The sequence below is a fragment of the Candidatus Methanoperedens sp. genome, from assembly GCA_027460525.1.
GTDB lineage: Archaea > Halobacteriota > Methanosarcinia > Methanosarcinales > Methanoperedenaceae > Methanoperedens.
The window spans coordinates 1-55535 of the sequence record JAPZAS010000035.1 but is presented as its reverse complement, the minus strand read 5'-3'; the positions used below and the strand labels follow the sequence as shown (position 1 = coordinate 55535).

The window sequence follows — 55535 nt, the reverse complement described above, 5'->3', positions numbered from 1 at the left end:
ATACTTTATCGACAATATCGATTCTCCAGCCGAAAAATACACGTAACCTTGTATATTTGCATATGCCCATATAAAAAGAATTACAGCCGTATAGCTTATTACAGTCACTAAACCTAATACTCTACCCAATTTCATTAATTCTGGAAAATTGACAAAATTGATGCTTTTTTTTGTATAGTCATAATTGGTATTGTTTATGAAATTCTTCGACAAATGCGCAGAATTCGTTGAGGTTACCACCATTGTAACATTAGATACGGCAGGTGTAGTCCAGTATGATGAAGGGGTTGCTGGAAGTCCACAAGAAATCTTGCCATCTATAGAGCCTGTAATATCATTTGCAGTCGCCCCTCTCATGAACATAGGTTCGCCTGTTTCATAACTTCGAACCTCTTCTCCTTTGCTTTTTCTTTTGACATGGATTTCATTAACGCTACAAAATTTTGACATATGATAGATTTTGTTTTCCTCTGATATAAATATTATGATACTAATCATACTCATAATGATGGGAATAAATTTAAGAATCGTATCATGGAAAACTGCACAGAAAAATACGATTTTGGATGCTAAAGTTTAAACTATAGAGCTTGGGCGCGCACTCAATTACTGGCAGGTATTCCCCAACTATTTGTACTTGCGTTTAAGAACCATAACTCTAAGTTCTCCTCACTAACTTCTCCTGGCCGCCGATACCACCATAATTGCAAGTCCCATATCCTTAATAATAGTTTAATATGTTTAAATGCGTCATAGCATGTTATGGCATTTATAACCGTCTTAGCGCGGTTATGGTATAGCAAAGAGAAACAAAAAGCATACAAATTTATATAAAAGCACTATGGCTCAGAACCTGCGCACTCCCATCGTGTGCGTGATGGGGCACGTTGACCACGGCAAGACTTCGCTCCTTGACAAAATAAGGGGTACCACGATAGCCGAGCGGGAAGCGGGTCTGATAACCCAGCATATAGGCGCGACAGAAGTACCGCTTGAAGTAATAAGAAGAGTATGCGGAGCAATTTTCAAGGGCGAGACAAAGGTACCGGGCCTGCTTTTTATAGATACTCCCGGGCACAGGGCTTTCACCACTCTCAGGGCAAGGGGAGGGGCGCTCTCTGACCTTGCGGTGCTTGTTGTGGACATAAACGAAGGATTCCAGCCCCAGACAATAGAAGCCATCGAAATCCTTAAAAGATTTAAGACCCCGTTTATCGTGGCTGCAAACAAGATTGATAAGATCCCGGGCTGGAACCCGCAGCATGGGCAGGCGTTCATACTATCGTATCCAGAACAGGCAGAGCATACAAAAACCCTGCTTGATGAAAAGATATACGTAATCATAGGAAAACTCTATGAAATGGGGTTCAGCTCGGACAGGTACGACAGGGTTCGTGACTTCCAGCGCAACATTGGCGTGGTCCCGGTAAGTGCAAAAACAGGCGATGGGATACCCGACCTCCTCATGATATTGATGGGACTGGCGCAAAAGTTCCTCGAAAAGGACCTGGAATACAGAGCCGTCGGACCAGGGACAGGTACCGTTCTTGAAGTGAAGGAAGAGGTGGGTTTGGGAACCACGCTTGATGTGATATTATACGATGGGGAGTTAAACGTCGGGGATACGGTAGTTGTGGGGAGCAGGGGAAACCCCATAACCACGAAGATAAGGGCACTTTTAAAACCAAGACCACTTTCTGAGATGCGCGCTGAAGAGAAATTCAAGCAGGTAAAGAAGGTGGTTGCGGCATCCGGTGTTAAAATTGCAGCCCCAGGTCTTGAAGGCGCGCTTTCCGGCTCGCAGATACGGGTGGCTACGGACAATATCGAGGAAGTGGCGGCGGCGATAAAATCCGAGATAGATGCGGTGAGGATTGAGACAGAGTCAAACGGCATATTTATTAAAGCAGATACCATCGGCTCACTTGAAGCCCTTGTGAACGAGCTGAAGAAGGAGAATATACCGATACGCAGGGCTGACATAGGCGATATATCAAAACGGGACGTTGCTGAGGTAAAGACCATAAAAGACCCGTTTTTTTCTGTAATAGTTGGATTTGAAGTGGCTGTCCTGCCCGATGCCAGGGAAGAGCTCATGGGTTCGGATATCAGGGTATTCATAAACGACGTCATATACCGGCTCATAGAGGATTACAAGAAATGGGTGAGCGAGCAAAAGCAGCTTATCGAGAAAAAACGTTATGAGACCATCATAAAGCCGGGCAGATTTACGATACTGCCAGACTGTACGTTTCGGCAGAGCAAGCCTGCTGTTGTGGGCGTTCGTGTTCTCGGGGGTGTGATAAAGACCAATCTGGATGTGATGAAGGAGAACGGCGTAGTTGTTGGAACAATAAAAGGAATTCAGGAAAACAATGAGAATAAAAGCGAAGCCGCGACTGGCAAGGAAGTTGCAGTCGCTATCGATGGACCCACCGTGGGGCGGCAGATAAAGGAAGGGGATATTCTTTACATAGACGTGCCTGAGAAGCATGCGAAGATCGCAGAGCAGGAGCTTTTCGAATCCATGAAAATTGAGGACAAGGAGACGCTCATGGCATTTATGGAGATAAAACGCAGAGGGAATCCTTTCTGGGGCAAGTGAAGGGTAGTTTAAGACCAAAATTTATACTTCCTTTATTTTGTCTCGACAAACTATATATATTGTTATTTTCAACTAAATCAACTGTAAATTTTAATTCAAAGGTGAAAATAAATGACTGGACAGGTTCCTCCAATACTTCCGTTTGCCCCGGTTGAGCGCATTATCCGAAAGGCAGGAGCAGAAAGAGTAAGCTATGACGCAGGCATTGAGCTTGCAAAAATCCTTGAAGATTATGGGATTGAAGTGTCGCGTGAAGCCATAACACTTGCAAAACATGCCAAGCGTACCACGGTCAAGGAAGAAGATATCAGGCTTGCGGTTGCGAGGATAAAGAAATAGCTTTTGATATAATGACAATTGAAGATGCTCTTGGCTATACTTTCTCAGACAAAAATTTATTAAACCGCGCCCTGACAAGAAAGGCTTATGCGAATGAGCAAAAACAGCAAAATAATGTATGCGAAGACCAGGAAATATTCCGGACTCTTGGCGATGCTGTTTTGAAAACTGCACTGGTGGATCGACTGATAGCATCAGGCTGTAAGACGCGGGAAGATATCACGAACCGGAAAATGGAACTTGAGAGCGAGGAAGGGCTTGCAAGAATCAGTCGGGAACTCGGAATCGGGGATTCTATTAAACTGGGTCTTGGAGAGATAAGACAGAAAGCGAATGAAAAACAGTACGTTCTCGCCGAAACTCTTGAAGCTTTGATAGGTGCAATCTATCTTGACGGGGGGTATGATGCCTCCCGGAAAACCATTATCGAATGGTTCAAGATTTAATATCATGCAGCTGCGGAAGGTAATCCATATTGGCGGGGTCTTAATCCCGGTAATCGCAGGCTTCATCGGGAAGAACCAGACGATTGTTCTTTTGTTATCGGGTTTTGCTATTTATCTTATGCTCGAAGCCCTAAAACAAAAAATTCCTCCGCATATTCTTTCCATGGTTTACAGGGAAAACGAATTAAAAGATTTCTCTATCGAGCCCCTGTCGTATTTCATATCCGTTCTTTCACTTCTTTACCTTTCGTTTTTCATCGATGAAAAGATATGTTTTGCCGCAATTGCAGCTCTTGCTGCCGGGGATGGCGTTGCAGGCGTGGTGGGCAGGAGATACGGGCGGCACAGGTTCTCATTTAATACGAATAAATCATGGGAAGGCACGCTCTCAGGATTCATTGCTGCATCGTTATCAGGCTTTTATTTCGCAGGCTGGATAGCGCTCGTCGGGGGCGCCTTCGGGATGCTGGCAGGTGCAGTTAATAAGCATGATAATATCGCAGTCCCGTATGCGGCGCTGGTGGCAATGTTTCTGGCTCGATACGCAACAATCTGGATTTAATCCGAAGGTAATATGTACAATCATTTCCTTTCTGTGACAGATGAAACTGAATCTTCCCGAGGCCGATGCTTTCCTGATGGTGTCTGAAAGCGAGCACAATGCAGACATGTACTATGCCACAGGGTTTTTAGCATACGATTCTTTCATATACCTTAATTCAAAGAACGAGAAGCTTCTTGTCTCAGACATGGAACTCGGGAGAGCGCGAAAAGAATCAAGAATCGGGGAAGTGCTTCCTACCTCGAAATACAGCATAATGGAAAAGCTCAAGGCACACAAGGATGTTGATGCCGCGTACTGCGAAATGATTTGCGAGTTCCTCCATTCCGAGAATGTAAAACGCATTGCAGTGCCGTATAATTTTTCGGTTCAGCTTGCTGATTGCACAAGGAAGGATGGTTTTGATGTTGTCCCGGTTAAAAGCCCGTTTCGTGACATGCGTGAGATTAAAAAACAAAGCGAAATCAAAGCCATAGAATATGCCCAGAAGACAGGCGAAAAGGCGCTTGCAGAAGCGCTCACTGCTATTAAAAATGCAAAAATAAAGCGCGGAGTACTGTGGCAGGAAAATTCGCCCCTGAAAACAGAGGATGTAAGGGCGATCATTGAGAGGGAGCTTCTTTCACTTGGCGCCGAGGCATCGGACATCATTATTGCATGCGGGAAAGGAAGCGCAAACCCTCACTGGAAGGGGGAAGGAGAATTGCGCCCCGATGAACCCATTGTTATAGACATGGTTCCGCGTTCAAAAAAAGAGAGGTACTATTCAGATATGACAAGGACTGTGATGCGCGGCGAACCTTCGGAAGAATTAAAAAACATGTACCTCGCTGTCAGGGATTCACAGGCTGCTGCGATTGCGAAAATAAAAGCAGGCATCAGCGGAAGCGAAATCCACGGCATCGTGTGCGATCTTCTCGAAGAGCGGGGATACGAGACCGCAAGGGGCAAAAGCGGCGAATTCACAGAAGGCTTCATCCACTCAACCGGGCACGGCGTGGGGCTTGACATCCATGAAGCTCCCAGCCTGAGCGAGAATGGAAAGGAGCTGAAAGCAGGTGCAGTGGTCACGGTTGAGCCGGGTCTGTATTACAGGAAAATCGGCGGCGTAAGGCTTGAGGACGTGGTGCTGGTCACCAAAAGCGGATGCAAGAATTTAACTACGTTTGAAAAGAATCTGGTGCCTGGATGAAAAATAGCGATGAAATAATCGAAAAATACCGCCATGCTGGAAAAATCCTTTCCGAAGTAAGGGAGGAGGCAGTTAAAAAGGTGGCGGAAGGTGCAAGTTTGCTGATGGTAGCCGAGTTCACTGAAAACCTGATACGGGAAAAGGGTGGAGAGCCTGCTTTTCCTGTGAACATCTCAAGAAACGATGAGGCTGCCCATGCAACCCCGTCTTTCAATGATACGGCGGTTTTCGGGAAGGATATGGTGAAGCTGGATATCGGAGTGCATATCGACGGATACATTGCAGACACTGCTGTGACCGTTGACCTTTCCGGCAATCCCAGACTTGTTGAGGCAGCCGAAGCTGCTCTGGAGAGGGCGCTCAAGTTCATCCACGCAGGCGTGAATACCTCGGAAATAGGGGGCGTGGTCGAGGATACCATCGGTTCGTTCGGGTTTAAACCCATAATCAACCTCACAGGGCACGGGCTTGCACAGTACATCCAGCATGCTCCTCCGTCCATTCCCAATAAACGAATGCCGCACAGCGTTGTGCTCGAGGAAGGGGATATAGTTGCTATCGAACCATTCGCAACCAATGGTGCTGGAAAGATACACGATGCAGGCAATGCCGAAATATATCATTTAATATCGAATAGACCCGTTCGCCATCCTTCTGCCAGGGCATTATTGCAGGAGATAGGGAAGTACAAGACACTGCCTTTTGCGAAAAGATGGCTCGGGGAGCGCGTGGATTTCGCCCTCGTGCAATTGATCAAAGCAGGCATCATCCAGCCATACCCTGTATTGAAGGAAATCCAGGGCGGGCTTATCTCACAGGCTGAACACACCATTCTTGTTACTGCTGACGGATGCGAGGTGATAACTAAATGAGGCTCGTCCCTGTCTTTCTTTCCCTTATTATCATAGCCACCTCAGCAGGTGCTGCCAGCGCCGGACGCCAGTGGATTAATAACATTACAGTTAACGAATATAATATGACCTGGGGCTACACCGAGACATTTACAGGCATTGATTCAGTGATATACAGGACAAGTATCGATTCAGAGTTTGGAAATAACGACAGTTTCATTACCGCATGGGAGCTCCTGAAACTTGATAAGGAGATTCGCAACAGGCTTCGAAGCGCGATTGACAGGGAACTGGATGTCAGGATAAAGACCCCGTATTTAAATACAGGGATTAACGAAACAGCCGGGATTGAGGTGATTGATGTGGATTCTTCGCTGTCGCCAGGGATTATCGGGAATACCAGTATTTCAGATCCTATTGAAAACAAGTACAAAGTCACTTACAGGTGGAAGGATAGTATTTTTAACGCGAGCAGTATCTGGTTCCTGGGAGAGGCAGGGTCGCCTGTAACAATAGTCTTGCCGCCAGGGGTTGATGTTATTAATACCAGCGGTATGAGAAATGTCACAAGAATTTTCAGCGATCATGTTGAGATTACAGGATTTTTCAGGGGAGTTTCTCAGAATGTGTCCGAGAATAGGGGTGAGATTACCCTGAATCTGGCTAAAAATACATCTTTTGTGGTTCAGCCATCTGTGGCAAATGTTACGAATGCCACTTCGCCTGCGGGAGAGAAGGTTACAAAACCCGTGACTGAAGTTGCATCAAAGGCAAGGGATGCAAGTGTATTTGGGGCTGGGATTGTAATAATTTTATTGATATATTTTTTCAAGGTGAGGAAGGGATAGTTTTTATTTTTCCATTATGACCTGTATAGATAAAACCTCGCCTTCTTGTAATTCATCAATGTATAATTTTTAAAATACCTGCTCAAATCAGCCTTTTCATTCCCAAAAGGTCTGACAAGCAGGTCAGCCCCGACTTCCTTTGCAACTTTTGCCATAGCTTCCTGAAGGTCGATTGGCGGTCTTATTGAATATATAAGAGAGGCATTGATGTAGAGCGACAAATCAGGTGCGAATATATCATCCCTGCAAAATTTCACTCCAGGAGGTTTCTGTTCATTGACATCGGTCACGACCACATCCAGTTTATCTTTTAATAGCAAAGCAACATGCGGCAGGCTGCCCACACCCACTTCCACCACCTTGTTCCTGTAGTTCTTAAGAATATATTCTGCAATGTCTTCGTAATCCGAAATCATTTTTTAAATACGGGGATTATTCCCGCAGCTCTGGCGGGAGCATGTTGGGTATGCCGTCATCTATTGGATAATACTCCTTGCATTTCCCGCAGTAAAGTGTTCCTTTTAAGATTTCCTTCTCGTTCTCTTCCGTAACCTCAAGCACGAGGTCGCCTTTGCACATCGGGCAGCACAGGATATCCATCAGGTCTCTTTTCATAAGTTTACACCTTTGTTCCTTAAAATGCTTTATTTATTATCAAGTTATCGAATGCTATTCTTTTTTAAGCTCATAAATTGAATATATACCTATGTTGCGCACGTTCATAGCCGTGGAATTGCCTGACAGGTTCATTCCTGAGATAGAAAGAATAGAATCCGTGCTTGATACAGCCGGCATCAAACTCGTAGAACCCCCGCAGGTACATATAACCCTGAAATTCCTGGGGGATATCTCCGAGGATAACGTCGAGCCCGTTGTATCCGCCCTATCTCAGATTAACTGCAAGCCTTTTGACGCAAGGATTAAAGGAGTCGGGATATTCCCGAAGCCTGCCTATATCAGGGTCATCTGGCTCGGCGCCGAGGGGAATTTCGAGGCGCTGCATGGCGAGGTTGAACGAGTACTTTCGCCTTTCAAGTTTGAAAAGGATGATAGGTTTTCCCCGCATGCCACGCTTGCGCGGGTGAAGCAGCTCAAAGATAAGGCAGCGCTCCTTGAAAAAATAAAAAAACTGGAAGACATTGACCTCGGCGCGATGAATGTGGAGTCCATAACCTTAAAGAAAAGCACGCTTACCTCGAAGGGACCGATTTATGAGACACTGAGGGAAATAAAACTACAATGAAAAACTTTAAGAAAGTTTTATCAAACGACGGGTATGGTGCGCCATACCCGGACACGCCCTCCCGAGGCGTGACTCGGGAAGGGGATATAAAATATCCCCTATACGTCATAAAGGGGCGTAACCCTTTATGAAAAACTTTAGGAAAGTTTTATCAAAACAAGGGGTATCGCAGATACCCCTATACGTCATAAAGGGGCGTAACCCTTTATGATCGCCATCAATAAAATCTGCGCCTCGATCCTTTCACGCATAAAACCCGGCGAAGCAGAAAAAGTCAGGCTCGCATCGCTTGCCGAAAGCATAATCGCCAGAGTTAATTCCACAGCACAGCAGGAAGGCATCAGCGCCAGCGCACAGCTCGTGGGCTCTGCCGCGCGCGGAACATGGATATCAGGAGAGCACGACCTTGATATTTTTATCATGTTCCCTCCTTCCCTGGAACGCGAGGAACTTGAAGAAAAAGGGCTCTATGTCGCACGGAAAGTCTCGCAGGATGCGCAGAGCTTTGAAGAGCGGTATGCTGAGCATCCCTACATCCATGCCGTCGTTGACGGCTTCGAGGTCGATCTTGTCCCTGCTTTCAACGTGGAGCGCGCTTCGGAAATAAAATCCGCAGTTGACAGGACACCCTTCCACAATATCTACGTTGCCTCCATGATCAAGGGACTTGAGGACGAGGTGCTGCTGTTAAAGCAGTTCATGAAAGGAACAGGCGTCTACGGCTCGGAGCTTAAGACGCATGGTTTTTCCGGCTATCTTGTGGAACTGCTTGTAATTCAATACGGCTCATTCATGAAGGTTCTTGAAGCATCGCGCGACTGGAAGCCTGGAATAACCATTGACATAGAAGAGCACGGTACCGCTTCACACAATGACCCCATGGTCGTGGTTGACCCTACCGACCCGCAGCGCAATGTTGCTGCGGCGCTGTCGCTTGATAACCTGTGCATTTTTATGGATAAAGCCTGCGAGTTCCTGGAAAATCCTGATGAGGCTTATTTCACCAGGAAGGTTCCAGAGCCGCTTTCGGATGATGAATTCAGGAAAATCCTTGCCGCAAGAAGGACATCACTGATAGCCATTGAACTTGAAGCGCCTGATGTAGTTGAGGATGTATTATTCCCGCAGCTTCATAAGCTTGAATATTCCGTCAATGAGATGTTCGAGAGATACGAATTTTGCGTGTATAACAGCAGCGTGTGGGCTTCTGATAAAAAAGCGATTGTACTGTTTGAACTTGAGACTGCAAGGCTCCCGCTGGTAAGGAAGCATGGCGGTCCTTTTGTCTGGTCAAAAGAACATGCTCTTGCATTCAAATCCAAATATAAGGATTCGAACACATTTTCCAATGTATTTATCCGGAACGGGAAATACATGGTTGAGATCCCGAGGAAATATCACGAGGCTCCGAAACTTGTAGATTCGGAAATCCTGAATTGCAGCCTGGGAAAGCATCTTGCGTTGAGCATTAAAAAGGAGCTTCATGCACTGGAAGATGAGAAGATACTGGATGTCAAGGATGAGGAATTCAGGAAGTTTCTCAGGAGATTTTTCGAAAAATAGAAAAGCGATAAAAGTATCATGAATTATAAATATATAATCCTTGTTTTAACTATTTTTGCGGTGCTCGGATGTCTCGGGACATCCGCATACAAAGTAGTTTCGCCTTCAGATTTAATGTCGAATCCGGGAGCGTTTGAAGGTAAAAAAATCTGCATCAATTTGATTTTTGAGAATAATACTGTTTCAGGAATCCCATTTGAAAAAACCGTGAATTTTACAGGAGAGTATAGAAATTGGACTCTTTCCAGTGTGTGCGGCACATACAAAGCCGGAAAACTGGAAGCCGATTCTGCAAACCTGATTCTTTCGATATTCACGGAAAAGGATGTTTACCATTCGAATGAGACATTGAAAGTGCAGTTAGACTTTAATTCATCTGACGATGGAAAAGGGCAGATTCAGGTTTCCGGGATTAACAATGCGTTTGGCAGGGCATCGATAAGCGAGACAAGGGACGCCTCTATTAGAAAAGGCTCAAACAGATTTGATTTTGAGTTCAAGACCCCATCATGCGAGGAATGTTCTGCAATTGCGCCGGGCGTGTATTCCATCAATGCCACAGTAAATTTCGGCGGAAAGGCTTTTGAGACCTATAAGAAAATCACACTTGAGAGGGAAGGCTCAAACGTTTCCGCGGCGTCAGGCAATATACAGATTAATAATACACCGATTAGCAATCGGCTGGCAAATAATAACACACAGACCGTGAATAAATTAACAGTTGAATACTTTTATGACCCTTCCTGCTCAAAATGCGCACAAGCTACGCCTGTGGTTGAGAATGTGGTCAACTCCTACGGCGAAAGGGTAGTATTTTCAAAATACAATGTTCTCACTACCGAGGGACTTGAACTTGCGAAAAAATACAGTCTCCCTGGCGTGCCGTCGATTGTCATAAACAAAGAAAAACTGATAGCATACGAGGACTATAACGGCGATACAGCAAAGCTTGAAGCACTTTTAAAAGCAGCTCTCGAAGGCACATCCGTTTCCCAAGGCAATGTTTTAGTGGAAAAAACAATTACTCTGTCGGTGCCATCTGTGCTTGTGGTGGGTTTCCTGGCAGGCTTTAACCCCTGCCTCCTGGCTATACTGGCTTTTATCGCATCCGTCACCCTTGCAACCACAGGCAGGAGGCGCAATGTTCTTCTTATCGTCATAATGTTCAGCCTCGGTATTTTCGTGACTTATTTGATAGTGGGGATAGGCATATTACGGATATTTGAACAAACCCCGGCATTGCAGACCACTATCAGGAACATCCTTGTGGTTCTGATAGGAATCCTCGGGCTCTGGCATGTGTATGATGCATATCATCTCCGGAAAAATACGGAATCCTCCTTCTATACCCCGAAAGCTTTCATCCGCCTGACGGAGAGCGTGACCAGGAAGGTCAGCCTTCCAGCCTCATTTTTGATGGGTGCCATCTTCTCTCTCATAAAAGCCCCATGCGTGGGCGCAGTCTATTTTGTGATTCTCGATATGGTACGAAAAGGTGAGGGTACAGGATTTGTATATCTTGCAGCCTACAACCTCGGCGTGGTGCTGCCTGTGCTTGTGCTTGGCGCTGCCATTGCATTCGGCTTGAATCCTGAAAAGGTCGAGAAGTTCAGGAAAGAAAAAAGAGCACTGCTACGCCTGATTACCGGGGCGACATTGCTCATAATTGCGGTTTTGATGTACGCAGGGATAATTTAACTCAGGAGCGAGCCTATAACCGTGTCAAGATTCTCTGCCGTCGGGGGATTGACCTCAATATTCCCGTTGATTATGATTGTAGGAGTGCTTTGCACGCCGTATTTATTCATGAGTTGGAGATTTGCATTGGCTGCATCACTCGCCTGATTTCCCTCAAGTTGCGGGTTGAATTTTGATGAGTTAAGTCCTATGCTCGCTGCCACGCTTTCGAGGGTCTGCACGTTCTGCATCATCATCAAATCTTCTTTTCCTTGCGTTAATCCTTCCGCAGCCGCCTCATTAAACAAGGCATCCTGCATCTCTTTGCCCTTCCCCATGTGGTCAGCGATGATATAAGCTTCGATGCTCTTGGTTGATTCTCTCCCTAGCCATACTATTGGAACATAAGTTATCGTGACATTATCGCCATATTTTTTCAGAATCTGGGGCAGGTTCATATGAAGATTATAACAAAAAGGGCAGTTGAATTTCAAAAACTCCATGATTTTAACCTTGCCGGGCTCATAAGTAGTGGGCAAATCTAGCTTGACATACTCTCCGGCAGTCGGAAGTTTCTCAGCCGGCTTCACCTGTGGGGTGGAAGGGAAATATAATACCAGCGCCGCAATAACAACTATTGCCAGCACTGCCACTGCTGCATATATTAGGGTCGTGTTTGATTTTTTCTCGGGGAGCTTTTGCTTCTTCTTTTTAGACATTTACTTAGTTTATCAGGTTTATCTTTTATAACCATTGCGGCTGGTGGGAGCAAAAGGTATTAATTACAGCGCGTCAATGTATATATGTTCGTAACATAACGAATTATAAACGAGGTAAAAGAACTAAGATGGAAATAGAAACAAATAACGTAAGGAACTTTCATGCACGATTGGATAACGCAAGGACACTGGCAGACATCTTTGAGGTTGTGAAGTCTGCGGTATGGGAGAGTAGAAAAAAGAGCCGTGGCGGCATCATGCTCGGACTGGCAAACCTGGGCAACCACCCGCAGGGGTTTTTTGGAGCCTTCTATCCCGTGGGCTCAAACGTCATCGTAATGAATAAAATCCCGCTTGAGAGAATCAGTGAAACAAGACCAGAGCTTTACAAACCCTACATCTTTCATGTCCTGCTGCACGAGTACCTGCACACGCTGGGGTACCTCAGTGAAAGCGGAGTAAGACAGATGGTTTTGGAGATTACAAAAGAGGCATTCGGGGAAGAGCACCTTGCCACAAGAATAGCTGCTGACACAACGCATTTCTTCAAGAATCTTGTCTATCCCGATGCTGCATGGCAGGCTGATGATATGAGGCTTGAGCTTGTGGAGGGTTTTGACAGGGGAAGCGCAAGCTACATCGCTTAGAGTCAACAGGAATCTCACCGCAAAGACGCAAAGTTCGCAAAGATTGCACTACGCTTTGCGTTCTCTGCGCCTCTGCGGTGATTTAGTTAGACCAGAAGCACATCCACAAGCAGAAGCTCCGCATCCTTTTTTGCTTCAACGCGCAGTTCTGCTTCTTCCGTGATTTTTGCTGCGCCCAGCGCTGGAATGTGGATGCCGTTCACATCCAAGGGTCCGCCCTCCAGCACGTAGAGGTATGCAGCTCGACCGGCAGCAAGCCTGTGATTTGCATTTTTACCAGCCTCCAGGAAACAGGAATAGACCGCTGCATCCGAGACTATGCGCAGAGCCCCTGGATGGGAATTGGATACGATGGGCAGGAATTTATTCGTCCTGTCTGCTTTTTCAACTTTTTTCTGCTCTACCGAGGGTTCCAATCCGTGCGTTGTCGGGAAAAACCACATCTGGATGAAGCGCATTGGTTCGTCAGGCTTGTTATTGATCTCAGAATGCCACATACCCTTTCCAACTGTGGTATGCTGCACCCAGCCCTTCCTGAGTATCCCGCCTTTCCCGTGCTCGTCCTCGTGCCTGAACTCCCCGCCTGCGCAGTAGGTCACGACCTCGTTATCACGGTGAGGATGCAGAGGCCAGATTGCGCCGGGGGAGAGCGTATCATCGTTAAACACGCGCAGGGGGCCGAAGTGGGTATATTCAGGATCGTAGTACTGGTCAAAGGAGAAGTGCCATCTTCCGTGAAAGGTGCCGTTCTGGATTTGACCGCTTGCTTGATAGATGGTTTCTGGATTTCTGACTATTATCATTCAATCACTCCCTTATTATGGTAAAATGATCCTCTCACATAAAAATATGACGTTCTGTATCAGACCTCTTATATACAAAGAAAAAGTATTGCCATTGATATTTATGAAGACAATCGAAGAACTTACCAAGAAAGCACTTGAACTTCAGGCTGCAGGGCTTTTAACAGGTCAGATTGCGGATGAACTCAACGTTTCCCGCGAGACCGCCACATGGCTTCTGACCCATGCAAAGAGAGGAGATGCAGCGGCGGCGCCCAAGGATATTTACATCGACTGGAGCAACATCGGCAGAAGTTCGATCAGGCAGCGTCTGGTAGCAGGCGCACTGACAGATATGATACTTGACTGCCTTGATGAATCGGCGTGCGTGGATGTTGTGGTTGGTGTTGCCCTGAGCGGGATTCCGCTTGCCAACCTTGTAGCAGATGAACTTGGATGCGAATTCAGCACATACCATCCGAATAAGCAGAAATGGGAGCCCGGGTCGAAAGAAAGAAAAGGCACAATCAGCCAGAACTTCGCGCAGGTGGAGGGAAAGAACTGCGTCCTGATAGACGACGTTGTCACAACAGGCACAACACTTTCAGAAGCCGTGGCTGTACTTGAGGGAATGGGAGCCAAGACTTTAGCAATTGCAGTACTGGTAGATAAGAAAGGTACAGATGATATCTCAGGCGTGCCCCTGAATGCTCTGCTGCGCGTGACAAGAGTGGACAAGATAGAATAGCATGCCTGACTGGCAGATACATGACAAAAAACCTCATGGTAATAGGAACTGCATCCCATGTGGGGAAAAGCGTACTTGTAACTGCGCTTTGCAGGATTCTGTCAAAACGATATAACGTCGCTCCTTTTAAGGCGCAGAATATGAGCCTTAACTCGTGGGTAACAGAGGACGGACGGGAGATAGGGATAGCCCAGGCGATACAGGCGCAAGCCGCAGGACAAAAGCCTTCTGCTGATATGAATCCAGTTCTCTTAAAGCCAAAAGGAGATCATATCTCTCAGGTGATTCTCCTCGGGAAACCTTATGCAGACAGGGAAGCCGGAGAATATTATGATTCAATAGACGGGATAAGGTCAATCGTCAAGGACGCATATAGCCGGCTTGCGTGTGCCCATGAAGTGATTATAATCGAAGGTGCAGGAGGCGCGGCTGAGATCAACCTTTACCATCGTGACATAGTGAACGTCGGCATGGCGCGTTATGCAAAGCCGCCGATGATACTTGTGGGGGATATCGAGCGCGGCGGGGTGTTTGCAAGTATCTATGGTACTTTGCAGTTATTACCTCCTGATATACGACAGCTTGTTCGCGGGATTGTGATAAATAAATTCAGGGGCGATATGAAACTGCTCCTGCCCGCCATAAAACAGCTTGAAGGGCTCACGGGTCTGCCTGTACTCGGGATTATCCCGTACATGGATATGAAAATCCCGTCCGAGGACTCTGTGTCCATAAAAGATAAAATCCAGAACAGCAAGCCGGTCAGGATTGCAGTGATAAGGCTTCGTCATATCTCAAACTTCACGGATTTTGAGCCGCTTGAGCATTGCGCAGATGTCAGGTATATCGAGCCTGGCGATGAATTAAATGAGCCGGATGCTATTATATTGCCCGGCACCAAGAATACCATGGACGACATGAAAGAATTAAGCTCAAAAGGAATGGACAAAAGAATAACAAAAGAAGCGGACAAAGGAATTCCTGTTATAGGAATCTGCGGGGGCTACCAGATGCTGGGCAATGATATCAACGACAGCGGGGTAGAAGGAAGCTGCGGCGCATGTTCGGTAAAGGGTCTGGGACTTCTCGATGTATCCACTCAGTTTGGCAGATACGAGAAAAAAACAAGGCAGGCAGAGAAGATTGTTACAGGAGACGGGGCTATTCTCGGGCTGATAAAAGGTGAAAAAGTAAAAGGGTACGAGATCCATATGGGTGAAACTGCTGGAGGGGAGCCCGCCTTCGGGGATGACGGGAGCGTGAGCGATAATGGACTTGTGATAGGTACATACCTTCATGGGCTATTTGAAAACGAAAATATAAAAAACTCGTTCCTTGGCTATTTATATAAGCGCAAAGGACTGACCTATACAGATGAAAAAATGAGCGATGGTATAGAGGAACTCGCAAAGCTTGTTGGGGCTCATTTGAATATGGACTTGATATACAGCTTTCTGGAGGAACATGAAGCAGCTTAAAGAAATTGCACAAAAGATAAAAACCATGCAAATACGGGGCGCGGGCAGGATTGCACGGGCTGCGGCAGGGGAGCTTCGTGATTATGCAGGCAGGATAAAAACAAATGACTTGGACGAGTTTAACAAAAAGATGAATTATGCCGCAGAGCTTCTTGTGAGCACGCGCCCCACTGCGGTATCGCTGCCAAATGCTGTGAGGGCTGTGATGCGGTATAAAGGTGAAACCGTGGATGAGGCAAAAACCATTATTAAAAAACTGGCAGATGAATTTATCGCCGGTTCCGAGAACGCGGTCAAGAGGATAGGAGAGATAGGCGCAAGGAGGGTGCGAGACGGGGATACCATAATGACGCACTGCAACTCTGCGGCTGCAATCTCGATTTTTGCGGCAGCGCATGCCCAGGGAAAGGCTATCAACGTTATCGCCACGGAATCACGCCCCAGAATGCAGGGGCATATTACGATAAAACAGCTCGATGCCATCGGGATAAAAACCTCTTTGATCGTGGATTCAGCTGTGCGATATTTCATGAAGGATGTTGACCTTGTGATAATGGGAGCTGATGCCGTGACTGTGAATGGCTCGGTCATCAATAAGATCGGGACTTCACAACTGGCATTGGCTGCCCATGAAGCCAGGAAAAATGTGATAATAGCTGCCGAGACCTATAAATTCAGCCCACGAACGATATTGGGTGAACTTGTTGAGATAGAGGAGCGCGACAGCAGTGAGGTCATAAGCGGGGAAATGCTGGGCGAGTTTACCAATGTGTGCGTGAAAAACCCTGCGTTTGATGTGACACCGCGTGAGTACATTGACCTTATATGCACCGAGGTCGGGGCGATACCTCCTGAGATGGCATATATTATTATCAGGGAATACCTGGGATGGGAAATTGGCGAGATGAACTTTGACGGCTATCAAAAGCATTAAGTATTATACTATTAATATTAAATCGGAAAGGAGATATTATGACATTAACTGAAATTGAAATCATACTTGCAATTACAAACGTTATTTTCATAATAATTGTGATTTTTTTGTTTGTGCGCATTCGAAAAATGGAAAAGAAAAGCGAACCTGAAAAACAGCAGTCCGAATTGGCTGGTATCACTAACATAGCACCTGCTGAAATGATATCACCGAAAAAGAAAGAATGCATACTTGACCTTGGTGACAATAATACACCTGCTGAAAAGCCATCACCGAAAAAGAAAGAACGCACACTTTACCTTGGTGACAATAATACACCTGCTGAAATCAAGCCAGAAAGTTTTGACGTGAAGGCGCATGATATTAAGCACCCTGAAAAACCCATGACAATCACACCTGATATTGGTGCAAAAAAAACCGAAGTTAAACTTGAAGACAGGCTGCCTGAAGTCAAGGAGATGCCTGTGAAAAAAGAGAGAAAAAAGAAAAAGGCTGCTAAAAAGGCACCTGAAGAAATTGTCGAACAGGCAACAAAAGAAGAGGCTGCGCCATCAGAAAAAATCCAGATTCCTGAAATAGAGGAAGTAAAGCTTGAGAAAAAAGAGATCAAAAGAAAAAAACCAGCTAAAAAAGAACCTGAAAAAGCTGCTGATATAAAGGAAGAAACAAAGGCAATACCTGAGAAAAAAACTGATGAGAATGAAAAACCCGAAAAGAAACCGCCAAGGAAAAAAGTTGAGAAAAGATTATTTATTTAGGCTTTAAATATTCCCATTTTTCCAGTGCCTGCTGTAATTCTTTATGCTTTTTTGCGTACTCACGTAGGTCAATCCCTTCCATTGACGCCTCTATCGCCTGCATCGTAGCCATTGCGCCGGCACGCGTTCCTTCCGGATGTCCGTGTATTCCGCCGCTCACAAGCAGCGTGCAGTCATTTCCAAGTATGCGCATCACGGAAGGTATTAAACCGGGATGAAGCCCGCCCGAAGAAACAGGGAGCGCAGGTTTTATCGAGCCCCAATCCTGCGGCAGCGGTTCTGTTATTGCAGGGTCGCGAAGCACAGCGGCAATCTGGGTTATCTCCTTTTTAGTGCTCACCAGTTTCCCAACCGCCGTACCCGCATGGATTTCATCCACACCTACCAGGCGCATAAGTTTAGCCAGGAAATACATCGTAATCCCGTGTTTTGGATTCCTGTCAAAGACTGCATGCATCGCACGGTGGGCATGTATCGCCAGGCCAAGGTCGCCGCATTCCTCGCGCAGAGTCTGGACAGAGGCTGTGCCGCAGGTGACCACATCGATCATGGCAAACCGGAATCCGGAATCAGAAAGTAATTTCGCCCTGCGTATCATTTCCTTCGTTTCGCCCGTGATATTCAGGAGTGCATCCTTCTCATCCCCTGTTTGCTTCTGCGCTTTATCCCTCAATTTCGCCATTCGCTCTACGCGCTCCTCGAAACGATTAAAGGAAGTGGAGGTCAGGTTTTCATCATCTTTTACAAGGTCAAACCCGCCCATCCATGTTTCGTATGCAACCCCTGCATGTTCTGCAGCGCTGAAGCCGATTTTGGGTTTTGGCACTGCGCCTGTGATGGGTCTTTCTTTTACTTTCAATAGCGACCTGATTCCTGAAATTCCGTGATGCGGTCCTTTGAAGGAGCTGATATACTTTGCAGGAAGGGAGGCATCCATTAATCTTAAGTTCCGCAAGGCTTTCATGCCAAAGATGTTGCCTGCTATGCCGCTCAGCAACTGCGGCGCATTGCCGGGCTCCCAGAGGTCAATCGGGTAAGCCACTTTTACGTATCTGCCGTTTAATTCAAAGGCGCGCGCCTTGATCCTGGCAACTCGCGCAGGCAGTTCGTGGAGCGTGGTCCATGTGCCCGCAGAACTTTCAGAGGCGATTCTCCCGATGGCTTCTTTTGCGTTTATCCCCTTTGCAGGTTCGAAATAATAGAGGCATATTAAATCATTCTTTGCCGGGGTATAGTTCAGATCAACAAATTCATCGTACCAATCAATTTTCTCAGTCATTCTGTCACCTTGCTCAGTCTATTATTTTAGAAATTAAAAGATTTAACTGTCAGATGAGCAAAGTCCATTGGGAAAAAAGTTTTGAGAATAGTTATTAAAGGAAGGGAAGAACCATATACAGTGATAACAATGTTTTATGATAAAAGGTTGAGGAAACAAAGATGAGAATTAAAATCGATCTGGAAAGTGATGCGCTCTACTTCAGAATCAGTGAGGACGCGATAGAAGAGAGCGAGGAAATAAAGAAGGGTCTTATCGTTGATTACGATGCCACTGGCAAGGTTGTAGGAATAGAAATACTTAACATAAAAGAAAAATTCAAGATGGAAGATTTGACAGGTCTTAAATTGGAAATGCCTTCAGTTACAAAGGCAGCAGCGTAAGGGCTTTACCCAAAAATCTGTGCTATCCGTCACAGGCGCCGATATGCCCTTCTCTTTAATTCCTTTCAATTCTTGATTTCAATACTGCGAATTAAAAAAAGCATGGATAATTACGTATCTAAATAAGATTAAACATATATTATGATAAATAGATATTTTTTATTTAGGTTTTTTCCCCGAAGGTCTTACTGTTTCTAATAATTCCTCTTTAACTAAATCAATTTTTATTAATACCAAAACAAACATTATTACCGTTATAAGAACTGAAGTAATAAAATATTTTTCTTGAACATCAATATTAAATTGCCAATTCGCATAAAAACCAGTAGGTGCACCTATAATCACTAATAAAAGATTTATCCCATTTTGCGTGAGAAATCCCAAATTAACCTTTTAAAAAGTGGGAGGATTAATGCAAGAATAATAAATATAGCTGCGATAAAAAAAAGGAATGAAGCGAAACCTCCCGCAAGTTGAGATAAAAGGGGCACAAAAACAGAAATCAAAATAATTAATACAAAAATTGTTATAAGCAAATCAATTGGATTTTGAGAACTTATATATTACTTCAGACTTTTAAATAATATTATCTCTTATTAAACTTTTTGGTTTTAAACTTTCCCTCTCTCCTGAATAAAGCTATTTAAAAAGTTGTTTTGAACGATGTTTAATTCTTGTAAGGGTGTTACAACTCTGTGATTTCTGTGTCTTGCCATAACCCTGTATTTGAGGGATATTTTATCGAAGGACAAACCCCACAACAAATCGAAACGCTCCCACTTTTCTGAAACTCGACCCTTCATGAAACCTCGATCCGCCGCCCTCGCTCATGTAAAAGGTCTATAAAATCATCCTTGTCGCTGTATTTTTTTAGCTCCTTATCTTCCATAAGAACGGTTCTTTCAATATTTTTCGTCTTGCTTGCCCCATGTACTATCAACAGCGACTGGGTATGAGCAACCTCGGATATACTGCTCATCAGATGCGCCTTTTTGACCATCGTTTTTGTGCATTCACCCACGCCTGTCAGTATCGTGGTCTCATCCCTTCGGTTTGAAGACTGGGATACCGCATCGAATGGCGCCTGGGAAATAGGCGACACCTCGAATCCCATATTCTTTAAGATTGAGAAAATATTTGAATATTCGTTTGCGACATCTGCTTTTTTCCGGGGATCGTTCAAATCAAGTTTTTCGAACAGGTCAACCGCAACCGTAAAACCCCTGTCCAGTACTTCCTCAAGTTTGAGCGCAACATCAACGCTTGCCGCCATCTCGCCTTCCTCGTACTTGCTAATAGTCCTTCTTGAGACCCCGAGCAGCGATGCAAGCGCGCCCAGGGATATATTTTTCCTGATGCGTTCTTCTTTCAGGATGTTTCCTCCGATATTTACATACAAGCCGCCGTGCTCGGCATAAATCAAAGGCGGGCTGTCCTCTATAAAGCAGTCATGCACTGTGTTTATGTCAAATGCAGGGACGCCATACCTGAAATAGACCACACCTGTTTCCAGGGAATGGTCGCGGGTTTTTTCTCCTATTACAATGGGATACCCGTTCAGATGTTTTGAAAGGAACTGCATTTCCCTGCTAGTTTCCTCATTTAATCCGTCGATATTGGAGATGACCTTAATCAACAGCAGTAAATTATCACGTCTGGCTGCCATATCAAAACTCCTGGGGCGGATATCACAGCGCTCGGAAATGATAAAGCCAGCCCTGCTCAAAATAGCGATGGCACGAGTTATAAGTAACTCTTTATTCATTAAATTTCGATTGTTCCTACGTCTATATAAAGTTATATTATGCGACGGAGATAGTGAGGACTTATGATTATAGGGCTCGACGACACGGATTCACGAGAAGGCATGTGCACAACGTATCTTGCAGCCGTGCTCATCGAAAAACTTAAAAAATACGGAACGGTAGACGAATACCCGCTTCTTGTCCGCCTGAACCCCAACATAATATATAAAACACGCGGCAACGCCGCTATCGCAATTCCGCTTGAATTGAAAAATGGCACAGGCGCTGGAAAAGTAAAAGAGCTGGTCATTGAAACCGTGAAAGATATGGCTGTTCTTTCAGATGAAAACACCAACCCTGGAGTCGTTTTTGTTGAAGATACTACAGAAGAGATGCAGGATGAACTGTCCCGATTCTCGATGCGAGCCGTGCAGGATGTGCTGGAAATTCATGAAGCCAAGGAACTGCTAAAACGCCATGGGATAAGCCACAAGGGATTCAAGAACGGGAGGGGATTGATCGGAGCGCTTGCTGCTGCAGGCTTTGCGCTCTGCGGTATTCCTGATTTCACATACGAGCTGATAGCATACCGTGAGAAAAAACAGTGGGGCACATTGCGGGAAATCGAAGAGGATTCGGTATGGGCTGCCGATGCCACCACGTATCCTGACACATGGGACACCGTGGATTACGAGAATAAGCGCATCGTGTTTGCCCCCCACTCGCCGGACCCGATTCTTTTTGGCATTCGGGGAGAGAGCGAAAGCGCGGTAAGAAATGCATTTTCAATGATAAAAAGCGAGCCAATCGAACGATATGTTGTCTATAGGACAAACCAGAATACCGATATGCACCTGATTCCTGCAAACATCAACGAGGTCAGGAACGACCGTTCATACAGCCTCAATGGCACGGTCAGCAGCCCCCCAAAAACGATAGAAGGCGGGCATGTTATCTTCGGGCTGGCAGACGGCACCGCCGCCCTGGAATGCGCTGCCTTTGAGCCCACAAAGGGCTTTCGCAATATCATCAGGCAGCTTCGCGCAGGGGATGAGGTAACAGTCTGTGGAAGCGTGAAAGACAGGACTCTGAACATTGAAAAAATCAAGGTAATATCCCTCAATCCGCATGAACTGCGAAACCCCCTCTGCTGCAGAAAACGAATGAAGTCCATGGGCAAAGAACAGGGCTACAGGTGTGAAAAATGCGGGGCAGTAAAAAAAGAAAAGGTTACTGAGACGCTACAAAGAAACCTTTCACCTAGATTTTATGAAGTGCCCCCGTCCGCACGGAGGCATCTCTCAAAGCCACTCATCAGATTTCGGGAGATGCAGGTGGCATCCGCTTGTGTTCGTTTGAAGAAATGCGCGCCGCCAGTTGATCCACAATATCGGGAGGAAAATTCGTCTTTACCGCGGAAACGTGCTTTTTTTCATCTACCAGCATGGTGAGTATTCTGTCTGCCGTATCGTAGGATACACCCAGCTCGCCCTCATCGGTCTGTCCCTTCCATAAGCCTGCCGTGGGGGTTTTATCAATAATCCTGATAGGTACGCCCATATAACGGGCAAGCCCGCGTACATGAGTTTTATAAAGGCAGCCGATGGGTTCAATATCTACGCCGCCGTCGCCGTATTTTGTGAAGTATCCGAGCAGCAGTTCCGTCTTATTCCCTGTTCCCACAACCATGCGCCGCATGAGGTTTGCATGATAATACAATATGCACATGCGAGTGCGCGCTTTTAGATTACCGTTTGCAACGATATTCATTTTATCGAAATCCGCTATGACTTTTGAAAATGAGCGCAAAACCGAAGATATCTCAATGAGCTTATGCTCTATGCCCAGTATTCTTGCGACTTCCACTGCATCATCGATATCCTGTTCTGATGTGATGCCTTTCTCGGGCAGCAGGAGCCCCAGCACATTCTCTCTACCGAGCGCCTCTACCGCAAGATATGCCGTCAATGATGAATCTATTCCCCCGCTCAAACCTATGACTGCTCCTCTAGCCCCCGATTCCTGAACTTTGACGCTTATGAAGCTGGCTATTTTATTTTTAATTGCAGGATAGCTAATCTGGTTCATCTGCTTTAAATTGAGATTCTCTATTATATATTATTACTTTCACTCCGCTCTCTGAGAAGCTTTATATGTTGTCAGGCTAAGGTATAGTTTGCCTCTCAAATAAAAATAAACAAGAGGCTTGAGGAAAGATATGAAAGAAATAGCAAAACAGATAGAAGCCCGATTCATGGAACTGGGCGTTAAAGTAGAGACAAGTGAAATAGAATCAAGTTTGGACCAGTTGATAAATAAATTCAAGGTCCCTCCTGAAGAAGCACGCAGAAACGTGATAAACTCTTTCTTAAAGAAACATAATGTTCCCAAGAGTGAATTTTTCGCTCCGCGTGAAACTCCGCAGGTAAAGGTATCAGATATAAAAGAGGATGGAAAATGGGTAACGGTGCGGGGTAAAGTAGTCCAGTTGTGGGATGCTAGGCACGAATCTCTTTCCCAGAGCGGACTGCTTGGCGATGAATCGGGAACAATAGCATTCAAGAAATGGACAAAGGCAAACCTTCCCCAGATTGAAGAAGGAAAATGCTACCTATTTAAGAATGTGGTAACTTCTGAATGGCAAGAGCGATTTAGTGTCAGTTTAAATAAAACCAGTGAAATTATTCCGATAAATGAAAATATCGAGGTGGGAAACACACTCACCGAATTCACTGGTGCGATCGTGGATGTCCAGAGCGGTTCAGGTCTGATAAAGAGATGTCCCGAATGCAACCGGGCGCTTGTAAAAGGCGCTTGTGGCGAACACGGAAAGGTTGAAGGGTTATATGACTTGCGAATTAAAGCTATCCTTGATGATGGTGAAAAGGTACAAGATATCCTCATGAACCGAGAAATAACCGAAGCGTTCACCGGTATCACCCTTGAAAAAGCAAAGGAAATGGCAACAGAAGCGCTTGACCAGGGCGTTGTTCTTGATTTTATGAAAAATAAGCTTGTGGGACGCTATTATGTAGTGACCGGAAGGAAACTTGACAGGTTCATACTGGTCGATTCCATCAAACTAGATGTAAAACCGATCGATGAAGACATTAAGAGGTTACTTGCAGTAACTGCGGCGCCTCTTGCAATGGAGGCGTGATCATGGCTGAAAATGGATCAGTATACGTTCGTGAAGTAGCGCACCGTGTGTTTGCGGCAGAACTAAATGAGTCAAATCTCCAATTAAAGGAAGGACAGGACGACCAGTATCCAAAACAGTATCTTATCACACCGACAGGAGCAAAATGCAACCGCATTTTCATCGTGGGCACGCTCACAGAAAAAGAAAATGTGGGGAACGACTCTGATTTCTGGCGCGGTCGTATCGTTGACCCTACAGGCGTCTTCTATGTGACAGCCGGGCAGTACCAGCCCGAGGCTGCGCAGGTACTGGCAAAGACCGCGCCGCCTGAGTTCATCGCGGTCATCGGAAAGCCGACAACATTTACCACCAAGGAAGGGAACGTTCTTATCTCCATCAGGGCTGAGTCCATGCAGGTAGTGGACGCTGCGACAAGGGACAGATGGGTCGTGAACGTGGATGCTTATAAGGCGATGGTGGCGCAGGCGCTGGAGTCGGTGAGGGCGAGGTAGGGCTGTTCCCTGCCCTTTTTTTATTTTTATAACAAATGACACTTCAGATGTGGGATTTATGAAATTTAGAATGTTTGTAACAAAGATAGACACGGAAATCTCTATCATTACATTAGGGTCAGTTTGCTTACTGATAGCCGAATTCGTTAAGGCTAATAGTAGTATTTCGGAGGTTTCTCTTTTTACATTATCTGGTTTTTGTTTAATACTCTCTGGTGTTGTGTTAATTTACCGGGAAACGGTGGTGAAAGGGGATATTTTACCTACAATTGAAAAAAAAGAGAGAGGAGAGAAATTAATACATACTGACTATTTTAATATTGGCCAATTGGGAATAACAAATATATTCGCTAATACTTTATTTGATATCGGGATATTTTTTTTGATAATTGGAACCATTTCGCTCCTACTGTCTGAGTTTATTAGCTCACCTTTAATTAAAGAAAATTTTCCATATTTGATAGCTCTAATTATTATAGTCTTTATATCGAATTTTTTTACTAGAAGATTCTTTGCAAAATAGGAAATCAGCCATCACTTTGGGCAGGCGCCAGGTATATTCGGACAGGATAACAGGATTCACAGGATGAAAATTATCCAGTCAATCCTTTAAATCCTGTCTGAAAAGTTCGTGTTGAATTTTGCCATCCTGTCTTTGCGTCCTCTGCGACTTTGCGGTGAGCCTGAACATCAACCGCGAAGCACGTAAAGAGGGCAAAGCGATAAAAACAACGAACTTGTACTAACTCAATACGAACTCAGAGTTCGTACGAGTTCGTTTTGAGTCCGCTGTTAATCTTCCAGTGCAATCACGCCTCCACCTTCTTCCTCACAACCTTCAGCCTTATCCCGCCCGGCTCTGTCTCGATGGGCAGCTTCAGGTTCGTATTCAGGTGATACAGGTCAGCTATCACTTTCGGCAGGCGCACCGAGATGCTGTTGCCCGACTTGAATACCGTAGCCTCCACGCCTTTCTTCAATGCCTTGAAGTATTTGACTATGTTATCCACGTCCTCCGGGTTGCTGTGTTCGTTACCGCACTCGCATCTCCAGCCGCGTATCACGAACCCTTTCAGGTTGATATCGCTTACTTCCTTCATCTCTTTTCCGCAGACATTGCATTTATGAGTCATGTTCACCTCGCAATATTTTTAATTTGTCCTTTGTAGCGCGAATTTTTCCGACTTTTGATAAACCCAAAGATATTCATCCTTTTTAGACGGGTTTATCAAAATGCCTTATCAGCCAGTAATCCTCATAGTCCTCGATTGCCACGATGTAGATGTTCTTTCCTCTCTGACACCATTTTTCAACTATGCCTTTTTTTCTTTTGCTTACCTCAGTTCCGTTTTCGAGCAATTCTATTACCTGATACATTTCAAGCCCAAGTTCTACCATCTCGCCATCTGCATTTCTATTATGGTCTGGAATTAATGGCTTATTGTTCCATGTTATCAAATTACATCAACTTTCTAGTGTATATATTTAAACTGTATAACGTATATACTTTATTCCCCTCTTTAACCGTTGCGCCGAATTGACACGAACTCTCGCTGAAGGAGTATATTAGGACAGGATAACAGGATTCACGCGATGAAAAATATCCAGTCAATCCTGTAAATCCTGTCTGAAAGTTCGTTTGAATTACCCGTCATCCTGTCTTTGCGTCCTTTGCGCCCTCTGCGGTGAGCCTGAACATCAACCGCAAAGACGCCAAGAGCGCAAAGCGATAAAAAACAACGAACCTGTACTTTGACAAAAAGCTTTTACCCTCACGCTTCCAAGAAAGATATTATGAGTTCAGAAATTGAGAATGAGGTTCTGACCGAATTAAAGCAGGCCGCCAAACCACTGGTAGAGCTTGGTTTATACGATTCAACCAGAGAATTCGTGAGGGATGTTACTAAGGAATTCATCAAGCACAAAATAGAATTTTATAAAAAACAGCTTACAGCATTTAAGAAAAAATATGGATCCTTTGATGCTTTTTCAAAGAAATTACAAAAAGGCGCGTCCATCGCAGAAGAGGATGAATGGATGGAGTGGGAAGCCGCAGAAAACATGCTGAAAGTCTGGAAAAAAGCAGCCAGAGAGACTGGTATAAGTGCATAGAGTAATCAATATTTTAAGGGAATCCAGAATTGTTGATTCTATTCTCTCAATCGATTCCGATGCATTTGGGGAGTACTATAAATTAAAAATCCAGGTGCGTTTAGTAAATGGCTGGAAGCTTCATGTCTGGGAGCATGCCACACCCAAGATTCGAAGATACGCCTATCACGTATCCAAAGGACAGAAACTTATCATCAGGTGGGACAATGCGCCACACCACAAACAAATAAGGACTTTCCCTCACCACAAGCATGTAAAGGAAGCCGTTCTTGAATCAAAGGAAAGGATGGTAGAAGATATTTTGATAGAACTGGAACGAATGATCCAGGAGGAAAGTTAGATTTGTAAAATGAAAAGAGGTATGCGTATCTGATGCGCCGATGCCTTTTCAAAACGCGGCGCTGAGATTTAATATATAGCCAGTGATATTTATGCATCGGAGCCGTGATGTACAAACGGAATGTTTAAAATAATTGAGGTACTCTACACAAGGTATCATGAGAAGCGATAATATCAAAAAAGGACTTGAGCGCGCCCCGCACAGGTCCTTATTAAAAGCCGTCGGGCTGACCGATGAAGAAATGGCTCTTCCCTTCATAGGCGTGGTGAACTCCTGGAACGAGGTAATACCCGGACACATCCATCTTGATAAGCTCGCCGAAGCCGTAAAAGCAGGTATACGAATGGCAGGAGGCGTGCCGTTTGAATTCAACACCATAGGGATATGCGACGGCATCGCGATGGGTCACACTGGCATGAAGAATTCCCTTCCGAGCAGGGAACTGATAGCCGACAGCATTGAACTCATGGTGGAGGCGCACCAGTTTGACGGCATGGTCATGATACCCACGTGTGATAAGATCGTTCCCGGGCATCTGATGGCTGCAGGCAGGCTTGACATCCCCACAATCGTTGTAACAGGCGGACCCATGATGCCTGGAATTGTAGGGGATGAGCCCCGCGATGTTATTTCGTTGTTCGAGGCTGTTGGAGCGCGCCGGAACAACACACTCTCAGACCAGGAGCTCAAGAACCTGGAGGATTGTGCATGCTGCGGCGCAGGCTCATGCGCGGGACTCTTTACCGCCAATACGATGGCGTGCGTCACAGAGGGGCTGGGCTTGAGCCTGCCCGGATGCGGCACAGCGCATGCAGTGGATGCCAAAAAGACACGGATAGCAAAGCACTCGGGTATGAAGCTCCTTGAACTTGTGGAAAAAGAGATTACAGCGAGGCAGATAGTCACACAGGAATCGCTTGACAATGCGATACGCATCGACATGGCAATCGGGGGCAGCACAAATACTGCGCTTCATCTTCCTGCAATAGCACTTGAATTCGGGCTTGAACTCCCGCTTTCGAAGTTCGATGAAATAAGCAGGGAGACGCCGCACCTTATAAACTTAAGACCGGGAGGAGACCGCTACCTTATCGATTTTGAGCGCGCCGGAGGAGTGCCTGCAATCCAGCAGCGTCTGCGCTCCATGCTTTACTTGGATGCGCTGACTGTGACAGGGAAAGGCGTCGGCGAAAACCTGGATGAGTATATAATCATGAATCCGCTCGCCAATAAGGAGATAATCGCCAGCCTTGACTCCCCTATACATGCAGAAGGTGGCATAGCTGTGCTGCGAGGAAACCTTGCTCCTTCAGGTTCTGTGATAAAACAAACTGCTGTGAGCCAGAAAATGCTTCACCACGAAGGACATGCGCGCGTTTTTGATAGCGAGGAAGAAGCGATGAAGGCTATAATGGGAAAGAAAATCAAACCCGGCGATTGCCTGATTATAAGATACGAGGGGCCAAAAGGCGGACCAGGGATGCGGGAGATGCTTTCGCCAACGGCGGCAATAGCTGGCATGGGACTTGATTCAATTGCGCTCATCACGGACGGCAGGTTCTCAGGAGGCACGCGAGGTCTTAGCATCGGTCATGTCTCGCCAGAGGCGGCTGACGGAGGACCTATCGCGTTTGTGAGGGACGGCGATATTATTGAGATTGATATTCCAAAGCGGGTGTTGAATCTCAAAATTTCGCAGGAGGAACTTGAAAAAAGAAGGAAGATGTGGAAGGCACCTGCGCCTAAGGTTACGAAGGGCTATCTTGCGCGATACCAGAAGCAGGTGGGTTCTGCGGATAAGGGCGCTGTATTAAAATACTAAGCGTGCATAAATATAATTGTTAGGTACCAAAATGGGTTGGATTGAAGCTGTTCAAGTCGTTTCGACGTTCATAATATCTGTGGGAGGAGCTGGTGCTATAATATTGGCAATGTCATCCTATTTTGGCAAGATATGGTCAGACAAATATATTGAATCTGTTAAAAGTAATTATCAAAAGGAGCTAGAAGCTTACAAAAATGAGTTAGATATGATTAAAGAAACTGCTTTGCGTTATTCAAGGCAACAGTTTGAGTTATATAACAAACTTTGGAGTTCTCTCTATGATTTAAAATTAACCGCTGATATGCTCTGGGAAGAAGCAAATGAACAGAATCTGAGAAAATTTTCTATACAATTAAAAAAGACGATCGATGAAGTTGAAAAAAGTTGTCTTTTTATTGAAGACATGCATTATGAACGATTATCAAAATTACTTAATGCGTTTAAAAATTATCAGATTGGAAAGAAAGAGTTAATTCAACTATATAGAGACCTAAATCAAGAACGAATTATTCCTACTGAAATTCAGCAGTTAGTAGACGATAATAGAGCCAAGAAGAAAGAATATGAAGACCTCATAGAACTGATTAAAAATGACTTGAAAAAACAAATGCAGGGCCGTCATTAAATATGGTCTCAGAAATAATCAACACAAATATCACTAAAATGAAAACCCTCGATGAAATAAAAAATATCCTTTCGCAGCATAAGGAAGAAATAAAACAAAAGTATCCGGTCAAAGAGATAGGTATTTTTGGCTCATACGTGAGAGGAGAAGAAAAAGAAGCCAGCGACCTTGACATTCTTGTGGAGCTTGGGAAAGCAATTGGATTACTAAAATTTATTGAAATTGAGGAATACCTCAGTGAACTCTTAGGTGTTAAAGTAGACCTCGTGATGAAAGGAGCGCTTAAGCCAAGGATAGGGAAACGCATTTTAAAGGAAGTTGTCTATGTATAAAAGAGAGTACGGGGACTATATAGAAGACATAGTAGATGCCATGGACAAAGCCATGCAATTTACGGAAAACATGGACTACAGTGATTTTATTCATGATGACAAGACTATTTTTGCTGTAATAAGGGCGCTGGAAATAATAGGCGAAGCCGTAAAAAGGATTCCTGAGGATGTAAGAACAAAGAATCCTGAAATTCCCTGGAAGCGCATAGCAGGGATGAGAGATAAGGTTATTCACGAGTATTTTGGTGTCAAGTTAGAAGTTGTCTGGATGACAGTAAAAGAGGAAATCCCAACTCTAAGACCTCTTTTTCAAGACATTCCGAAAAAGTAATAGCGGTGGACTTTCCCGCTAGTACTTCCTCTCAATCATATAATCTGCAACCCTGATAAGCAACTTCTTTGCCTCAGAATCAGGCAGCACCTTAAGCGCGGCTTTACCTTCCTCCACGAAACTCAAAGCCTTGTTCATGGCATAATCGATCGAACCCGATTCTTTCATCGAAGTCAAGGCTGCCGAAACCTCGCTTCGTGTGGCATTGCTTTTCCCAAGCGCATCAATACTGACCCCTTTTGAGAGCGCATGGATAACAATAAGCGTACGCTTGCCTTCAATAATATCCCCGCCCTGCGCTTTCCCGAGTATCCCCTCAGGCGTTATAAGGTCAATCACATCGTCGTAAATCTGGAATCCAACCCCTGTCAGGCGCCCGAAATCCCATAACGCCCGCACATAATCCCGATTGGCGCCAGATAATATCGCCCCCATTTTCACGGCGCTGGCAAAAAGCACGGCGGTTTTTTTCTCCACCATGCGCATGTATTCTGCCTCTGTCACATCTTTTCGGGTCTGGAAATTCATATCCATCCACTGCCCCTCGCATATATCCGTGCACGTTTTCGACATAAGTTCAAGGCTTTCCACAAGCTGCGAAGGCTCGCTTTTTGTGCACGAAAGAATCTCAAAAGCCTTTGAATAAAGGGCATCCCCTGCAACTATCGCTCCCGACACACCCCATTTTTTATGTACCGTCGCAAGCCCTCTTCGAAGGTCAGCCTCGTCCATGATGTCATCGTGGATCAACGTGAAATTATGTATCAATTCGATAGCCACTGCCGCAGGAAGTACATTTTCAGGCTTGCCCCCGACGGCTTCTGTTGCCAGCAGCAGTGCAGAAGGGCGAAGCCTCTTTCCCCCAGCATCCAGCAGGTGGCGCATGGCTTTATACATCTCATCAGGCGGGGTTATGGGCAGGAATCTGGGGATGGCTTCATCCACCATTTTGGCTTTTTGCTGCAGGATTTCTTCGATCATAAAGCGAGACCTCGCTTTAGCCGGTGTTCAGGTATGCTTCGCATACCTGTCGTTTGATAAAACTTTCCTAAAGTTTTAGCGACGCCTCGCTTTATGATGCATAGGGTATGCGAAGCATACCCTTCCCGAGTCACGCCTCGGGAGGGCGTGTTCGGGTATGGTGCGCCATACCCGTCGTTTGAGAACCGAAACATCGGTTCACGCTGTGTTGGGGTATGCAAAGCATACCCCTCGTTTGATGGAACTTTCCCAAAGTTCCTTGATAAAACTTTCCTAAAGTTTTTTATAAAACCATCTCCTCACCGTTTCTCATTATATGCACAGTATCCCCGAAAACGTATCCTGCATCCTCAGCCATTTCGACATAGCTTGCATGCATGGTCATGTTCCCATGAGACGGTATCACCTGCTCTGGAGATATCATCCTCAGGAGTTCCCAGTGGTCTTCCCTGCTCGCATGCCCTGACACATGCACATTTTCATATATTCGTGCTCCCTGCATTTTCAATTTTATCTCAAGGGCATGCCGGTTCGCCATCGTCATGGGGCTCGGGATTGTGTTCGCCGAGAAAATCACCTTATCCCCTGGCTCTATCTTGAACTGCGTCTCCAGGTTTGCTATCCTTGTGAGAATGGAATCGGGTTCGCCCTGATGACCCGTGGTTATAAGGAGGTATTTTTTCTTCCCATCCTGGGATATGCGCCTCAGGGCTTTTTCAACGGCATTTCGGTTGCCGTGAATTTCAAGATTTTCAGGGAATTTTATATAATTCATCTTCTCGGCTATTGAAAGATAGCGCTCCATGGACCTGCCAAGAAGTACCGGGATCCTGTTCATTTCCTCTGCAGCCTCAATGATAGCTTTAATGCGTGCCACATGGGATGAGAATGTGGTAATCAGGACACCTGAATCGGTCTCCTCTGTTCCAAGTAAAACGTCTCGCACCAGGTCTTTTGCTATTTGCTCCGAGGGCGTCTTCCCTGAGAGTCCTGAATTCGTACTTTCGGTTATCATAGCCCTGACGCCTTCTTTTCCAAGTTTTCTGAGCCTCTGGAAGTCTGGTGGTTCGCCCAAAGTTGGCGTCCTGTCCAGTTTGAAGTCGCTGGCATACAAAACTACCCCACCCGGTGTGTGGATTGCAGCAAAAGCCGAATCCACTATGCTGTGCTGTATCCTGATGAATTCGATCTGTATATCAGGGGTGAGGTTATATGTTCCCCCGAGCCTCAGGGGAATTACTTCATTTGTTACCTTAAATTTCTTTTCCTCGGATATCTCATGCCTGACCAGTTCCGCTGTATAAGGAGTTGCGATTATAGGTGCTTTGTACCTGTGCGCAAGTTTCGGTATTGCCCCGATATGGTCGAGGTGACCGTGCGTGCATACGATGGCTTTGACGCTTCCGCTTACTTCTTTCATGACTGTATCGTCAGGAATGGCACCTATCTTTATCAGGTCCATCGAGTGCATTTTGTCTATTTCCACGTCTTCATGTATCTGCACCCTGTCCAGCTGCAGTCCCATATCCAGAACAATGATATCATTATCAATCCTTATCCCGGTCATGTTCCTGCCCATTTCATTGTAGCCGCCGACTGCAATAATTCCTATTTCTGTCATTTTAATTCACTCCATAATAATTATTAAATTATATTTAAATTATACTTTATATCTTTTTCTCGCAAATTTAACCGTTTCAAATCCCCTCTGTTCCAAAAACTCTCTCGTTCTACCTGTAATGACAAGAGGTGCGTTGCCGAGTTCTTCAATTGTCCTGCATCCGCATAAGAATTGAGCAACTTTGAGTTCTTCGATGACCATGGTCAGTTTATCCACCACATCCTTCTGCCCTTTCAAAGCAGGAGCCACAAGAGGCAGTGCAATGCCGCAGAGGGATGCTCCAAGGGCAATAGATTTTGCTGCGTCAATGCCTGAGCGTACGCCTCCCGTTGCAACGACAGGAATTGAAATCGAGGATTCCACGATGCTGACCGCTGTAGGTATCCCCCAGTTCCAGAATTGCTTCCCGAGATGTTGGGATAACAAATCACCGCGCTTCTGCGCCCGGTAGGTTTCGACCCCTGCCCAGCTTGTCCCGCCAAGACCGCCAACATCGATAGCAGCAGCCCCTGCTTCGCATATCGCCAATGCCTGGGAATGCGCGATACCTGCACCCGTTTCTTTTACAATCACAGGTACTGAAAGTTCTTTGCAGATTTCCTTAATTCCAAGGAGACATTCGGTTGCATCAATATTGCCTTCGGGCTGTATGGCTTCCTGAAGGAAATTCAGATGAATCGCCATGGCATCAGCCCCTATCATCTCCACAGCCCGCTCAAGTCCTTCAATCCCGAACTCATTAAGCTGGGCTGCGCCTACGTTTCCGTATATGAACGCATTCGGGGCTTTTTCCCTGACCACCCTGAACGAGTCCTCCATGTTCGGGTCTTCGATTGCCGCTCTCTGGCTGCCCACGCCTATGCCTATTCCCAGTTCTTCTGCTGCGCCTGCAAGCGTTGCATTCACAGACTTTGTATCAGGATGTCCGCCTGTCATCGAGGCGATCAGGAAGGGAGCGCGCATTTTCTTACCCAGGAACTCGACCTCAAGATCAAGGGCTTTCTTGTTGATCTCAGGAAGACAGTTGTGCACAAGCTCGATGTCATCAAAACCGCTGGCTCGAAGTCCAAGATGCGTTCTGTGCGCTTCAACGTCCTTCTCAACGCATAACAATAAATGTTCAATCTTCCTGTCCGATGTGGTCATTCAGTACCTCTATTTGATGAACCCATTATTATACTATTCTTTTAGACGGGTTCATCAAAGTTTGATGAACCCAATGATACTCATCTTTTTTAGACGGGGTCATCTAAGTTCGACCTTTTATATAAATCTCATTTGTCTGCTATTAACGTTCCTATCTCTTCGCCGTACAAAAATCTTGATACCATACCTTTCCCGGATGCATTAAAAATGCGCGAACTAATTCCCTTGTTTGCCAGTTCCAATAACTCGGATACCTTACCGAGCATTCCGCCTGTTACATCGGTGGAAGTTGAGCCTTTGATGTGTTTTTTCATGTCCATAAAACTAAGTGGTGTGATTTTTTTAATAACATTACCCTTTTCATCCAGCACGCCATCAACGTCGCTGCCTGCACCTATTTTTGATGCTTTCAAAGCAAGCGCAAGGTATGGTATTATCCTGTCGCCTGACAGGACTGCAACTCCTTTAATCCTGTCCATAACCACATCGCCGTGAAGTACAGGCATTACGCCCCGCTCCAGCATGACTTTAATTTGCTCAAGCTGGAAAAAAACCAGTTTGCCGTTTTCAAAAAGGCAGGAATTTAATGGGTGGACCGGAAGCGATGGTACGCCTGCTTTATTTAATGATTCCAGCACTGTTGAATTTAATTTTTTTACCGAAGCGTGGGTGAGATATGCACCTTTGGCATTGAATTCTTGGTTGAGCTTGTATTTCATCGCCTGGGGATGACCGAACGACCCTGCGCCGTGAACAAGAATTATGTTTAAATCGGATTCAGATTTAAATTCAGCAATCTCATGCGATATCCTGTCGATGACATCTACTTTTGCACATTCGGGAATATCGGAATCCTTCTCTGTGATCACGCTTCCGCCTATCTTTAAAATCACCGGGCTCATTCCTCTTTTACCCCTTCAGAGGTGAATCTGGTAATTATCGCCTGCCCTCCTGCCTTTTCTATCGCCGCCGCCACGTCTTTGGGCGAATGCGTCAGCGCCACCATGCATCCTCCCCCGCCAGCACCTGTGAGCTTTGCCCCGTATGCGCCCGCGTTTCTCGCAGCATACACAAGCGCCGAAAGTTCCATTGTGCACACGCCGAGGGCATCGAGCAAGCCGTGGTTCACGTTCATGAGTTTACCAAGAGAGATGTAATTTTTTTCCGAAACCATGAGTTCGCCATGCCTGGCAAATGAACCGATGGTTTTGATTATCGGGTTTATGGAATCAGGATATTCCTCTTTGAGTCTTGCAACCTGCTGTACGAGTTTTGCAGTTTTTTTGGGCGAAGCGCCCTTATTCGTGTTGCCGATCACGATGCCGCAGTCCAGAAGCTCCAATCGCTTTCGTGAAGGTATCTCAACCACTCCTCCGAACGTGGATACAAAGGTATCCGTGGGGCTGGCTGCGCCCTGAACTTCCTTTTCTATCCCATGTCCCATTCCTGCAAGTTCTTCGTTTTCGTATCCAAGCCCGAATTCGATATTGATGGCGGCAAGCGTTGCAATGGTGACTGCGGCGGATGAGCCCAGCCCCGAGCCAACAGGAATGTCGGAGGTTATTTCAATTGCAACATCAGGCGAACCTAATTTTTTAATTGCCGATGAAACATAGGGGTGCACCTCGAAATCCAGCGCCGTATTTCCAAGATCTGATGATATGGCTACAGCATCTGCTTTTCTGGCGCACACGCGGGTTCGAAGCTCAATGGCGCAAGCAATGGCAGGTTCTCCGTACACCACCGCATGCTCGCCGAATAGGTATATTTTGCCAGGGGCTGAGCAGGTGGTGGTCATTCGTATCTAAAGCATCACAGATGCGATAGATAAATATAAGGATTGCCGATTTTGAATTACAGTAACGATTATAATCATTTCCTCAACAGCTATAATTGATGCAGCGATATTTTTTCTCCATCACAGACTAGAACATCGCCGGAATAATCCCTCGTAAGCTGGCGAAGGTTAGCTAAATCCAATTTTTCTTCTAACTGCGCCAGAATGCTGATGTAACTTCGAAGCTTCTTAATCTCATACCGCTTCAGCAGGAGCGCCATTTCTGCATGCTTAGGCGTGATTTTATTCCCCAGCCCCCCGCAGTGCATGACCTCAACCCCAGCCTCGCCCATAAAAAAAGGATAACACCTGCAAATCATCGGGCGATATTCGTAGATGGTGCACTCGTTTTTTCTGTAAAATATGCATTCATTCTTATCGCTGCGCAAAAGTATCCAGCCGATTGCCATTATTTTTTCCCCGTCTGATAAACACGAATATATATCAGGCTGTGCGATTTCATCCCATTTCATTCCTGTCCCTTTGATTATGCGCCTTATGTCATCTGGAAAAATAGAAATCGCATTGGATGGGCGCGAAATTTTTGGGGTTATCCTGATGTTGAAATTCTCCCTGCAGCACCAGCCGCAGCGCATGCAGGAAAATCCGGAATTCAGAATATCTGCACTGTACACTTCCGAATGTGTATAGGTAAGGCGCTCTATCCTGCGTCCGAGAGAGGCAGCGTCCATGAATAAACATCGTGAGAGCCAAGATATAAAGTCTTTTGAGATAAGAGTGACCGTTTCAATTTGTGTTGGTAGATATGATGCATTATATGCAGTCATCATCTTATAAATATGAAACCACAGAGGGCACAGAGGACACAGAGAAAAACAGCATCTCTCTGTGCTCTCGGTGTTCTCTGTGGTTGATTATATATACAACTCCCCAACACGTAATGTAACGGTCACGATAAGATGGTTATATGATTTCGAACGCCAGCCGTAAAGTAAAAGAAGGGAAGCTTGTAAAAGTAGAGCTGGAATACGATAACGCAATCACGAAGCTCAAGATCACCGGGGATTTTTTCCTGCATCCAGAGGACATCCTGGAAAAAATCGAAGAAAGTATGCTCGGCATGAAAAAAGATGATGTTATGGAAACTTTTGCATCTAAAATCCAGAAGATAGTTTCAGCCCATGACGCCCAGATGATAGGCATAAGCGCCGAATCGCTTGCTCTTGTGATTAAGGAGGCGCTTAAATGAAGTGGAGGGTAGTAGAGATGGAAGCATGTGATGCCTATACGAACATGGCTATCGAGGAAGCTGCATGGGAAGGGGTAAGAAACGGGGCATCCCCGCCCACCATAAGGTTTTATTGCTATAAACCGCGCGCCGTTTCCATCGGGTGTTTCCAGAGTATAAGAGACGAGGTCAATCTCGAAGAATGTAAAAATTCAGGCATAGACTGCGTGAGAAGATGGACAGGCGGGGGAGCGGTGTACCACGACCAGGAAATAACATACGGCGTGATTGCGCCTCTTAAAATGTTCCCCAAAAATATAATAGAGTCGTACAGGCTGATATGCGGCTGGCTCGTCAGGGCTCTTGAAAGTCTGGGTATCGAAGCAGAGTTTCGACCCATAAACGATATTCTTGTGGGAAACAAGAAAATCTCTGGCAGCGCCCAGACACGCCGGGGCGGGGTATTATTGCAGCACGGCACGCTGCTGTACGACCTTGATCTCCCGACCATGTTCAGCGTGCTGAACGTGAGCAGGGAGAAGATTTCAGACAAGATGATAAAAAGTGCAGAGGAGAGGGTGACGTGCATTCTGCGGCATTGCGATCTGGATAAGAGTGAGGTTTATCAGGCTCTGGTTTCGGCGTTCACAGAGGGCAAGGACTTTGAGTTTGGGACATGGAGCGAGACTGAAATCGCACGGGCGGAAGAGCTTGCCGGGAAGAAATACAAGAGCGAGGAATGGATGTATCTGAGGTAATGATTATATCTTCTCAAACATCTCTTTGGGCGCGCCGCATACAGGGCAGACCCAGTCCTCGGGCAGATTTTCAAAAGCAGTTCCCGGCTTCGCCCTCGGCGGGTCGCCGGCATCAGGGTCGTATATATAGCCGCAGACAGTACATCGATACTTTATCATTTCCTCACCGCGGGTAAATCCTTCTGTAATGACAAAAAGATTGCTCTTGAAAAAAGCTTATCTGAATAGAAATGAACTATCTTTTATGATAAAACCCGGCTGGCTTAAAACGAGACCTCCGGCTGGGACAAAGTTCCAGACTTTAAATAAAGTCTTACACGAGTATAATTTGAACACGGTCTGCACAGGTTCAAGCTGTCCGAATACGGGAGAGTGCTGGAGCAGAGGAGCTGCTGCGTTAATGATCATGGGAAACATCTGCACCAGAAACTGCAGATTCTGTGCCGTGAAAAAAGGGAAGAAGGGCGAACCTCTTGACCCTTCAGAACCGCAAAGGCTGGCAGAGGCTGTTGGAAAATTGGGCTTGGGATACGTTGCCTTAACCTCTGTTGACAGGGACGACCTTCCCGATGGCGGTGCAGAGCATTTTGCAGAATGCATTAACGCAATAAAATGTCATGATAACACTATAATTGTTGAGGCGTTGATTCCTGATTTTCAGGGGGATGCGGAATGCCTCGGGAAGATAATCAAAGCCAATCCAGATGTGATAGGGCATAATATAGAAGTTGTTAAGGAATTTCAGGCTCTGGCAAGGGATAGAAGAGCGGGGTATGTTTTGTCCATGGAAGTGCTGAAGAAACTAAGGGAGATGTCTTCTTCTCCCCATATAAAATCTTCCCTGATGCTTGGTCTCGGGGAGACCTCGGAAATGGTAATGTGCGCGATGGGTGACCTGAGAAAAGCAGGCGTAGAACTGCTTACGCTGGGTCAATACCTGCGACCCAGCATGAAGCATATTGAAGTTAAAGAGTACGTATCTCCTCGGAAATTTGCTTACTTTAAGAAAAAAGCCGAGGATATGGGGTTTCTTTCGGTTGTCAGCGGTCCTCTTGTCAGAAGTTCGTATATGGCAAATTCAGTAAAGATTAAAAAGGTATAGAATCATATAATCCTGAGGGAGGTATAAAATTGCCAAGACAAAAAATTCTGGATATGAGCGTGGATTGGCTTTCGATTCTTGACCCTGAAGGCAATGTGGACAAGAGTTTGGAGCCAGCTCTGGATAAGGAAACGCTTGAAAAATTTTACAGGACGATGGTGCTCACGCGCATGTTTGATGATAAAGCCCTGAAGCTTCAGCGCCAGGGCAGAATGCTTACCTTTGGATCATGCCTTGGGCACGAAGGTTGCCAGATAGGAAGTGCTTTTGCCATGGCACCCGATGACTGGTTTTTTCCCTACTTCAGGCAGCACGGAGTTCAAATAGCAAGAGGGATTCCTCTGAAGTTTATCTATATTTACTGGATGGGTTCTGAAGATGCCAACATGAACATCCCTCCCAAAAACTTTACCGTTAATATACCTGTGTCAACCCAGATACCCCATGCAGTAGGTGCAGCCTGGGCTGCAAAAATTAAGAAGGAAAATATAGCTGTTGCTGTATATTTAGGGGATGGTGCCACTTCCGAAGGGGATTTTCATGAAGGTATGAATTTCGCTGGAGTATTCAAGACTCCAACAGTCTTCATCTGCGAGAACAACCAGTACGCCATATCCCTGCCGCGCGAGAGGCAGACTGCTTCCAAAACACTGGCTCAGAAGGCTCTGGCATATGGTTTTGATGGGATCCAGGTGGACGGCAACGATGTGCTCGCGGTTTACAGCGCGACAAAGGCTGCACTTGAGAAAGCAAGGTCAGGGGGCGGACCCACATTCATAGAATGCTATACTTACCGCCTGGGTGCGCATACAACATCCGATGATCCCACACGATACAGACAAAATGCTGAGGTAGAGGAATGGAGAAAAAAAGACCCGATAAAGCGCCTGCGCATATATCTTGAGAAAAAAGGCATCTGGAGCCAGAGCTACGAAGACAAACTGATAAAAGAACTCACAGAAGAAGTCGAGAAGGCTGTGGAAGAGGCTGAAGCCTATAAGCCGGGGGTGGAGAACATGTTCAGGTATGTGTATGCGGAAATGCCTCCGCACTTAAAAGAGCAGATGGAAGAACTCCTTGACTTTATAAAAAAGAAGGGATAGACATGGCTAAACTCAACATGGTGCAGGCAATCAACCTTGCCCTGCATGAAGAGATGAAAAGAGACCCTTCAGTTGTGGTTATGGGCGAGGATGTGGGCGTGGACGGCGGGGTGTTCAGGGTAACCGAGGGGCTTCTTGAAAAGTTCGGAAGCGAAAGGGTAATCGATACGCCACTTGCTGAATCTGGCATTGTCGGGACTGCGATAGGCATGGCAGTCTCAGGGCTCAAGCCTGTGGCAGAGATACAGTTCGAGGGATTCAGCTATATGACGATAGATCAACTGGCTGCCCATGCTTCCAGAATCAGGTACCGCTCAAGAGGGGCGTACCACTGCCCCCTTGTCGTAAGGGCGCCTTATGGTGGAGGGGTGAGAGCATTGGAGCACCATTCGGAAGCAGTGGCAACGTTTTTTATCCACATCCCTGGCATGAAGGTGGTGATACCATCATCTCCATACGATGCAAAAGGTTTACTTATATCCTCGATCAGGGATCCCGACCCTGTTTTCTTTTTCGAGCCAAAAAGGCTTTACCGTGCCTTCAAGGAAGAAGTACCCGAAGGGGATTATACAGTGCCCCTCGGCGAAGGCAAAAAGCTCACCGAAGGAGATGAGCTGACCCTGATATGCTGGGGCGGTATGGTCAGGGTATGCCAGGAAGCCCTGGAAAAGGTCAAGGATACAAGCGTTGAGTTAATAGATTTACGCACGCTCTCGCCTCTGGATGATAAGCTCATAATAGATTCTGTCAAGAAGACAGGAAGAGCGGTAATAGTCCACGAGGAGCCAAGGACTCTGGGTCTGGGGGCTGAGATAATTGCAAGGATTAACGAGAAAGCATTCCTTTCTCTTGAAGCACCGGTTAGGCGGGTTACAGGATACGATGTCCCGGTACCGCTGCCCAAGCTTGAGGATTACTACCTGCCCGATGCCGAAAAGGTAGCCAATGCCATAAAAGAGGTGGCGGCTTTCTGAGGTGAGATTATGGTGGATGTAAAGTTTCCAGATGTAGGCGAGGGTGTAACCGAAGGCACGCTTGTTAAGTGGCTTGTAAAAGTCGGAGAGGAAATAAAGGCTGACCAGGCTGTGGCTGAGATCGAGACTGACAAGGCGATTGTTGAAATACCATCACCGAAAGCCGGGAAGATATCGAAACTCTATGGAAAAGAGGGAGATAATATAAAAGTTGGAAGTATCCTTGCCTCGCTTGCCCTGCCAGGTGAAGAGGTAAAAATTCCTGAGGCAAAGCCCGCAGCTAAACCTGAGTCAAAGCCTGCGGAATTAAAACCTGAAGTGAAGCCGCCTGAGATGCCGGAGCGGGTTTTAGCTTCTCCCTCAACAAGGCGCCTGGCAAGGGAACTGGGCGTGGATATATCCGGAGTTGCAGGGACAGGACCAGGCGGCAGGATTACCGATGAGGATGTTAAAAAATTTAAAGAAGCGCCAAAACCGACTGAAGCTGTGGCTGAAGCCGCGCCGGAAATAAAAGCCCTGGAAGAGAGAATTGCAGTAAAAGGCATACGCAAGACCATAGCGGACAGGATGGTTAAATCTTTATTCACAGCGCCGCACGTGGTTTCAATGGACGAGGCGGATGTCACGGAGCTTGTGAAACTCAGGGAAAAGGAGAAAAAGACAGCAGAAGAGAAAGGCATAAAGCTCACTTACCTTGCATTTATCGTCAAAGCGGTGACGGTAGCGTTGAAGCAGCACCCGTACCTCAACGCATCCCTTGATTCCGAGAAAAATGAAATAATATTAAAACGCTATTATAACATCGGGATAGCGGTTGACACTCCGGACGGTTTGATGGTTCCTGTCATAAAGAACGCAGACGAGAAGAGCATAATGGAACTTGCGCAGGAGACTGAAAGGCTCTCTCAGGAGGCGCGAAGCCGGAAAATTAAGCTTCCCGAGCTAAAGGGCAATACCTTCACCATAACGAATATAGGAAGTATAGGCGGGATTTTTTCAACGCCCATAATCAATCCTCCGGACGTTGCAATTCTCGGCGTGCACAGGATACGAGAGATGCCAGTCGTGATTGATGGAGAAATCAAGATACGAAAGATACTGCCTCTTGTGCTGTCGTTTGACCACAGGGTACTGGACGGGGCGCAGGCTGCAAGGTTTATGAATACCCTTATAGAGCACCTGAAAGACCCGGATTTGCTGCTGGTGGATGTGATGTAATGGTAATGGGAGATATTATTACAGGCTGCGATGTCCTGGTTGTCGGCGGCGGTCCGGGTGGATACACGGCGGCTATACGGGCTTCGCAGCTCGGCAAGGACGTGATACTTGTGGAGAAGTACGACCTCGGCGGCGTTTGCGTTTACAGCGGTTGCATTCCTTCAAAGGCTTTAATCCATGCCGCTAACCTTATCTACGAAATAAAAAATCCGGGGAATATGGGGATAAAGGGTTCGGTTGAATTCGATTTTAAAAAGCTCCAGATGTGGAAATTCGAGGTTGTAAAAAAACTCAGGGACGGAATAGGCTTTCTCTGCAAGAAATACGGCGTGCAAGTGATAAAGGGCGAGGCTTATCTTGAGTCCTCTGATAAGGCAAGGGTTACTTTACCTGATGGTGAAACTTCTACCATCAAGTTTGGGAATGCAATAATAGCAACAGGCTCGCGACCTGCGGATATCCCGGGATTTCCCTATGATAGCAGGTTTGTTATCAACTCCAATGAGGCTCTGAGCCTTATGAAAGTGCCCGATGACATGATAATCATCGGCGCCGGATACATCAGTATAGAACTCGGGACGATGTATGCCAAGCTTGGTACACGGGTGAAAATAATCCAGCGCTCGCCCCGGATACTGACCAAATTCGATCCGGAATTGGTCGAAGTGGTGAGCCAGAAAATGAAGAAACTGGGAATGGAGGTATATTACAATTCCAAACCTGAAGGAATGCGTATGGAAAACAAGGGGGTAATAGTAACCATCAGCGATAAAGAGGGCAAAAAAACCGAACTCAAAGCTGATAAAATAATGGTGGCTGTGGGCGTGAAACCCAACAGCGTGAATCTGGGATTGGAAAATACAAAGGCGGAGCTTGATAAAAAGGGCTTTATAAAAGTCGATGAGAAGCGAAGAACAACAGACCCGAGGATATACGCAGTCGGGGACGTGGCAGGTGCTCCATTCCTGGCGCATAAAGCTTTCAGGGAAGGCAAAGTGGCTGCCGAGGTAATAGCAGGTCTGCCAAGTGCCTTTGATAACAGGGCAATACCCGAAACTGTCTTTTCCGAGCCAGAGATAGCTACCGTTGGTCTGGACGAAGAAAGTGCAAGGAAGAAGGGCTTTGAAATAATTACAGGCAGGTTCCCCTTCCGAGCCTCAGGAAGTGCGCTTACGCTTACCGGGGATGGGACTGAAGGGTTCGTGAAGGTGGTGGCGGATAAGAAGAGCGGCGAAATTCTGGGCATCCACATCGTGGGAGCAAATGCCTCCATGCTGATAAGCGAAGCCTCACTTGCCATAGAAAATGCCGCTTTCCTTGAGGACTTGGCCGGGACGATTCATCCCCACCCCACGCTTCCCGAAGCTCTTGCAGAGGCGGCTGAAGCAGCGCTGGGGAAGGTGATTCATATATAATATCCGAGTCATGTGAATTGATGCCAAGTGACAAACTATAAAAACCATCGAAGCCATACTTAGTTACGGGGTGTTACAATATGGCATACGAACCAAAAAACTTCGATAGCCTGCTGGGCACGAAAGGGTTGAGCGACCAGTTGCTGAAAAACCATTTCACGCTATACCAGGGCTACGTGACGAACACAAATAAATTAACTGATGCACTGAATGCGATGCTAAAAGACGGGAAGACAGGAACGCCGGAATATGCAGAACTGAAGCGGCGGTTTGGCTGGGAATTCAACGGGATGCGGCTGCATGAGTACTATTTCGGCAATATAGTGAAGGGCGGCGAACCAATCGATAAAAGTACAAACCTGTACAAGAAGATAGCTTCGGATTTCGGGTCATACGAGAACTGGGAAAAGGATTTCAAGGCAACCGGAGCCATGCGCGGCATAGGATGGGTTATGTTATATTACGACCATTGGGCTGACCGGCTCTTTAATGCCTGGATAAATGAACACGATGGGGGACATCTGTGCGGTGCAACTCCTCTTCTAGTCATGGATGTGTTTGAACATGCATATATGGTTGACTACGGAATTAAGAAAGCCGATTATATCGAGGCATTCTTCAAGGCGATTGACTGGACAATGGAAGATTGGGTAGATAAGATGTTCGAATGATGTTGAAAATGGCAATACCAAAACTACCGGAAGGTCCCTTTTGCCAGAGCTGCGGCATGCCCATGAACAAGCCAGAGGATTTTGGAATAAATACGAATGGAAGTATGAGTAAAGAATACTGTAAATTCTGCTTCCAGAATGGGAAGTTCACAGACCCCGATATTACCATGCAGCAAATGATTGAAAAAGTAGCTGGCTTCATGGTAACGTTGGAGGAAATGCCGGAGAAGGAAGCAAAAAATTTGGCAAAAACCACCATTTCAAAACTTAAAAGGTGGCAGAGTAAATCAGGATAGCGAGATATGGTATCCTGAACCCTATTCAATGAGTTGCATATCCTCGCCGCAGCAGACCAGCGCTCCTCCGCCTGCTTTTGTCACAACGACCTCGTTGCCGCATATATTGCATCTGTATTTCTCGCCTACTTTTTCAACGCCCATAATTTAACCTCCTTATAATTCACTATAATTGGCAGGTTATATAATCTTTTAGTTATACGATTGGACAGCAAAAAATGAACATCATTATAAGTTTCATACTTTATTTCCTTGTTTTTGCAGGGCTCCATAGCCTCCTTGCCGCAGATTATATCAAAGATAAGGGCGAGAAGCTGCTTGGAAAGGGATACCGCTTTTACAGGATAATGTATACGATTATCAGCTTTCTCACATTTGCGCCTGCATTCTTTATATGGGTAAGTTTTACAGGTTCTACTCCTCTTGTTTATAGCCTTCCTGAAAGTCTTTATCCTGTCATTATCCTGATTCGCCTGGGCGCGCTCGGAATGTTTGTCTATGCTTCTTACCAGACGGATGTCCTTGAATTCATGGGCATACGGCAGAAAGCAAAAAATATACTGATAACAGGCGGCGCCTACGGGATAGTCCGCCATCCGCTTTATACAGGCGGCATACTCCTGTTATTCACCAAAATGGAAATGAGCCAGCTTGACATAATAGCAGTTTTGCTTGTTTCTATATACCTCATAATAGGAGCATTTATCGAAGAGAGAAGGTTGCTCTCTGTTTTCGGTGAAGAGTACAGGAAATATCAGCAGCAGGTGTCCATGTTAATTCCTGTGAAACGGGTTATGCGAATGAAATCGAAATGTTGACTGTGTGCACCCATTTTCGCTAAGAAAATCAAAGGAAGATCAAGCAGGATATAGAGACAGGAATTTCCGCATCTCAGGGAATGGTGTGAAGGTCATCTCTGGGCTCCCGGCTGCTATCATGGCCCGGTCGGGCAGGGCTGGGAAGTGGTTGAGAAATACATTTCCACGCAGAATTGCGCTGCTGGTGAGGAAGGTTTATAGGCAAAAAACGATAACAAGCCCGTGTATCATCATTAAGTACGGGGTATGGTGACTGATACGGATTAAATTGAAAACGCCTCATAATGATAATAATTAATTCATTAATATAATCATGGGAAATATTAAATACTACAATATTACTATCTTAAATAAGATGTTTAATTATCGTGAGAGCGGGCTTCTTGAAAGGCTTGATGCGTATGCAATACCCATAAGAACTATTCACAAGCGAACCGGAAAAGCCCGCAACAACTTTGTCATCCTCTATGAGCATAAGATGCACTTTCCGGAATTGAAATTATCCTTTCTCAGCGCAAACGACCTATTTCTTACAAGGGATATAACTTCATTAAGCCTGCTTTCGATGCATTTCATAATCGACTACGTTTCTTTGCCCGGTAAGAATACGATTTCCTGCCTGAGCACGCCTATTGAAAAATGGACCAAAAAAATGATATTTGCGGATGAAGAAACCCTGAAATATCTCATTCATTCGCCTGCCTTTCCCCTTAATTACAAAAAGCGTTTTTCGGAGATAATCGAAGATATCAAGAAAGAGATTGATTCGCTCAAATACGAATCTTCTCCATCCTCTCCGGAAACGCAGGAGCTTGTAGACTATTATTTGAGCATTATAAAAACGCCACCAAAAATGGCTGCGGTTTCGAGGCGTTCTGTACAGTGATTGAAGACTATAAGTGTTCTTATGCTCTCAAAAAGCGATAAGAATCCAGAACAACCTCCCAAAACCTGAAACCTCAGTGCGCATATCCCAAAAGTAAATGAAGTGGTCGTGCCCAAATAAGAAAGAGGAAAAAATTTGGAAAATAAACCAGGAAAAGTCAAATTACATTGGTTTTGGGGATTTTTAGGATTCTTAGGATTCTTAGGATACAGCTTAAAAGAACCGCTGTATTATGTGTTTTTTGTGTTCTTTTTGTTCTTTATAGAACCCGTTATTCCAAAACGTAAATAAAATGGGCTTAGCGATGCTCTTGCGAATTCAATAAAGTCCCAGCGCTGCAAAAAAATGAATCCTGCAGTACTCTAAGAATACAAAACATCGAGCATCCACGCCGATGCCTTTCGGATTTCAATCCGGGGTCGGTGGCGATAGGCATTTTCATGCCCGTAAAGCCGCTCCCTTCTGCTCCATTTCATCCAATCTGGAAGCATCTCATGGAAATTGAACCGTAATGAAATCCTTCATAAGTGAATTTCAGCGGTTCATTTTTTACCTGCAAAGCCATCGCATATATCATCGGAAGGTAATGGTCAAGCGTCGGAACTGATAATGCCGCCCCCTTCATTTCCTGAAAGTTGATTAACTCCTTATGATTGTTATTGAGCAGATTATATTTTACTTCCTCATCGAATTCCACAGCCCAGTCATAGGGCTTCGCATCTATATTTCCAAAATCAATTAACCCAAGGTTATGTACAATATTACCGCTACCTATGATTAAAACCCCTCTTTCCCTTAATCCTGCAAGCTCGGATGCCAGCTCGTAATGGTACCTTATCGGTTTCGGGTGCCATTCATTAAAAGAATAATCGAGGCTCATTTCAAATACCGGAATATCCGCCTCAGGATACATGTGCCTTAAAACAGCCCACGAAGCATGGTCAAGTCCCCAGTCGGTGCTGCATTTTACCTGCGCTTTTTGTATTGATTCTTTTACGAATCCGGCGTAACCGGGTGAACCAGGACTCGGGTATTCCATTTCATATAACTCATCCGGAAATCCATAGAAATCATAAATAGTCCTGGGTTTTTCCATACATGAAACGGATGTCCCCTCTGTCAACCAGTGCGCCGAGATTACCATTATTGCCTTCGGCCTGGGTAAGTTTTTCCCAAGTTTTGAAAGGCTTCTGGTGAAGTTGTTTTTTAAAATGAGATTAAGAGGCGAACCATGCCCTATGAATAATACAGGCATTTTCTCTTCATGCGGGTTTTCTTTGGTGTTTCCGGTCATTATATCCTCATTCACACGTTCATAATACCCGCATCAACACTATCAAATATGTCGTTCAAAGTTCCTCCAGTGCCCTTTCCCTCAATTTGTCTTTTTTGCGGGCTTCGCGCAGCACGTCTCCTGCCTTTTTGTCAAATAGTTCTTTAAGACTTCCCATTTCAGCTTCAAGTTTAGGAGTGGGCAAGATTAGCAACCCTTTATCTGTATCATGTTAAGTGCTCTTTTTCCAAGTTATATCTTCGCCTCATTTCATCAGTAATTATTGCCTTCATTTCGATGTATATCACCGATTCTTTGTTTTACTTTCATTAATAGAATACTATTCAGGCATCACTTAACAATTTTGGTAATCGGGAAGGAATTCTATTTAACCGAAGAAAGGATGGTGTTGCTTAAGCCAAAAACCACTCCCCCTAATGTTTTCCAAATTTTCAAAGTGTTTATATAGGATAGAATAATAGAGAACAAAAAATTCCACTAAAAGAGGTAATTCGTAATGGGCAAAAGAAAGAAAATGGTCGAACGTGTGACTGCGCTGATGGATAAACCTGAGTTTATCCGAAACATCGGTACGGTTGCACATATAGACCACGGTAAAACAACATTCTCCGATAATCTACTCGCCGGCGCAGGCATGATTTCAAAAGAGCTGGCAGGCGAGCAGTTATTCATGGACTTTGACGAGGAAGAACAAAAACGCGGAATAACCATCGATGCAGCCACGGTTTCGATGGTGCACGAGTTTGAGGGCAAGGAATATCTCATCAACCTTATCGACACGCCAGGACACGTTGACTTCGGCGGCGACGTTACGCGCGCCATGAGGGCTGTGGACGGCGCCGTGGTACTGGTGGACGCAGTGGAAGGAGCGATGCCTCAGACCGAGACGGTACTGCGCCAGGCGCTGCGTGAGAACGTAAAACCCATACTTTTTATTAACAAGGTTGACAGGCTTATCAACGAGTTAAAGCTCACGCCCCAGGATATGCAGATGCGCCTGGGGGCAGTGATTGATAAAATCAATAAATTGATAAAAGGTATGAAACCTGATAGTTACGACGAGTTACGACTTGACGCCGCTACCGGGAAAGTGGCATTTGGTTCAGCACTCAACAACTGGGCAATCAGCGTTCCTTTCATGAAAAAGACAGGCATCGGTTTTAAGGAAGTAATCGAATACTGCCAGGCTGATAACCAGAAGGAACTTGCAGAAAAAGCACCTCTCAGTGCCGTGATGAACGATATGATTATACGATTCCTGCCCAATCCGATTCAGGCACAGAAAGAGAGAATCAAGGTTATCTGGCACGGCGATAAGGAAAGTGAAATCGGAAAATCCATGATAAACGTAGATCCAAATGGCAAAGTAGCCCTCATGGTAACGGACATCACCACAGACCCGCATGCGGGCGAGGTAGCCAGTGGAAGACTTTTCTCAGGAACAATCGAGCGCGGCAAAGAACTTTACATCTCAGGAATGCCAAACCCGAACAGGGTACAGTCGGTAGGGCTTTTCATGGGTCCTGAGCGTATCGAGGTCGAAAAGGTCACTGCAGGCAACATTATTGCATTAACAGGTCTTTCCGATGCTATCGTAGGCTCGACAGCGTCCACTGAAAAGAGTATGACGCCTTTTGAGAGCATAAGGCATGTCAGCGAACCGGTTATGACAGTAGCTGTGGAAGCAAAACACATGAAAGACCTCCCCAAACTCGTTGAAGTATTAAGGCAGGTCGCAAAGGAAGACCCCACGCTTAAAGTAATGATCAACCAGGAGACTGGAGAGCATCTGCTGGCTGGAATGGGTGAACTGCATCTTGAGATCGTGGCTCACCGCATCCAGCGCGACAAGCACGTTGAGATCACCACCTCAAAACCCATTGTGGTTTACAGGGAAACTGTCCAGGGCCACGCCGGACCTGTGGAAGGTAAGTCTCCCAACCGCCATAATAAGTTCTACATGGAAGTTGAACCGTTGTCGCCTGCTGTAATAGAACTAATAAAAAATAATGAAATATCAATGAGGCAGCAGGAAGTGGAACGCAGGGATATCATGTTGAAAGCTGGCATGACCAAGGATGAAGCCAAGGGAATAACCCATATCTACGAGACCAATATCTTCATCGACATGACCAAAGGCATCCAGTACCTGCATGAAACTATGGAACTCGTTCTCGAAGGCTTTGAGGAAGTCATGAAGGCAGGACCGATGTCCAGAGAGCCGGTCATGGGAGTTAAGGTAAAATTGATGGATGCCAAACTTCATGAAGATGCCGTGCACAGAGGACCTGCTCAGGTGATACCTGCATCAAGACAGGCTATCCAGGCTGCAATGCTCATGGCGGGTGCGACGCTGCTTGAACCATTCCAGAAAGTGTTTATTCACGTGCCCCAGGACCAGATGGGGGGTGCGATGCGCGAGATTCAGGGAAGGCGCGGCGCTATACTCGATATGAAATCAGAAGGCGACACCACGATTATCGAAGCCAAGGCGCCTGTTGCGCAATTGTTCGGGTTTTCAGGAGATATACGCTCCGCAACCGAAGGCAGAGCCCTGTGGAGCACGGAATTTGCGGGATTCGAACCCGTGCCTGGGAACATGCTCAATGAAGTCGTGATGAGCATCAGGCAGAGGAGAGGACTTAAACTTGAAATGCCAAAACCGAGCGATTTCATAAGTCCCTAACGCAAGGTTTAAAAACCAAAACAACAATACGGTCACAAAACATTGTAACAAATTAAAGGAGAAATATTATGGCAGAGAAACCACATTTAAATTTAGCAGTCATCGGGCATATCGACCACGGGAAATCAACCCTCGTCGGACGATTATTGTTTGAGACTGGTGCTGTACCACCGCACATTATCGAAAAGTATAAGGAAGAGGCAAAGGCGAAAGGCAAGGAATCCTTCGTTTTCGCATGGGTCATGGACTCCCTCAAGGAAGAGAGGGACAGGGGTATCACCATAGACGTCGCTCACCAGCGATTCGATACTGCAAAATACTATTTCACGATCGTGGATTGCCCGGGTCACAGGGACTTTGTCAAGAACATGATCACAGGCGCATCTCAGGCCGATGCAGCCATACTTGTCTGCGCAGCCAAAGAGGGTGTTCAGTCCCAGACCAAAGAACACGTTTTCCTTGCAAGAACGCTTGGTATTCAACAGCTGATCATAGCCCTCAACAAGATGGATGAAGTAAACTTTGACAAGGCAAGATACGATGCGGTAAAAGCCGAACTAGGCACATTGCTCAAGATGGTTGGTTATAAGCCGGACGAAATGAATTTCATCCCAACATCTGCTTTCAAGGGAGATAATCTCGCCAAGCTGAGTGAGAATACCAAATGGTACACAGGCCCGACATTGCTGGCAGCTCTAGATATGTTGAAAGAGCCTGAAAAGCCAACAAGCCTGCCGCTGCGCATTCCTGTGCAGGACTCATATACCATCTCTGGTATTGGCACGGTGCCGGTAGGGCGTGTTGAAACCGGAAAGATGAAACCCGGAGACAAGGTAATATTCATGCCCGCCAAGGCAGTGGGCGAAGTCAAATCCATTGAAATGCATCACCAGGAGATCAAAGAAGCGATTCCAGGCGATAATATTGGATGGAACGTAAGAGGTGTTGAGAAAAAGGATATAAGAAGAGGCGATGTCTGCGGGCATCCCGATAAACCGCCTATGGTGGCAGAAGAATTTACCGCCCAGATCGTTGTGCTGCAGCACCCATCAGCAATCGCGGCAGGCTATACGCCTGTAATACACTGCCATACCGCGCAGGTTGCAGGCACGATCACAGCCATACTGAAGAAGCTTGACCCCAAGACCGGTCAGGTGGCGCAGGAAAACCCTGATTTCATCAAGGCTGGCGACGCAGCGATTGTCATCATAAAACCCACCAAGCCGCTGTGCATTGAAAAAGTTAAAGATATCCCTCAGCTCGGACGCTTTGCGGTTCGGGATATGGGAATGACCATTGCGGCAGGCATGGTGCAGGATATTAAACCGCGCCTGTAATTCTCTATTTTCTATTTTTAAAACGGAGTTTAAAATGGTTCAAAAGGCAAGAATACGTTTATCAGGGACAAGTCCTGTTACACTTGATGGGATTTGTTCCCAGGTAAAAGACATAGCAGTAAAAACCGGAGTTAGCATCTCGGGTCCTGTGCCTCTGCCCACAAAAAAATTAATGGTGCCGTGCAGGAAAAGCCCTGACGGCGAGGGAAGCGCCACATGGGACCACTGGGAGATGCGTGTGCATAAGAGGCTCATTGACCTTGATGCGGATGAGCGGGCGCTGCGCCAGTTGATGCGCATACAGGTGCCCAAGGATATAAGCATCGAGATTGTTCTGACCACTTAAATCCGGTGAACAATTTTTATATTTTTACCTGCCTGGATGAAATGCAATTTTCTTTGATCATACTTTCATAAGCATAATAATGAGAAGTCTTATTTAGATTGAAAACCAAGTCTAACCTGTGAAAAGCGATTCTGCCCAGATGACCATAGACTACATCGCAGGCATAGGGATATTTCTCCTTTCTGTTGTTTTTGTATTCCAGTTTGTATCGGGTTTATTCATACCCTTCCAGTCAGGCTCGGATAAAGCTGCACTGGCTGCGGACAGGGCAGCCACGTTGCTGGTGGAGCAAATGCTCCATGCGGATACATCAGGGGCGCTGAATGTTATAGACCAGAGCAAACTGTATAATTTCAATAATACACAGTTGAATTATTCCAACAAAACTTCGAGTTTTGTGCCCTGTGCGGGCAAATCCATGGGCTCGGCAAACTATAATAATGCGCTTTGTTCACTCGGGCTATTTATCAAACAAACATTTTTTGACATGAATGTAACGGTTGCTTACCTAAACGGAACTGTGATGAATCAAAGCTTTACCTATCCAAATGGTACTGTAAGCGATATGGGTCTCCCATTAGTTTGTGGTGCGCCTGTCCCCGAGAATACAGATATAGCGCAGACCAAACGTCTGGTATTGATTATAAATTCTTCTTCAGGCTATAATCAAACAGCCATTCTTTCTGTGAGGGTATGGTAATGCTGGACGAAAAAGCCCAGATGCATACGCTTGAGGGCGTGGCGGCAGCCACAATCATGCTTCTTGTTATAGTATATGCCATTGATGCAACTTCGATGACGCCGCTGACCTCCTCAACCGCAAATGTGCATGCAGAGACCGAGCTTCAGGCGCTTGGGCAGGATATTTTAAGCGCGCTGGATTATTCCGAGCCTGGATACAATTCAAAACTCAAATATGATGTGCTGAACTGGAGCGGCAGCGAATATATATGGAACGGAACACAGTACCTTCAACTGAGCTATGGTCAAATCGATCAGTCGAATAATCTAACAAACAATCTGACAGCAATCCTGAACGCCACTCTAATCGGGCAGGGGATTGCCCATAACGTGGAGCTGATTTTTCTCGATAACAGTACTTTTTTACCTACAAGCCAGACAATGATATACAACGGTGACCCTTCAGACAATGCCGTTATAGTTTCTAGGAAGATCGTATTGTATAGCAGCGACAACCCTAATCCAAACAACAATCCGAATTACCCGATTGAGGATATCGACCCTTCTACCAATCTGTATAATATTGTCGATGTTAAGCTTACTTTATGGAGAATGTGATGGGACTAATAGATAACCGGGACGCTCAATTTATGCTGCTGGCAGGCTTTATTATCGCTCTCGGTCTTGTGATTACCACGATTTTGTTTAACAACATCATATTCCAGGGAAATATGGCTGGCGAAGCAGGAAGCGATCCTGTAAAATATGAAATCGTGAACATGATGCAAATTACAGCAGATGAAATGAAAAGCGCATACAGTAGCGCAAATGGGACAACCATAACCCAGAAGATTGCCAATTTTAGCAGACAAATGCAAGATTTCAATGGGAATTTATCAGAGATTTATGCGCTGCACGGGGGTGGTGTGAACGGGAGCTGGGATATCGGCAACTGGAATAATAATCTTTATGCTTATTTCACAAAAAACGGGATGGCAGGCGGCGCACCTAATTGGACTGTGATTGAAAGTGTTAATAATGCAACGATATTCGTCAATATAACTGCAATAACAACTCCCTTTAATATAAGTATTAAAAACGCAACAAAAACTTGGCAAATAAACTTCACTTCCCTTGGAAATCGCACTGTTAATAACGCTCAAATCAAGGCAAATATAACATCAGCGTATAATATCTCTTTCGTAAACGGTGCCAATGTTACTGGGAATTACAGCATAACAGGCAACACCACCTACGGCAGTAACTTCATCCGCGCCCGCGATTACATCCTGAATGCCACAGTAGCGTTTTCAACCAGCAGGGTGCGCGCAAATCTCACGATTCCCGTTTCGGTCCCGTGGTGATTATATGAGACCTGAAAACCTGATAAAAAATGAGGATGCGGTATCCATCTCATTGGGTTTCATACTGATGTTCTCCATTTCCGTGGTGGTTTTCTGTTCTCTTGTCCTCTCTTTTTATACACTTTCGCAGAATTCCGAAAAAGCAGCCATGCAGAGTAGCTTTGAAATCCTGGGAAGCGAGCTTGCCGTCAGGATAACCACAATGGACACGCTGGTGAACATAAGCAATTCCTACGGCGGCACTGTGAACAGTCTTGAATACGATTTCTCGATTCCTGCATCCATAGCGGATGAGGGCTATTCAGTCAATATAACCAACACCAAACAGATAATACTTACGACTGATAACGGCGCTCAAACATGGATTCCTTTCAACACTTCATCCAGCATTAATCAGACTCCAATATACAGCAGCGCTCAGAATTATAAATTTATTTACAGCAGAACCGATAATACGATTAAAATCGGAGGACAATGAAAATAATAAAACTTCTTTACTCTGAAGATGCAGTCTCCGAAGTAGTGGACTTTGTCACAATCCTTGGAATCCTTGTGTTTTTCATAGGAATTATAGGGGTTGCAGGCTATCCTATGGTGAAGAATGCACAGGATGCAAATAATATTGAAAATACAAAGCAGAGCTTTATTGTTTTAGCTGCGAACATTAATAAAATAGTGCTCGGGCAGACACCCTCCCAGAGCGTGGAGCTTAAGGTGTATGGGGGAACGCTGAGCGTTAATGGGAGCAGCACGATTAATATAACTGCAATAGATTCGACAGGTAATAATGTAACACTGGTTTACACCACACAGATGCGCAGTATTGAAAGCACCGTAGGAAACACCGTGATTGCTTACGAAGGCACAGGTGTATGGGCGAAGTATCCCGGCGGCAACACCCTCCTTGTCTCTAAGCCGCTTATTACAAACCGCAGCAATGTGCTTGTCATACCTGTTGTTACAATGTTAGGAACCTCATCCATAGGTGGATATGGTATAAGCAGGGTTACGGCAAGCGGTGCGCCTGGGGTTATTTTGTATAGAAACGTCAGTAATATCACGGTAAATATCAGTAGCAGTTACTGGAATGGGTGGAAGACTTATTTCGGCAATGTAATGTTCTGGCAGTATTGCATCTCAAGCGAATCATCTGGAAGTTGCACCGTAAAACTGGCAACAACAAATAATATCGATGTTTATATATTGAATATTCAACTGAACACTGGAATTGTATGAAACTACTAACATACGAAAGAGCAGAGGCAGAGATTGTAGGTCATATGATCATCCTGGGCATAACCGTTCTCGGAGTGAGCATGATAGCCCTCTACGGCGTGCCTTCGATTCTCAGCCTGCAGGACACGGCAAATCTTAAGAATGCTGAGCAGACCTTTACGGTGCTCGACTCCCACGCAAGCAGGGCAGTTCTCGGGGATTCGCCGCTGCAGACAACCAACATCAATCTCGGCGGCGGTGCCCTGACGGTTGAGCCGAACAGCACAAGCCCAAGTTATATCGTGGTGAACGGCGGCATTTTTAGTTTCACAATGCCAATGGGGAAGGTGGAATATCAGCTCGGCGACAGGATAGTAGCGTACGAGGGCGGTGGCGTGTGGTCAAAATATCCTTCCGGCTCTGTGATGATCTCGCGTCCCGAGTTTAATTATAATGGCGTGACGCTTTCGCTTCCTGTATTTGATATCAATGGCGCTGCCTCTGTGGGTGGCAAGGGTACTGCGGTGGTTTCTTTCAAGAAGAACCCGAAGAACGCGGTTGTGGTATTGTTCCCGATAC

The 55535-nt window shown here is 45.7% G+C and carries 66 protein-coding genes and 1 pseudogene (1 of these 67 running past the window's edge); 46 read left to right on the top strand and 21 right to left on the bottom strand.

The annotated features are described in order from the left end of the window. Positions 1-450 carry the 5' portion of a hypothetical protein gene (locus tag O8C68_12830; protein MCZ7396675.1) on the bottom strand. Its footprint begins 129 nt before the window's first position, so the window shows 450 of its 579 coding nt (coding positions 1-450); it begins with the start codon at positions 448-450; the stop codon falls past the left edge of the window. A 391-nt stretch (positions 451-841) separates the two neighbouring features. Between O8C68_12830 and infB the strand changes: the two genes are divergently transcribed. The 7 genes from infB (at position 842) to O8C68_12795 (ending at position 6843) form a co-directional block, all read left to right on the top strand. Continuing rightward, positions 842-2605 carry a translation initiation factor IF-2 gene (gene infB / locus O8C68_12825; GenBank protein MCZ7396674.1) on the top strand — a complete coding sequence of 588 codons (1764 nt, stop codon included), beginning with the start codon at positions 842-844 and terminating at the stop codon, positions 2603-2605. A 111-nt stretch (positions 2606-2716) separates the two neighbouring features. Further along, positions 2717-2944 carry a histone family protein gene (locus O8C68_12820; protein MCZ7396673.1) on the top strand — a complete coding sequence of 76 codons (228 nt, stop codon included), beginning with the start codon at positions 2717-2719 and terminating at the stop codon, positions 2942-2944. A gap of 11 nt (positions 2945-2955) precedes the next feature. After that, the gene (locus O8C68_12815; GenBank protein ID MCZ7396672.1) at positions 2956-3390 is read left to right on the top strand and encodes a hypothetical protein; all 435 of its coding nucleotides are present in this window, start codon (positions 2956-2958) and stop codon (positions 3388-3390) included. 4 nt (positions 3391-3394) lie between these two features. Beyond that, positions 3395-3952, top strand: coding sequence for a hypothetical protein (locus O8C68_12810; protein ID MCZ7396671.1), 558 nt, complete (start codon positions 3395-3397; stop codon positions 3950-3952). 40 nt (positions 3953-3992) lie between these two features. Further along, the gene (locus O8C68_12805) at positions 3993-5144 is read left to right on the top strand and encodes a Xaa-Pro peptidase family protein (GenBank protein ID MCZ7396670.1); all 1152 of its coding nucleotides are present in this window, start codon (positions 3993-3995) and stop codon (positions 5142-5144) included. Continuing rightward, a complete protein-coding gene (map, locus tag O8C68_12800) occupies positions 5141-6016 on the top strand; it encodes a type II methionyl aminopeptidase (protein ID MCZ7396669.1) in 876 nt (291 codons plus the stop codon). Before O8C68_12805 ends, map begins: the two co-directional genes overlap by 4 nt. After that, a complete protein-coding gene (locus tag O8C68_12795) occupies positions 6013-6843 on the top strand; it encodes a hypothetical protein (protein MCZ7396668.1) in 831 nt (276 codons plus the stop codon). The genes map and O8C68_12795 overlap by 4 nt, the downstream gene beginning before the upstream one ends. 14 nt (positions 6844-6857) lie before the next feature. Here the strand turns inward: O8C68_12795 and O8C68_12790 are convergent, their stop codons facing one another. After that, positions 6858-7259, bottom strand: coding sequence for a UPF0146 family protein (locus O8C68_12790; GenBank protein ID MCZ7396667.1), 402 nt, complete (start codon positions 7257-7259; stop codon positions 6858-6860). 16 nt (positions 7260-7275) lie between these two features. Next, a complete protein-coding gene (locus O8C68_12785; GenBank protein ID MCZ7396666.1) occupies positions 7276-7458 on the bottom strand; it encodes a methytransferase partner Trm112 in 183 nt (60 codons plus the stop codon). A gap of 91 nt (positions 7459-7549) precedes the next feature. Between O8C68_12785 and thpR the strand changes: the two genes are divergently transcribed. From thpR to O8C68_12770, 3 genes are all read left to right on the top strand, one after another. Beyond that, positions 7550-8086 (top strand): RNA 2',3'-cyclic phosphodiesterase, encoded by a 537-nt coding sequence (gene thpR, locus O8C68_12780; GenBank protein MCZ7396665.1) that lies wholly within the window; start codon positions 7550-7552, stop codon positions 8084-8086. Positions 8087-8293: 207 nt separating this feature from the next. Beyond that, positions 8294-9649 carry a CCA tRNA nucleotidyltransferase gene (gene cca / locus O8C68_12775; GenBank protein ID MCZ7396664.1) on the top strand — a complete coding sequence of 452 codons (1356 nt, stop codon included), beginning with the start codon at positions 8294-8296 and terminating at the stop codon, positions 9647-9649. A gap of 18 nt (positions 9650-9667) precedes the next feature. Then, positions 9668-11347 (top strand): sulfite exporter TauE/SafE family protein, encoded by a 1680-nt coding sequence (locus tag O8C68_12770; protein MCZ7396663.1) that lies wholly within the window; start codon positions 9668-9670, stop codon positions 11345-11347. Here the strand turns inward: O8C68_12770 and O8C68_12765 are convergent. After that, on the bottom strand, positions 11344-12045 hold the full coding sequence (locus tag O8C68_12765; protein ID MCZ7396662.1) for a thioredoxin domain-containing protein: 702 nt from the start codon (positions 12043-12045) through the stop codon (positions 11344-11346). The genes O8C68_12770 and O8C68_12765 overlap by 4 nt on opposite strands. 128 nt (positions 12046-12173) lie before the next feature. Between O8C68_12765 and O8C68_12760 the strand changes: the two genes are divergently transcribed. Then, the gene (locus O8C68_12760) at positions 12174-12692 is read left to right on the top strand and encodes a hypothetical protein (protein ID MCZ7396661.1); all 519 of its coding nucleotides are present in this window, start codon (positions 12174-12176) and stop codon (positions 12690-12692) included. 86 nt (positions 12693-12778) lie between these two features. On the opposite strand, the gene O8C68_12755 is transcribed toward O8C68_12760, so the two are convergent. After that, positions 12779-13495 (bottom strand): pirin family protein, encoded by a 717-nt coding sequence (locus tag O8C68_12755; protein ID MCZ7396660.1) that lies wholly within the window; start codon positions 13493-13495, stop codon positions 12779-12781. A 103-nt stretch (positions 13496-13598) separates the two neighbouring features. Here O8C68_12755 and O8C68_12750 point away from each other — a divergent pair, with 103 nt between their 5' ends. Genes O8C68_12750 through O8C68_12735 form a run of 4 tightly spaced genes read left to right on the top strand, consistent with a single transcriptional unit; the run spans position 13599 to position 17392 of the window. Next, positions 13599-14222 (top strand): orotate phosphoribosyltransferase-like protein, encoded by a 624-nt coding sequence (locus O8C68_12750; GenBank protein ID MCZ7396659.1) that lies wholly within the window; start codon positions 13599-13601, stop codon positions 14220-14222. 20 nt (positions 14223-14242) lie between these two features. Next, positions 14243-15700, top strand: a complete 1458-nt coding sequence (locus O8C68_12745) for a cobyric acid synthase (protein ID MCZ7396658.1) — start codon at positions 14243-14245, stop codon at positions 15698-15700. Beyond that, positions 15687-16634 carry a ribose 1,5-bisphosphate isomerase gene (locus O8C68_12740; GenBank protein MCZ7396657.1) on the top strand — a complete coding sequence of 316 codons (948 nt, stop codon included), beginning with the start codon at positions 15687-15689 and terminating at the stop codon, positions 16632-16634. The genes O8C68_12745 and O8C68_12740 overlap by 14 nt, the downstream gene beginning before the upstream one ends. A gap of 38 nt (positions 16635-16672) precedes the next feature. Further along, positions 16673-17392, top strand: coding sequence for a hypothetical protein (locus tag O8C68_12735; protein MCZ7396656.1), 720 nt, complete (start codon positions 16673-16675; stop codon positions 17390-17392). Here O8C68_12735 and rbcL read toward each other — a convergent pair. Further along, positions 17385-18671 carry a type III ribulose-bisphosphate carboxylase gene (gene rbcL, locus O8C68_12730; protein ID MCZ7396655.1) on the bottom strand — a complete coding sequence of 429 codons (1287 nt, stop codon included), beginning with the start codon at positions 18669-18671 and terminating at the stop codon, positions 17385-17387. The two genes, O8C68_12735 and rbcL, sit on opposite strands and share 8 nt — an antisense overlap. 161 nt (positions 18672-18832) lie before the next feature. Here rbcL and O8C68_12725 point away from each other — a divergent pair, with 161 nt between their 5' ends. Next, positions 18833-19054 (top strand): DUF2283 domain-containing protein, encoded by a 222-nt coding sequence (locus O8C68_12725; GenBank protein MCZ7396654.1) that lies wholly within the window; start codon positions 18833-18835, stop codon positions 19052-19054. Positions 19055-19213: 159 nt separating this feature from the next. Here the strand turns inward: O8C68_12725 and O8C68_12720 are convergent, their stop codons facing one another. After that, positions 19214-19438 carry a hypothetical protein gene (locus tag O8C68_12720; GenBank protein MCZ7396653.1) on the bottom strand — a complete coding sequence of 75 codons (225 nt, stop codon included), beginning with the start codon at positions 19436-19438 and terminating at the stop codon, positions 19214-19216. A gap of 415 nt (positions 19439-19853) precedes the next feature. Continuing rightward, positions 19854-20819: a transcriptional regulator gene (locus O8C68_12715; GenBank protein ID MCZ7396652.1), complete on the bottom strand. Its 966-nt coding sequence runs from the start codon at positions 20817-20819 to the stop codon at positions 19854-19856. 63 nt (positions 20820-20882) lie between these two features. Between O8C68_12715 and O8C68_12710 the strand changes: the two genes are divergently transcribed. After that, a complete protein-coding gene (locus O8C68_12710) occupies positions 20883-22250 on the top strand; it encodes a tRNA(Ile)(2)-agmatinylcytidine synthase (GenBank protein MCZ7396651.1) in 1368 nt (455 codons plus the stop codon). On the opposite strand, the pseudogene O8C68_12705 reads toward O8C68_12710, so the two are convergent. Continuing rightward, a pseudogene (locus O8C68_12705) lies at positions 22180-22887 on the bottom strand (NAD+ synthase). The gene O8C68_12710 and the pseudogene O8C68_12705 sit on opposite strands and share 71 nt — an antisense overlap. Positions 22888-23017: 130 nt before the next feature. Here O8C68_12705 and O8C68_12700 point away from each other — a divergent pair. From O8C68_12700 to O8C68_12690, 3 genes are read left to right on the top strand one after another with little or no spacing between them, the layout of a single operon-like run. Next, positions 23018-23959 carry a replication factor A gene (locus tag O8C68_12700; GenBank protein MCZ7396650.1) on the top strand — a complete coding sequence of 314 codons (942 nt, stop codon included), beginning with the start codon at positions 23018-23020 and terminating at the stop codon, positions 23957-23959. Between the two features lie 2 nt (positions 23960-23961). Next, entirely contained in the window at positions 23962-24453 is a 492-nt protein-coding gene (locus tag O8C68_12695; protein ID MCZ7396649.1) for a DNA-binding protein, read from the top strand. A 58-nt stretch (positions 24454-24511) separates the two neighbouring features. After that, entirely contained in the window at positions 24512-24976 is a 465-nt protein-coding gene (locus tag O8C68_12690; GenBank protein MCZ7396648.1) for a hypothetical protein, read from the top strand. A gap of 286 nt (positions 24977-25262) precedes the next feature. On the opposite strand, the gene O8C68_12685 is transcribed toward O8C68_12690, so the two are convergent. Continuing rightward, entirely contained in the window at positions 25263-25586 is a 324-nt protein-coding gene (locus tag O8C68_12685; GenBank protein MCZ7396647.1) for a hypothetical protein, read from the bottom strand. A gap of 82 nt (positions 25587-25668) precedes the next feature. Next, a complete protein-coding gene (locus O8C68_12680; protein ID MCZ7396646.1) occupies positions 25669-25911 on the bottom strand; it encodes a hypothetical protein in 243 nt (80 codons plus the stop codon). 336 nt (positions 25912-26247) lie between these two features. Between O8C68_12680 and O8C68_12675 the strand changes: the two genes are divergently transcribed. The 6 genes from O8C68_12675 to O8C68_12650 all read left to right on the top strand — a co-directional run bounded on the left by O8C68_12675 (position 26248) and on the right by O8C68_12650 (position 30018). Next, positions 26248-26565, top strand: coding sequence for a hypothetical protein (locus O8C68_12675; GenBank protein ID MCZ7396645.1), 318 nt, complete (start codon positions 26248-26250; stop codon positions 26563-26565). Next, entirely contained in the window at positions 26558-26905 is a 348-nt protein-coding gene (locus tag O8C68_12670) for a DUF6516 family protein (GenBank protein ID MCZ7396644.1), read from the top strand. Before O8C68_12675 ends, O8C68_12670 begins: the two co-directional genes overlap by 8 nt. Before the next feature lie 157 nt (positions 26906-27062). Continuing rightward, positions 27063-28727, top strand: coding sequence for a dihydroxy-acid dehydratase (gene ilvD / locus O8C68_12665; protein MCZ7396643.1), 1665 nt, complete (start codon positions 27063-27065; stop codon positions 28725-28727). Between the two features lie 31 nt (positions 28728-28758). After that, positions 28759-29355, top strand: coding sequence for a hypothetical protein (locus O8C68_12660; protein ID MCZ7396642.1), 597 nt, complete (start codon positions 28759-28761; stop codon positions 29353-29355). A 38-nt stretch (positions 29356-29393) separates the two neighbouring features. Continuing rightward, the gene (locus O8C68_12655; protein MCZ7396641.1) at positions 29394-29687 is read left to right on the top strand and encodes a nucleotidyltransferase family protein; all 294 of its coding nucleotides are present in this window, start codon (positions 29394-29396) and stop codon (positions 29685-29687) included. Then, a complete protein-coding gene (locus O8C68_12650; protein ID MCZ7396640.1) occupies positions 29680-30018 on the top strand; it encodes a DUF86 domain-containing protein in 339 nt (112 codons plus the stop codon). Before O8C68_12655 ends, O8C68_12650 begins: the two co-directional genes overlap by 8 nt. 18 nt (positions 30019-30036) lie before the next feature. Here the strand turns inward: O8C68_12650 and O8C68_12645 are convergent, their stop codons facing one another. From O8C68_12645 to O8C68_12620, 6 genes are all read right to left on the bottom strand, one after another. Continuing rightward, entirely contained in the window at positions 30037-30999 is a 963-nt protein-coding gene (locus tag O8C68_12645; protein MCZ7396639.1) for a polyprenyl synthetase family protein, read from the bottom strand. A 283-nt stretch (positions 31000-31282) separates the two neighbouring features. Next, positions 31283-32620: an RNase J family beta-CASP ribonuclease gene (locus tag O8C68_12640; GenBank protein MCZ7396638.1), complete on the bottom strand. Its 1338-nt coding sequence runs from the start codon at positions 32618-32620 to the stop codon at positions 31283-31285. A gap of 39 nt (positions 32621-32659) precedes the next feature. Further along, on the bottom strand, positions 32660-33766 hold the full coding sequence (gene fni / locus O8C68_12635) for a type 2 isopentenyl-diphosphate Delta-isomerase (protein MCZ7396637.1): 1107 nt from the start codon (positions 33764-33766) through the stop codon (positions 32660-32662). Positions 33767-33894: 128 nt separating this feature from the next. Next, positions 33895-34668 carry an isopentenyl phosphate kinase gene (locus O8C68_12630; protein MCZ7396636.1) on the bottom strand — a complete coding sequence of 258 codons (774 nt, stop codon included), beginning with the start codon at positions 34666-34668 and terminating at the stop codon, positions 33895-33897. Beyond that, positions 34665-35564: a mevalonate kinase gene (locus O8C68_12625; GenBank protein MCZ7396635.1), complete on the bottom strand. Its 900-nt coding sequence runs from the start codon at positions 35562-35564 to the stop codon at positions 34665-34667. Before O8C68_12625 ends, O8C68_12630 begins: the two co-directional genes overlap by 4 nt. A gap of 89 nt (positions 35565-35653) precedes the next feature. Further along, entirely contained in the window at positions 35654-36295 is a 642-nt protein-coding gene (locus O8C68_12620) for a YkgJ family cysteine cluster protein (GenBank protein ID MCZ7396634.1), read from the bottom strand. Between the two features lie 236 nt (positions 36296-36531). Here O8C68_12620 and O8C68_12615 point away from each other — a divergent pair, with 236 nt between their 5' ends. Both O8C68_12615 and O8C68_12610 read left to right on the top strand, forming a co-directional pair. Beyond that, entirely contained in the window at positions 36532-36813 is a 282-nt protein-coding gene (locus O8C68_12615; protein MCZ7396633.1) for a hypothetical protein, read from the top strand. Then, positions 36810-37550: a biotin/lipoate A/B protein ligase family protein gene (locus O8C68_12610; GenBank protein ID MCZ7396632.1), complete on the top strand. Its 741-nt coding sequence runs from the start codon at positions 36810-36812 to the stop codon at positions 37548-37550. Before O8C68_12615 ends, O8C68_12610 begins: the two co-directional genes overlap by 4 nt. 3 nt (positions 37551-37553) lie before the next feature. On the opposite strand, the gene O8C68_12605 is transcribed toward O8C68_12610, so the two are convergent. Continuing rightward, positions 37554-37709 carry a rubredoxin gene (locus O8C68_12605; protein ID MCZ7396631.1) on the bottom strand — a complete coding sequence of 52 codons (156 nt, stop codon included), beginning with the start codon at positions 37707-37709 and terminating at the stop codon, positions 37554-37556. Between the two features lie 85 nt (positions 37710-37794). Between O8C68_12605 and lipA the strand changes: the two genes are divergently transcribed. The 7 genes from lipA to O8C68_12570 all read left to right on the top strand — a co-directional run bounded on the left by lipA (position 37795) and on the right by O8C68_12570 (position 44329). Next, positions 37795-38652, top strand: a complete 858-nt coding sequence (lipA, locus tag O8C68_12600) for a lipoyl synthase (GenBank protein MCZ7396630.1) — start codon at positions 37795-37797, stop codon at positions 38650-38652. 29 nt (positions 38653-38681) lie between these two features. Further along, positions 38682-39755 carry a pyruvate dehydrogenase (acetyl-transferring) E1 component subunit alpha gene (gene pdhA / locus O8C68_12595; protein ID MCZ7396629.1) on the top strand — a complete coding sequence of 358 codons (1074 nt, stop codon included), beginning with the start codon at positions 38682-38684 and terminating at the stop codon, positions 39753-39755. Positions 39756-39757: 2 nt separating this feature from the next. Further along, complete coding sequence (locus O8C68_12590) at positions 39758-40729, top strand: alpha-ketoacid dehydrogenase subunit beta (GenBank protein ID MCZ7396628.1); 972 nt, start codon at positions 39758-39760, stop codon at positions 40727-40729. Positions 40730-40738: 9 nt separating this feature from the next. Further along, a complete protein-coding gene (locus O8C68_12585; protein MCZ7396627.1) occupies positions 40739-41947 on the top strand; it encodes a dihydrolipoamide acetyltransferase family protein in 1209 nt (402 codons plus the stop codon). Further along, the gene (gene lpdA, locus O8C68_12580) at positions 41947-43362 is read left to right on the top strand and encodes a dihydrolipoyl dehydrogenase (GenBank protein MCZ7396626.1); all 1416 of its coding nucleotides are present in this window, start codon (positions 41947-41949) and stop codon (positions 43360-43362) included. Before O8C68_12585 ends, lpdA begins: the two co-directional genes overlap by 1 nt. 80 nt (positions 43363-43442) lie before the next feature. Then, positions 43443-44033 carry a Fe-Mn family superoxide dismutase gene (locus O8C68_12575; GenBank protein MCZ7396625.1) on the top strand — a complete coding sequence of 197 codons (591 nt, stop codon included), beginning with the start codon at positions 43443-43445 and terminating at the stop codon, positions 44031-44033. 8 nt (positions 44034-44041) lie between these two features. After that, complete coding sequence (locus O8C68_12570) at positions 44042-44329, top strand: zinc ribbon domain-containing protein (protein MCZ7396624.1); 288 nt, start codon at positions 44042-44044, stop codon at positions 44327-44329. Positions 44330-44350: 21 nt separating this feature from the next. On the opposite strand, the gene O8C68_12565 is transcribed toward O8C68_12570, so the two are convergent. Continuing rightward, a complete protein-coding gene (locus O8C68_12565) occupies positions 44351-44473 on the bottom strand; it encodes a desulfoferrodoxin FeS4 iron-binding domain-containing protein (protein MCZ7396623.1) in 123 nt (40 codons plus the stop codon). A gap of 74 nt (positions 44474-44547) precedes the next feature. Here O8C68_12565 and O8C68_12560 point away from each other — a divergent pair, with 74 nt between their 5' ends. Next, the gene (locus O8C68_12560) at positions 44548-45147 is read left to right on the top strand and encodes an isoprenylcysteine carboxylmethyltransferase family protein (protein MCZ7396622.1); all 600 of its coding nucleotides are present in this window, start codon (positions 44548-44550) and stop codon (positions 45145-45147) included. A 355-nt stretch (positions 45148-45502) separates the two neighbouring features. Continuing rightward, a complete protein-coding gene (locus tag O8C68_12555; protein MCZ7396621.1) occupies positions 45503-46033 on the top strand; it encodes a hypothetical protein in 531 nt (176 codons plus the stop codon). A gap of 472 nt (positions 46034-46505) precedes the next feature. Here the strand turns inward: O8C68_12555 and ygiD are convergent, their stop codons facing one another. Then, positions 46506-47327: a 4,5-DOPA dioxygenase extradiol gene (gene ygiD / locus O8C68_12550; protein MCZ7396620.1), complete on the bottom strand. Its 822-nt coding sequence runs from the start codon at positions 47325-47327 to the stop codon at positions 46506-46508. Between the two features lie 55 nt (positions 47328-47382). Beyond that, on the bottom strand, positions 47383-47511 hold the full coding sequence (locus O8C68_12545; GenBank protein ID MCZ7396619.1) for a hypothetical protein: 129 nt from the start codon (positions 47509-47511) through the stop codon (positions 47383-47385). A gap of 312 nt (positions 47512-47823) precedes the next feature. On the opposite strand from O8C68_12545, the gene O8C68_12540 reads away from it, so the two are divergent. The 9 genes from O8C68_12540 to O8C68_12500 form a co-directional block, all read left to right on the top strand. Next, on the top strand, positions 47824-50013 hold the full coding sequence (locus O8C68_12540; GenBank protein ID MCZ7396618.1) for an elongation factor EF-2: 2190 nt from the start codon (positions 47824-47826) through the stop codon (positions 50011-50013). A 65-nt stretch (positions 50014-50078) separates the two neighbouring features. Then, positions 50079-51350: a translation elongation factor EF-1 subunit alpha gene (tuf, locus tag O8C68_12535; GenBank protein MCZ7396617.1), complete on the top strand. Its 1272-nt coding sequence runs from the start codon at positions 50079-50081 to the stop codon at positions 51348-51350. Positions 51351-51384: 34 nt separating this feature from the next. Beyond that, positions 51385-51696 carry a 30S ribosomal protein S10 gene (rpsJ, locus tag O8C68_12530; GenBank protein MCZ7396616.1) on the top strand — a complete coding sequence of 104 codons (312 nt, stop codon included), beginning with the start codon at positions 51385-51387 and terminating at the stop codon, positions 51694-51696. 118 nt (positions 51697-51814) lie between these two features. Next, positions 51815-52396, top strand: a complete 582-nt coding sequence (locus O8C68_12525; protein ID MCZ7396615.1) for a hypothetical protein — start codon at positions 51815-51817, stop codon at positions 52394-52396. Continuing rightward, the gene (locus O8C68_12520) at positions 52396-52995 is read left to right on the top strand and encodes a hypothetical protein (protein ID MCZ7396614.1); all 600 of its coding nucleotides are present in this window, start codon (positions 52396-52398) and stop codon (positions 52993-52995) included. The genes O8C68_12525 and O8C68_12520 overlap by 1 nt, the downstream gene beginning before the upstream one ends. Further along, positions 52995-53741 carry a hypothetical protein gene (locus O8C68_12515; GenBank protein MCZ7396613.1) on the top strand — a complete coding sequence of 249 codons (747 nt, stop codon included), beginning with the start codon at positions 52995-52997 and terminating at the stop codon, positions 53739-53741. The genes O8C68_12520 and O8C68_12515 overlap by 1 nt, the downstream gene beginning before the upstream one ends. Before the next feature lie 4 nt (positions 53742-53745). Further along, positions 53746-54219 (top strand): hypothetical protein, encoded by a 474-nt coding sequence (locus O8C68_12510; GenBank protein MCZ7396612.1) that lies wholly within the window; start codon positions 53746-53748, stop codon positions 54217-54219. Then, positions 54216-54977 carry a hypothetical protein gene (locus O8C68_12505; protein MCZ7396611.1) on the top strand — a complete coding sequence of 254 codons (762 nt, stop codon included), beginning with the start codon at positions 54216-54218 and terminating at the stop codon, positions 54975-54977. Before O8C68_12510 ends, O8C68_12505 begins: the two co-directional genes overlap by 4 nt. After that, the coding region (locus tag O8C68_12500; protein MCZ7396610.1) for a hypothetical protein at positions 54974-55535 on the top strand (562 nt) is incomplete at its 3' end. The genes O8C68_12505 and O8C68_12500, both read left to right, overlap by 4 nt.

Coding starts and splice junctions, on each gene's coding strand:
- ygiD (MCZ7396620.1), bottom strand. CDS start 47,327: ATGACCGGAAACACCAAAGAAAACCCGCATGAAGAGAAAATGCCTGTA.
- O8C68_12575 (MCZ7396625.1), top strand. CDS start 43,443: ATGGCATACGAACCAAAAAACTTCGATAGCCTGCTGGGCACGAAAGGG.
- rbcL (MCZ7396655.1), bottom strand. CDS start 18,671: ATGACTGAGAAAATTGATTGGTACGATGAATTTGTTGATCTGAACTAT.
- O8C68_12510 (MCZ7396612.1), top strand. CDS start 53,746: ATGAGACCTGAAAACCTGATAAAAAATGAGGATGCGGTATCCATCTCA.
- O8C68_12760 (MCZ7396661.1), top strand. CDS start 12,174: ATGGAAATAGAAACAAATAACGTAAGGAACTTTCATGCACGATTGGAT.
- O8C68_12625 (MCZ7396635.1), bottom strand. CDS start 35,564: ATGACCACCACCTGCTCAGCCCCTGGCAAAATATACCTATTCGGCGAG.
- O8C68_12645 (MCZ7396639.1), bottom strand. CDS start 30,999: ATGATCGAAGAAATCCTGCAGCAAAAAGCCAAAATGGTGGATGAAGCC.
- O8C68_12745 (MCZ7396658.1), top strand. CDS start 14,243: ATGACAAAAAACCTCATGGTAATAGGAACTGCATCCCATGTGGGGAAA.
- O8C68_12655 (MCZ7396641.1), top strand. CDS start 29,394: ATGAAAACCCTCGATGAAATAAAAAATATCCTTTCGCAGCATAAGGAA.
- O8C68_12610 (MCZ7396632.1), top strand. CDS start 36,810: ATGAAGTGGAGGGTAGTAGAGATGGAAGCATGTGATGCCTATACGAAC.
- O8C68_12650 (MCZ7396640.1), top strand. CDS start 29,680: ATGTATAAAAGAGAGTACGGGGACTATATAGAAGACATAGTAGATGCC.
- O8C68_12785 (MCZ7396666.1), bottom strand. CDS start 7,458: ATGAAAAGAGACCTGATGGATATCCTGTGCTGCCCGATGTGCAAAGGC.
- cca (MCZ7396664.1), top strand. CDS start 8,294: ATGATCGCCATCAATAAAATCTGCGCCTCGATCCTTTCACGCATAAAA.
- O8C68_12520 (MCZ7396614.1), top strand. CDS start 52,396: ATGCTGGACGAAAAAGCCCAGATGCATACGCTTGAGGGCGTGGCGGCA.
- O8C68_12820 (MCZ7396673.1), top strand. CDS start 2,717: ATGACTGGACAGGTTCCTCCAATACTTCCGTTTGCCCCGGTTGAGCGC.
- O8C68_12795 (MCZ7396668.1), top strand. CDS start 6,013: ATGAGGCTCGTCCCTGTCTTTCTTTCCCTTATTATCATAGCCACCTCA.
- O8C68_12690 (MCZ7396648.1), top strand. CDS start 24,512: ATGAAATTTAGAATGTTTGTAACAAAGATAGACACGGAAATCTCTATC.
- O8C68_12560 (MCZ7396622.1), top strand. CDS start 44,548: ATGAACATCATTATAAGTTTCATACTTTATTTCCTTGTTTTTGCAGGG.
- infB (MCZ7396674.1), top strand. CDS start 842: ATGGCTCAGAACCTGCGCACTCCCATCGTGTGCGTGATGGGGCACGTT.
- O8C68_12715 (MCZ7396652.1), bottom strand. CDS start 20,819: ATGAATAAAGAGTTACTTATAACTCGTGCCATCGCTATTTTGAGCAGG.
- O8C68_12810 (MCZ7396671.1), top strand. CDS start 3,395: ATGCAGCTGCGGAAGGTAATCCATATTGGCGGGGTCTTAATCCCGGTA.
- O8C68_12710 (MCZ7396651.1), top strand. CDS start 20,883: ATGATTATAGGGCTCGACGACACGGATTCACGAGAAGGCATGTGCACA.
- O8C68_12700 (MCZ7396650.1), top strand. CDS start 23,018: ATGAAAGAAATAGCAAAACAGATAGAAGCCCGATTCATGGAACTGGGC.
- lipA (MCZ7396630.1), top strand. CDS start 37,795: ATGATAAAACCCGGCTGGCTTAAAACGAGACCTCCGGCTGGGACAAAG.
- O8C68_12515 (MCZ7396613.1), top strand. CDS start 52,995: ATGGGACTAATAGATAACCGGGACGCTCAATTTATGCTGCTGGCAGGC.
- O8C68_12630 (MCZ7396636.1), bottom strand. CDS start 34,668: ATGAGCCCGGTGATTTTAAAGATAGGCGGAAGCGTGATCACAGAGAAG.
- lpdA (MCZ7396626.1), top strand. CDS start 41,947: ATGGTAATGGGAGATATTATTACAGGCTGCGATGTCCTGGTTGTCGGC.
- O8C68_12565 (MCZ7396623.1), bottom strand. CDS start 44,473: ATGGGCGTTGAAAAAGTAGGCGAGAAATACAGATGCAATATATGCGGC.
- O8C68_12640 (MCZ7396638.1), bottom strand. CDS start 32,620: ATGACAGAAATAGGAATTATTGCAGTCGGCGGCTACAATGAAATGGGC.
- O8C68_12740 (MCZ7396657.1), top strand. CDS start 15,687: ATGAAGCAGCTTAAAGAAATTGCACAAAAGATAAAAACCATGCAAATA.
- O8C68_12675 (MCZ7396645.1), top strand. CDS start 26,248: ATGAGTTCAGAAATTGAGAATGAGGTTCTGACCGAATTAAAGCAGGCC.
- map (MCZ7396669.1), top strand. CDS start 5,141: ATGAAAAATAGCGATGAAATAATCGAAAAATACCGCCATGCTGGAAAA.
- O8C68_12615 (MCZ7396633.1), top strand. CDS start 36,532: ATGATTTCGAACGCCAGCCGTAAAGTAAAAGAAGGGAAGCTTGTAAAA.
- fni (MCZ7396637.1), bottom strand. CDS start 33,766: ATGACCACATCGGACAGGAAGATTGAACATTTATTGTTATGCGTTGAG.
- O8C68_12505 (MCZ7396611.1), top strand. CDS start 54,216: ATGAAAATAATAAAACTTCTTTACTCTGAAGATGCAGTCTCCGAAGTA.
- O8C68_12605 (MCZ7396631.1), bottom strand. CDS start 37,709: ATGATAAAGTATCGATGTACTGTCTGCGGCTATATATACGACCCTGAT.
- O8C68_12555 (MCZ7396621.1), top strand. CDS start 45,503: ATGTTTAATTATCGTGAGAGCGGGCTTCTTGAAAGGCTTGATGCGTAT.
- O8C68_12540 (MCZ7396618.1), top strand. CDS start 47,824: ATGGGCAAAAGAAAGAAAATGGTCGAACGTGTGACTGCGCTGATGGAT.
- O8C68_12590 (MCZ7396628.1), top strand. CDS start 39,758: ATGGCTAAACTCAACATGGTGCAGGCAATCAACCTTGCCCTGCATGAA.
- O8C68_12725 (MCZ7396654.1), top strand. CDS start 18,833: ATGAGAATTAAAATCGATCTGGAAAGTGATGCGCTCTACTTCAGAATC.
- O8C68_12750 (MCZ7396659.1), top strand. CDS start 13,599: ATGAAGACAATCGAAGAACTTACCAAGAAAGCACTTGAACTTCAGGCT.
- thpR (MCZ7396665.1), top strand. CDS start 7,550: ATGTTGCGCACGTTCATAGCCGTGGAATTGCCTGACAGGTTCATTCCT.
- O8C68_12765 (MCZ7396662.1), bottom strand. CDS start 12,045: ATGTCTAAAAAGAAGAAGCAAAAGCTCCCCGAGAAAAAATCAAACACG.
- O8C68_12815 (MCZ7396672.1), top strand. CDS start 2,956: ATGACAATTGAAGATGCTCTTGGCTATACTTTCTCAGACAAAAATTTA.
- O8C68_12790 (MCZ7396667.1), bottom strand. CDS start 7,259: ATGATTTCGGATTACGAAGACATTGCAGAATATATTCTTAAGAACTAC.
- ilvD (MCZ7396643.1), top strand. CDS start 27,063: ATGAGAAGCGATAATATCAAAAAAGGACTTGAGCGCGCCCCGCACAGG.
- O8C68_12620 (MCZ7396634.1), bottom strand. CDS start 36,295: ATGGACGCTGCCTCTCTCGGACGCAGGATAGAGCGCCTTACCTATACA.
- rpsJ (MCZ7396616.1), top strand. CDS start 51,385: ATGGTTCAAAAGGCAAGAATACGTTTATCAGGGACAAGTCCTGTTACA.
- O8C68_12660 (MCZ7396642.1), top strand. CDS start 28,759: ATGGGTTGGATTGAAGCTGTTCAAGTCGTTTCGACGTTCATAATATCT.
- O8C68_12570 (MCZ7396624.1), top strand. CDS start 44,042: ATGGCAATACCAAAACTACCGGAAGGTCCCTTTTGCCAGAGCTGCGGC.
- O8C68_12735 (MCZ7396656.1), top strand. CDS start 16,673: ATGACATTAACTGAAATTGAAATCATACTTGCAATTACAAACGTTATT.
- O8C68_12685 (MCZ7396647.1), bottom strand. CDS start 25,586: ATGACTCATAAATGCAATGTCTGCGGAAAAGAGATGAAGGAAGTAAGC.
- O8C68_12585 (MCZ7396627.1), top strand. CDS start 40,739: ATGGTGGATGTAAAGTTTCCAGATGTAGGCGAGGGTGTAACCGAAGGC.
- O8C68_12695 (MCZ7396649.1), top strand. CDS start 23,962: ATGGCTGAAAATGGATCAGTATACGTTCGTGAAGTAGCGCACCGTGTG.
- O8C68_12770 (MCZ7396663.1), top strand. CDS start 9,668: ATGAATTATAAATATATAATCCTTGTTTTAACTATTTTTGCGGTGCTC.
- O8C68_12805 (MCZ7396670.1), top strand. CDS start 3,993: ATGAAACTGAATCTTCCCGAGGCCGATGCTTTCCTGATGGTGTCTGAA.
- O8C68_12755 (MCZ7396660.1), bottom strand. CDS start 13,495: ATGATAATAGTCAGAAATCCAGAAACCATCTATCAAGCAAGCGGTCAA.